General features: G+C 68.1%; 49 protein-coding genes, 2 pseudogenes and 1 riboswitch (1 of these 52 cut by a window edge). Of the genes and pseudogenes, 27 read left to right on the top strand and 24 right to left on the bottom strand.

The window, feature by feature from the left end:
• Together HTA01S_RS14230 and HTA01S_RS14235 are read right to left on the bottom strand one after the other, a co-directional pair.
• Positions 1-272, bottom strand: a pseudogene (locus HTA01S_RS14230) (C4-dicarboxylate ABC transporter); the annotation flags it as partial.
• A 42-nt stretch (positions 273-314) separates the two neighbouring features.
• Positions 315-1,103, bottom strand: a complete 789-nt coding sequence (locus tag HTA01S_RS14235; RefSeq protein ID WP_068172825.1) for a GntR family transcriptional regulator — start codon at positions 1,101-1,103, stop codon at positions 315-317.
• Between the two features lie 152 nt (positions 1,104-1,255).
• On the opposite strand from HTA01S_RS14235, the gene HTA01S_RS14240 reads away from it, so the two are divergent.
• Positions 1,256-2,389 carry a 5-methyltetrahydropteroyltriglutamate--homocysteine S-methyltransferase gene (locus tag HTA01S_RS14240; RefSeq protein WP_068172828.1) on the top strand — a complete coding sequence of 378 codons (1,134 nt, stop codon included), beginning with the start codon at positions 1,256-1,258 and terminating at the stop codon, positions 2,387-2,389.
• A 35-nt stretch (positions 2,390-2,424) separates the two neighbouring features.
• Here the strand turns inward: HTA01S_RS14240 and HTA01S_RS14245 are convergent, their stop codons facing one another.
• The 5 genes and pseudogenes from HTA01S_RS14245 to HTA01S_RS26280 form a co-directional block, all read right to left on the bottom strand.
• On the bottom strand, positions 2,425-3,453 hold the full coding sequence (locus tag HTA01S_RS14245; RefSeq protein ID WP_068172829.1) for a TRAP transporter substrate-binding protein: 1,029 nt from the start codon (positions 3,451-3,453) through the stop codon (positions 2,425-2,427).
• Between the two features lie 149 nt (positions 3,454-3,602).
• Positions 3,603-5,168 (bottom strand): acyl CoA:acetate/3-ketoacid CoA transferase, encoded by a 1,566-nt coding sequence (locus HTA01S_RS14250; protein WP_068172830.1) that lies wholly within the window; start codon positions 5,166-5,168, stop codon positions 3,603-3,605.
• A gap of 157 nt (positions 5,169-5,325) precedes the next feature.
• The gene (locus HTA01S_RS14255) at positions 5,326-6,558 is read right to left on the bottom strand and encodes a thiolase family protein (RefSeq protein ID WP_068172833.1); all 1,233 of its coding nucleotides are present in this window, start codon (positions 6,556-6,558) and stop codon (positions 5,326-5,328) included.
• Positions 6,559-6,562: 4 nt separating this feature from the next.
• On the bottom strand, positions 6,563-6,991 hold the full coding sequence (locus tag HTA01S_RS26275) for a hypothetical protein (RefSeq protein ID WP_407656115.1): 429 nt from the start codon (positions 6,989-6,991) through the stop codon (positions 6,563-6,565).
• A 48-nt stretch (positions 6,992-7,039) separates the two neighbouring features.
• Positions 7,040-7,768 (bottom strand): annotated as a pseudogene (locus HTA01S_RS26280) (thiolase family protein); the annotation flags it as partial.
• A 172-nt stretch (positions 7,769-7,940) separates the two neighbouring features.
• On the opposite strand from HTA01S_RS26280, the gene HTA01S_RS14265 reads away from it, so the two are divergent.
• From HTA01S_RS14265 to HTA01S_RS14335, 15 genes are all read left to right on the top strand, one after another.
• The gene (locus tag HTA01S_RS14265; protein ID WP_068172839.1) at positions 7,941-8,726 is read left to right on the top strand and encodes a crotonase/enoyl-CoA hydratase family protein; all 786 of its coding nucleotides are present in this window, start codon (positions 7,941-7,943) and stop codon (positions 8,724-8,726) included.
• 86 nt (positions 8,727-8,812) lie between these two features.
• Positions 8,813-10,690, top strand: a complete 1,878-nt coding sequence (locus HTA01S_RS14270) for a feruloyl-CoA synthase (protein ID WP_068172841.1) — start codon at positions 8,813-8,815, stop codon at positions 10,688-10,690.
• A gap of 14 nt (positions 10,691-10,704) precedes the next feature.
• Entirely contained in the window at positions 10,705-11,469 is a 765-nt protein-coding gene (locus tag HTA01S_RS14275) for an SDR family NAD(P)-dependent oxidoreductase (protein WP_068172842.1), read from the top strand.
• Positions 11,469-11,894, top strand: a complete 426-nt coding sequence (locus HTA01S_RS14280) for an acyl-CoA thioesterase (RefSeq protein WP_068172847.1) — start codon at positions 11,469-11,471, stop codon at positions 11,892-11,894. The genes HTA01S_RS14275 and HTA01S_RS14280 overlap by 1 nt, the downstream gene beginning before the upstream one ends.
• Positions 11,895-11,960: 66 nt before the next feature.
• Positions 11,961-13,091 carry an ABC transporter substrate-binding protein gene (locus HTA01S_RS14285; protein WP_068172848.1) on the top strand — a complete coding sequence of 377 codons (1,131 nt, stop codon included), beginning with the start codon at positions 11,961-11,963 and terminating at the stop codon, positions 13,089-13,091.
• Between the two features lie 236 nt (positions 13,092-13,327).
• On the top strand, positions 13,328-14,368 hold the full coding sequence (locus tag HTA01S_RS14290; protein ID WP_068172851.1) for a branched-chain amino acid ABC transporter permease: 1,041 nt from the start codon (positions 13,328-13,330) through the stop codon (positions 14,366-14,368).
• A 1-nt stretch (position 14,369) separates the two neighbouring features.
• A complete protein-coding gene (locus tag HTA01S_RS14295) occupies positions 14,370-16,139 on the top strand; it encodes a branched-chain amino acid ABC transporter ATP-binding protein/permease (protein WP_068172852.1) in 1,770 nt (589 codons plus the stop codon).
• Between the two features lies 1 nt (position 16,140).
• Positions 16,141-16,875 carry an ABC transporter ATP-binding protein gene (locus tag HTA01S_RS14300; RefSeq protein ID WP_068172853.1) on the top strand — a complete coding sequence of 245 codons (735 nt, stop codon included), beginning with the start codon at positions 16,141-16,143 and terminating at the stop codon, positions 16,873-16,875.
• 54 nt (positions 16,876-16,929) lie between these two features.
• Positions 16,930-18,654: an acyl-CoA dehydrogenase family protein gene (locus tag HTA01S_RS14305; RefSeq protein WP_068172861.1), complete on the top strand. Its 1,725-nt coding sequence runs from the start codon at positions 16,930-16,932 to the stop codon at positions 18,652-18,654.
• A gap of 44 nt (positions 18,655-18,698) precedes the next feature.
• Entirely contained in the window at positions 18,699-19,232 is a 534-nt protein-coding gene (locus HTA01S_RS14310) for a MarR family winged helix-turn-helix transcriptional regulator (RefSeq protein WP_068172862.1), read from the top strand.
• Between the two features lie 194 nt (positions 19,233-19,426).
• Positions 19,427-19,768 carry a winged helix-turn-helix transcriptional regulator gene (locus HTA01S_RS14315; protein ID WP_068172863.1) on the top strand — a complete coding sequence of 114 codons (342 nt, stop codon included), beginning with the start codon at positions 19,427-19,429 and terminating at the stop codon, positions 19,766-19,768.
• A 287-nt stretch (positions 19,769-20,055) separates the two neighbouring features.
• The gene (gene grpE / locus HTA01S_RS14320) at positions 20,056-20,640 is read left to right on the top strand and encodes a nucleotide exchange factor GrpE (RefSeq protein ID WP_068172873.1); all 585 of its coding nucleotides are present in this window, start codon (positions 20,056-20,058) and stop codon (positions 20,638-20,640) included.
• 118 nt (positions 20,641-20,758) lie between these two features.
• Positions 20,759-22,696, top strand: a complete 1,938-nt coding sequence (dnaK, locus tag HTA01S_RS14325) for a molecular chaperone DnaK (RefSeq protein ID WP_068172874.1) — start codon at positions 20,759-20,761, stop codon at positions 22,694-22,696.
• Positions 22,697-22,779: 83 nt separating this feature from the next.
• Positions 22,780-23,910 (top strand): molecular chaperone DnaJ, encoded by a 1,131-nt coding sequence (dnaJ, locus tag HTA01S_RS14330; RefSeq protein ID WP_068172875.1) that lies wholly within the window; start codon positions 22,780-22,782, stop codon positions 23,908-23,910.
• Positions 23,911-24,351: 441 nt separating this feature from the next.
• Entirely contained in the window at positions 24,352-26,610 is a 2,259-nt protein-coding gene (locus HTA01S_RS14335; protein ID WP_068172883.1) for a beta propeller repeat protein, read from the top strand.
• 168 nt (positions 26,611-26,778) lie between these two features.
• On the opposite strand, the gene HTA01S_RS14340 is transcribed toward HTA01S_RS14335, so the two are convergent.
• Positions 26,779-27,366 (bottom strand): phospholipid scramblase-related protein, encoded by a 588-nt coding sequence (locus HTA01S_RS14340; RefSeq protein ID WP_068172885.1) that lies wholly within the window; start codon positions 27,364-27,366, stop codon positions 26,779-26,781.
• Positions 27,367-27,690: 324 nt separating this feature from the next.
• Between HTA01S_RS14340 and add the strand changes: the two genes are divergently transcribed.
• The 3 genes from add to HTA01S_RS14355 are packed head-to-tail and all read left to right on the top strand — an operon-like array spanning position 27,691 to position 31,543.
• Complete coding sequence (gene add / locus HTA01S_RS14345) at positions 27,691-28,704, top strand: adenosine deaminase (RefSeq protein ID WP_068172891.1); 1,014 nt, start codon at positions 27,691-27,693, stop codon at positions 28,702-28,704.
• 46 nt (positions 28,705-28,750) lie between these two features.
• A complete protein-coding gene (locus HTA01S_RS14350; RefSeq protein ID WP_068172894.1) occupies positions 28,751-29,890 on the top strand; it encodes an NAD(P)/FAD-dependent oxidoreductase in 1,140 nt (379 codons plus the stop codon).
• Between the two features lie 27 nt (positions 29,891-29,917).
• Complete coding sequence (locus tag HTA01S_RS14355) at positions 29,918-31,543, top strand: gamma-glutamyltransferase family protein (protein ID WP_068172897.1); 1,626 nt, start codon at positions 29,918-29,920, stop codon at positions 31,541-31,543.
• Positions 31,544-31,572: 29 nt separating this feature from the next.
• Here the strand turns inward: HTA01S_RS14355 and HTA01S_RS14360 are convergent, their stop codons facing one another.
• A complete protein-coding gene (locus tag HTA01S_RS14360; protein WP_245638095.1) occupies positions 31,573-32,502 on the bottom strand; it encodes a glycine-rich domain-containing protein in 930 nt (309 codons plus the stop codon).
• An 88-nt stretch (positions 32,503-32,590) separates the two neighbouring features.
• A complete protein-coding gene (locus HTA01S_RS14365; RefSeq protein ID WP_068172906.1) occupies positions 32,591-33,292 on the bottom strand; it encodes a haloacid dehalogenase type II in 702 nt (233 codons plus the stop codon).
• 173 nt (positions 33,293-33,465) lie between these two features.
• On the opposite strand from HTA01S_RS14365, the gene HTA01S_RS14370 reads away from it, so the two are divergent.
• Both HTA01S_RS14370 and HTA01S_RS14375 read left to right on the top strand, forming a co-directional pair.
• The gene (locus HTA01S_RS14370; protein ID WP_068173490.1) at positions 33,466-34,830 is read left to right on the top strand and encodes an MBL fold metallo-hydrolase; all 1,365 of its coding nucleotides are present in this window, start codon (positions 33,466-33,468) and stop codon (positions 34,828-34,830) included.
• A gap of 1 nt (position 34,831) precedes the next feature.
• Positions 34,832-36,019 carry a lytic murein transglycosylase gene (locus tag HTA01S_RS14375; protein WP_407656112.1) on the top strand — a complete coding sequence of 396 codons (1,188 nt, stop codon included), beginning with the start codon at positions 34,832-34,834 and terminating at the stop codon, positions 36,017-36,019.
• Positions 36,020-36,025: 6 nt separating this feature from the next.
• Here the strand turns inward: HTA01S_RS14375 and HTA01S_RS14380 are convergent, their stop codons facing one another.
• The 6 genes from HTA01S_RS14380 to HTA01S_RS14405 all read right to left on the bottom strand — a co-directional run bounded on the left by HTA01S_RS14380 (position 36,026) and on the right by HTA01S_RS14405 (position 40,767).
• Positions 36,026-36,463, bottom strand: a complete 438-nt coding sequence (locus HTA01S_RS14380; protein ID WP_068172909.1) for a DUF4124 domain-containing protein — start codon at positions 36,461-36,463, stop codon at positions 36,026-36,028.
• Between the two features lie 6 nt (positions 36,464-36,469).
• Positions 36,470-36,916: a hypothetical protein gene (locus HTA01S_RS14385; RefSeq protein ID WP_068172912.1), complete on the bottom strand. Its 447-nt coding sequence runs from the start codon at positions 36,914-36,916 to the stop codon at positions 36,470-36,472.
• 16 nt (positions 36,917-36,932) lie between these two features.
• Positions 36,933-37,280 carry a heavy metal-binding domain-containing protein gene (locus HTA01S_RS14390; protein ID WP_068172914.1) on the bottom strand — a complete coding sequence of 116 codons (348 nt, stop codon included), beginning with the start codon at positions 37,278-37,280 and terminating at the stop codon, positions 36,933-36,935.
• Between the two features lie 127 nt (positions 37,281-37,407).
• Positions 37,408-38,052: an ABC transporter ATP-binding protein gene (locus HTA01S_RS14395; RefSeq protein ID WP_068172917.1), complete on the bottom strand. Its 645-nt coding sequence runs from the start codon at positions 38,050-38,052 to the stop codon at positions 37,408-37,410.
• A complete protein-coding gene (locus HTA01S_RS14400) occupies positions 38,045-39,691 on the bottom strand; it encodes an ABC transporter permease (RefSeq protein ID WP_068172918.1) in 1,647 nt (548 codons plus the stop codon). Before HTA01S_RS14400 ends, HTA01S_RS14395 begins: the two co-directional genes overlap by 8 nt.
• A gap of 5 nt (positions 39,692-39,696) precedes the next feature.
• A complete protein-coding gene (locus HTA01S_RS14405; RefSeq protein ID WP_068172923.1) occupies positions 39,697-40,767 on the bottom strand; it encodes a thiamine ABC transporter substrate-binding protein in 1,071 nt (356 codons plus the stop codon).
• 66 nt (positions 40,768-40,833) lie between these two features.
• Positions 40,834-40,942: riboswitch (TPP riboswitch) on the bottom strand.
• Between the two features lie 189 nt (positions 40,943-41,131).
• Here HTA01S_RS14405 and HTA01S_RS14410 point away from each other — a divergent pair.
• On the top strand, positions 41,132-41,794 hold the full coding sequence (locus tag HTA01S_RS14410; RefSeq protein WP_068172926.1) for a class I SAM-dependent methyltransferase: 663 nt from the start codon (positions 41,132-41,134) through the stop codon (positions 41,792-41,794).
• 120 nt (positions 41,795-41,914) lie between these two features.
• Here the strand turns inward: HTA01S_RS14410 and HTA01S_RS25555 are convergent, their stop codons facing one another.
• Both HTA01S_RS25555 and HTA01S_RS14415 read right to left on the bottom strand, forming a co-directional pair.
• Positions 41,915-42,085: a hypothetical protein gene (locus HTA01S_RS25555; protein ID WP_169804780.1), complete on the bottom strand. Its 171-nt coding sequence runs from the start codon at positions 42,083-42,085 to the stop codon at positions 41,915-41,917.
• An 84-nt stretch (positions 42,086-42,169) separates the two neighbouring features.
• Entirely contained in the window at positions 42,170-43,066 is an 897-nt protein-coding gene (locus HTA01S_RS14415) for a transglutaminase-like domain-containing protein (protein WP_068172930.1), read from the bottom strand.
• Positions 43,067-43,286: 220 nt separating this feature from the next.
• Here HTA01S_RS14415 and HTA01S_RS14420 point away from each other — a divergent pair, with 220 nt between their 5' ends.
• The 3 genes from HTA01S_RS14420 to HTA01S_RS14430 all read left to right on the top strand — a co-directional run bounded on the left by HTA01S_RS14420 (position 43,287) and on the right by HTA01S_RS14430 (position 47,580).
• Positions 43,287-43,652: an SPW repeat protein gene (locus HTA01S_RS14420; RefSeq protein ID WP_068172931.1), complete on the top strand. Its 366-nt coding sequence runs from the start codon at positions 43,287-43,289 to the stop codon at positions 43,650-43,652.
• Between the two features lie 134 nt (positions 43,653-43,786).
• On the top strand, positions 43,787-46,396 hold the full coding sequence (locus HTA01S_RS14425; RefSeq protein ID WP_068172933.1) for an ABC transporter permease: 2,610 nt from the start codon (positions 43,787-43,789) through the stop codon (positions 46,394-46,396).
• Positions 46,397-46,401: 5 nt separating this feature from the next.
• Complete coding sequence (locus HTA01S_RS14430; RefSeq protein WP_084236143.1) at positions 46,402-47,580, top strand: lipocalin-like domain-containing protein; 1,179 nt, start codon at positions 46,402-46,404, stop codon at positions 47,578-47,580.
• 70 nt (positions 47,581-47,650) lie between these two features.
• Here the strand turns inward: HTA01S_RS14430 and HTA01S_RS14435 are convergent, their stop codons facing one another.
• The 5 genes from HTA01S_RS14435 to msrB form a co-directional block, all read right to left on the bottom strand.
• Positions 47,651-48,862, bottom strand: a complete 1,212-nt coding sequence (locus HTA01S_RS14435; RefSeq protein ID WP_068172935.1) for an efflux RND transporter periplasmic adaptor subunit — start codon at positions 48,860-48,862, stop codon at positions 47,651-47,653.
• Entirely contained in the window at positions 48,859-51,228 is a 2,370-nt protein-coding gene (locus HTA01S_RS14440; RefSeq protein ID WP_068172945.1) for an ABC transporter permease, read from the bottom strand. Before HTA01S_RS14440 ends, HTA01S_RS14435 begins: the two co-directional genes overlap by 4 nt.
• Positions 51,229-51,235: 7 nt before the next feature.
• Positions 51,236-51,973, bottom strand: coding sequence for an ABC transporter ATP-binding protein (locus HTA01S_RS14445; RefSeq protein WP_068172948.1), 738 nt, complete (start codon positions 51,971-51,973; stop codon positions 51,236-51,238).
• Positions 51,974-52,110: 137 nt separating this feature from the next.
• Entirely contained in the window at positions 52,111-52,695 is a 585-nt protein-coding gene (gene msrA / locus HTA01S_RS14450; protein ID WP_068172953.1) for a peptide-methionine (S)-S-oxide reductase MsrA, read from the bottom strand.
• A gap of 2 nt (positions 52,696-52,697) precedes the next feature.
• Positions 52,698-53,195: a peptide-methionine (R)-S-oxide reductase MsrB gene (gene msrB, locus HTA01S_RS14455; RefSeq protein ID WP_068172956.1), complete on the bottom strand. Its 498-nt coding sequence runs from the start codon at positions 53,193-53,195 to the stop codon at positions 52,698-52,700.
• Positions 53,196-53,391: 196 nt separating this feature from the next.
• Here msrB and HTA01S_RS14460 point away from each other — a divergent pair, with 196 nt between their 5' ends.
• A complete protein-coding gene (locus tag HTA01S_RS14460; protein ID WP_068172959.1) occupies positions 53,392-53,607 on the top strand; it encodes a CsbD family protein in 216 nt (71 codons plus the stop codon).
• Between the two features lie 19 nt (positions 53,608-53,626).
• On the opposite strand, the gene HTA01S_RS14465 is transcribed toward HTA01S_RS14460, so the two are convergent.
• Positions 53,627-54,328: a Crp/Fnr family transcriptional regulator gene (locus HTA01S_RS14465; RefSeq protein ID WP_068172961.1), complete on the bottom strand. Its 702-nt coding sequence runs from the start codon at positions 54,326-54,328 to the stop codon at positions 53,627-53,629.
• 267 nt (positions 54,329-54,595) lie between these two features.
• Between HTA01S_RS14465 and HTA01S_RS14470 the strand changes: the two genes are divergently transcribed.
• A protein-coding gene (locus HTA01S_RS14470; RefSeq protein WP_068172963.1) for an OmpA family protein crosses the window boundary here: on the top strand, positions 54,596-55,609 show its 5' portion. It continues 117 nt past the right edge of the window; 1,014 of the gene's 1,131 nt are visible here — the first part of the coding sequence; its start codon is at positions 54,596-54,598; its stop codon lies beyond the right edge, outside the window.

Below are 55,609 nucleotides of genomic sequence, written 5' to 3' on the forward strand. Positions count from 1 at the left end.
ACCACGCCGTCGCGCGCCTGGTCGAACAACTGCGGTGGCGCTCCGCCCAGCTGCATGGCATGGAACAGCTGCACCTTGATGCGGCCGCCGGACTCGGCCTCCACTTTCTGGGCCCAAGGCACGATGGCCTTGGCGGGAATCGTGGCCTGCGGGGGCAGCATCTGGTGCAGCCGCAGGGTCACGGTCTGCTGGGCCGTGGCGTGCCCGGCCAGCAGGGTGCTCGCTGCGGCGCCGAGAACGGCCAGCGCGGTCCGGCGTTTCATGGGGGTCATGCTTGTCTCCTGTGGTTGAAAAATCGGATCGGTGATCGGCCGTCAGCGCCGACGCCGGATGAGCTTCATCGCCGGCATGGCCGCCGGCCAGGACTCCGACGGGTGCGCCGCGAGCACCTCGGTGAGGTTGCGCCGGGCCAGCCGCGAGTGCTCACGCATGATGGCCTCGGCCCGCGCGCCCTCGCGCTGTTCGATCGCGTCGAGCACCTGGTGGTGCTGGTCCTGCGCCACCGCCAGCATGTCGCGCGCGCGGGAGGAATGGGCCTGCAGCAGCACGAAACCCGAGGGCGAGGCAAACGGCAAGCTGGCCGCGCGCTCCAGCTGGCGCGAAATGGTCGGGCTGTCGGCCAGCTCGTACAGCAGGGTGTGGAACTGGCTGTTGAGCGCCACGTAGGCCGAAAAGCCTTCGTCGCTGAGGCTGGACACCGCCAGCACCGCATCGATGCGGGCCAGGCAGGCCCGGGCCTCGGCCAGCACCACCGCCGGCGCACCGCGCTCGGCCGCCAGCCGCACCAGCAGGCCTTCGAGGGTGCCACGCAGCTCGATGGCATCGGCCACGTCGCGCTCGGAAAAACTCTGCACCACATACCCACCGGCGGGTAGGGCCTGGAGCAGGCCTTCCTGCTCCAGCCGCGCCAGGGCCGCACGGATCGGCGTGCGCGACATGCCCAGGCGCTCGACGATCGCCAGCTCGGCGATGCGGGTGCCGCCCTGCAACTCACCCGACAGGATGAGCTCACGCAGCTGCAGCAGGGCGCGCACCTGCGCACTTTCGCCACTGGCCACCACCCCGGCGGGCGGTTCAGACAGGTCCACAGCATCCATGTTCATGGATACAGAATGTATACAGGAAATGCGTTTTTTGATGAAAAACGGGGGCAAATCAGGGTAATCCATGACGCGCTGTATTCATTCATGACAGCCATGTGCGGAGTACCATCATTTTTCGCCACCCGGCCATCCCTACAACCACCGGAGACACCATGACCCTGCGCACCCGTCCGCCCTTCCGCGCCGACCACGTCGGCAGTTTTCTGCGCCCCGCCTACCTGCTCGAGGCGCGCGAGCGCAAGGCCAAAGGCGAGATCACGCCGGCCCAGCTGCGCGAGGTGGAAGACCGCGCCATCACCGAGATCGTGAAGTTCCAGGCCGACGTGGGCCTGCAGTCCATCACCGACGGTGAGTTCCGACGCACCTATTTCCACATCGACTTTCTTGAACAGCTCGGCGGCGTGAAGACCGACATCCCGGTCACCATCGTGCGGCCCGATGGCAGCGAAGAACTCGCGCCGCCGGTGATCCGCGTGATCGACAAGGTGCGCCACGCGAAAAACATCCAGCTGGCCGACTTCCAGTACCTGAAAGGCCAGGTGGCCGCGCTGGGCCTGCCCGCGCTCACGCCCAAGGTGACCATCCCCTCGCCCACCATGCTGCACTTCCGTGGCGGGCGCGCCGGCATCAGCAAAGAGGCCTATCCCGAACTCGACCCGGTGTTCTACGACGACGTGGCCAGGGCCTATGGCCAGGAGCTGCAGAGTCTGGCCGACGCGGGCTGCACCTACGTGCAGATGGACGACACCAACATGGCGTATCTCTGCGACGAGAAAATGCGCGAGGCCGCCCGCCAGCGCGGCGACGACCCCAACGAACTGCCGCACCGCTACGCGTGGTTCATCAACAAGGTGGTGGCGCACAAGCCCGCCGGCATGACGCTGGCCATGCACCTGTGCCGCGGCAACTTCAAGAGCACCCACGCGGCCGCCGGCAACTACGAGCCGGTCGCCGAGGCACTGCTGTCGGAAATGAACCTGGACGCCTACTTCATGGAGTACGACGACGACCGCTCGGGCGATTTCCGTCCGCTGCGTTTCCTCAAACCGGGCAAGACCGTGGTGCTGGGCCTGGTCACCACCAAGTTCGGCCAGCTCGAACGCAAGGACGACCTGAAGCGCCGCATCGAAGAAGCCGCGCAGTACGCCCCTCTGGAGCAGCTGTGCCTGTCACCGCAGTGCGGCTTCTCCAGCACCGTGCACGGCAACAACATCGCCATGGAAGACCAGCGCCGCAAGCTGGCGCTGGTGGTGGAGACGGCCAGGGAAGTCTGGGGAAGCGCCTGACCCTCCGCTCCTGCGCCGCGATGCGGCGCAGGGTGTCACTTCTCGTACTTCGAGATCAGGGCCTTGGCCTCGCTCACCAGCTTGCTGCCGTCGATGTTCTTGGCCTGCATGTCCTTGAGCCAGTCGGATTCCACCGTGCTGGCGGTGCGGCGCCAGCGCTGGACTTCCGCCAGTTCCAGTTCGCTGATCTTGTTGCCCGCCTTCACCGCCAGATCACGCCCGACCTTGTCGCCCACATCCTGCGTGCGTGCGATCTGGGCGCTGAACTCGGCGCCCGAGTTGTCGTCGATGATCTTCTTCAGGTCGGCCGGCAACTTGTTGTAGGACGCCTTGTTCATGGCCACCACGAAGGTGGTGACGTACAGCGCGCGGTCCCCGGCAAACGTGGTGTGGTTCTTCACCAGCTCCTGTACCTTCAGGGCCGGCGCCACTTCCCAGGGAATGGTGGTGCCATCCAGCACACCTTTCGACAGCGCCTCGGTCACGGCCGGCACCGGCATGCCCACGGGCGTGGCGCCCAGCTTGACCAGCATGTTGTTGACCACCCGCGTGCCGCCGCGGATCTTCATCCCACGCAGGCTCTCCAGACCGACCACCGGCTGCTTGGTGTGGAACAGGCCTGGGCCGTGGGTGTGGAAGGCCAGCACGTGCACGTCCTTGTACTCGTCCATCGCGTTTTTCTGGACGTATTCCCAGAGCGCACGCGAGGTCTTTTCGGCCGACAGGCCGGCGATGAAGGGCAGCTCGAACACTTCCGTCTTGGGGAAACGTCCGGGGGTGTAGCCCTGCAGGGTCCAGACGATGTCGACCACACCATCCCGCGCCTGGTCGAACAGCTGCGGGGGCGTGCCGCCCAGCTGCATCGAGCTGTACATCTGGATCTTGATGCGGCCCTTGGATTCTTCTTCGATCTTCTTGGCCCAGGGCGTCAAAGCCTTGGAAGGCACCGTGCCTTGCGGGGGCAGGAACTGGTGCAGGCGCAGGGTGACTTCCTGCGCAAATGCGCTCATACTGGCCGAAGCCGCCAGGGCCAGCGCCGCCACTTTGAATGTCCAGGATCGCATGAAAGTCTCCGGTTGATGGCCTGCTCGCGGGCCGGATGAGGGTTGGCGGCTCGGTCAGGAGCGCCGCTTATCGTTATTTTCCATAACAATGCTGGCGCTGACTGCCTAGGACTTACCCCTAACCCGCGAGCAAAGGCACCGGTGCGGTGTCAGCGTGCGTGGTTCGCAAAGAGGCGATGCAGGCCACCCCAGCGCTCGCTGAAGATGCCCGGGTCCATGGTCTTCAGGTCCTTGATGATGGGCTTGAAGGCCATGTGGGCCAGCACATCGCGCTCCAGATCCACGCCGGGCGCGATCTCGGTCAGCTCCAGGCCCTCCTCGCGCAGGCGGAACACCGCGCGCTCGGTGATGAACACCACCTGCTGCTCGCGCAGCGCGGCGTCGTGGCCGTTGAAGGTGATCTGCTCCACCTGCTCGATGAACTTGCGGGCCTTGCCTTCCTTGACGATGGTGAGCTTGCCGTCGCCCACCGTCACGTCCAGCCCACCGGCGGTGAAGCTGCCGCAGAACACCAGCTTCTTCGTCGAACGCGTGATGTTGACGAAACCGCCGCAACCCACCGGGCGCCCATTGAACTTGCTGACGTTGACGTTGCCGTGCACGTCGGTCTGCGCCAGGCCGAGGAAACTGGCGTCGAGCCCGCCGCCATCGTAGAAATCGAACTGGGAACTCTGCTCGATGATGGACTCGGCGTTGTAGGCCAGGCCGAAGTCGCCCAGTTGCGCGGGGATGCCGCCGTTCACGCCCGATTCGATGGACAGCGTGAGCAGATCGGACACGCCCTCTTCCGCCGCCACGGTGGGAATGCCGGCGGGAATGCCGATGCCCAGGTTGGTGATGGCGCCGGGCGTGACCTCCATGGCCGCGCGCCGCGCGATCACCTTGCGCTCGTCCAGCGGCATGGGCACCAGGCTGCCGGTGGGCACCTTGATGTCACCGCACAGCGCGGGGTTGAACTGGGTCGCGATGGACTGCATGTGGTTCTCGGGCTTGCCGATCACCACATAGTCCACCAGCAGGCCCGGCACCTTGACCGCCTTGGGGTGCAGGCTGCCGGCTCTGACCACCGCTTCCACCTGGCAGATCACGATGCCGCCCCAGCGCTTGGCCGCCTGTGCGATGGAGAGCTGCTCCAGCAGCATGCCTTCCTTGTCCAGCGTGATGTTGCCGCGCTCGTCGGCCAGCGTGCCGCGGATGATGGCCACGTCGATCTTGGGCGGGGCGTAGTACAGCCATTCCTGGCCCTCGAACTCCACCAGCTTGACCAGATCCTCGGTGGAGCGGCTGTTCATCTTGCCGCCCTCCAGGCGCGGGTCCACAAAGGTGCCCAGGCCCACCTGGGTCAGCAGGCCGGGCGAACGGTTGGCAATCTGGCGCGTGAGGTGGGAGAGCGAGCCTTGCGGGAAGTTGTAGGCCTCGACCTCACCGTCGAACACCATCTTCATCATCTCCTTGCCGGTCTGGCCGAAGTGACCCGCGATCACACGCTTGATCATGCCCGCGTGCGCGAAGTGCTTCATGCCCGCCTCGCCCGAATTGCCCACCGCGCCACAAGCCCAGGTGGTCAGGTTGCGCGGATGCCCGGTGTTGAGGAACGTGCGCTCCACGCCCTGCAACACCTCTTCCGGCAGGCTGGTGACGGCCAGACCACCCAGAAAGATCGTGGCGTCGTCGGCAATGAGGGCGCCGGCTTCGTCGGCGGTGATGACTTTCATGGATGACTCCAAAAAACAGGTTCGAGAAAAACGGATTCGAAAAAAACAAACAGTACCGGAGCGCCAAGCCCCCAACCCAGGGCTGCCAAGGATCCGGCTCCGCCGGTCCAAGGCAGCGCCCCCCTTCCAGGGGGGACGCGCGAAGCGCGGCGGGGGGTTACACCTCAATCAGCAGCGCCATCCCCTGCCCACCCCCCACACAGGCCGACGAAATACCGTATCGCAGCCCCCGGCGCTTCAGCTCGCGCGCCAGCGTCACGGTCAGGCGCACGCCGGTGGCGGCCAGCGGGTGGCCCAGCGCGATGGCGCCGCCGTTCACGTTGAGTTTGTCGCGGTCCAGCCCGAGTTCACGCTCCACCGCCAGGGTCTGCGCGCCCTGGGCCTCGTTGATCTCGAACAGGCCGATGTCGTCCAGCGTGAGCTCGCAGCGCTCCAGCAGCGCGCGGATGGCAGGCGCCGGGCCGATGCCCATGATCTCGGGCGGCACGCCCACCGCGGCGGCACCCACCAGGCGGGCCAGCGGCTTCAGGCCATTGCGCTTCACGTAGGCATCGCTGGCCACCAGGGCGCCCACGGCGCCGTCCACCAGCGCGGAACTGTTGCCCGCCGTCTGCACACCTCCGGCGTACACGGGCCGCAGCTTGGCCAGGGTTTCCACCGGCGAGGGCCGGGGATGGGTGTCGTGGGCCACTTGGTCCACCTTGCGCGGCAGGCGGATGCCGCGCGTGTGGTAGCCGTCGAGCGCGAAGTCTTCGTTGACCACCGGCACGATCTCGCCCGCATGAAAACCGTCGGCCTGGGCCTTGAGCGCACGTTCGAACGACTGCGCGGCAAAGGTGTCCACGTCGGCGCGGCTGATGCCGTATTGCTTGGCCAGGTTCTCGGCGGTCTCGATCATGGTGATCGGGCCGGCGGTGTCGTTCAGCGCCTCGACCAGGAAGTCCTTGAACTCCACCGGCGCGCCCAGTTTGAAGCCGCTGCGGTGGGTGTAGGCGGCGATCGGGTTGCGCGTCATGGACTCGGTGCCGACCACCAGGGCCAGCTCGGCGTAGCCCAGCGCGATCTGATCGGCCGCCTGGCGGAACAGCTCGAAGCCGGTGCCGCAGATGCGCTGCGCCAGGATCGCCGGCACCGCCATGGGCACGCCCGCGTACAGGCCGATGTGGCGCGGCAGCACGAAGGCGTCGAAATCGGCCTGCGCCATGGAACCGGTGATCACCGAATCCACGTCGCTGGCGGCCACACCGGCGCGCTGGATCACGGCGCGCGCCACCTTGATGCCCATGTCGGTGGGCGAGATCGCCCCTAGGGCGCCGCAGTAATCCACCAGGGGCGTGCGCACGCCATCGAGCAGCCAGGCGTTGGAGAAACGGGCGGAGAAGTGTTTCATGGCATCAACCCTTTCGGCTGTCGGTCACGCGGATCACGGTGGCGTAGCCGCTGTCGCCCGCGGCGCAGCCGGTGAACAGGCCCACACCGCCGCCACGCAGCACCAGCTCTTCGATCATCTCGATGATGGCGCGCATGCCCGTGGGCGCCTGCGGGTGGCCCCAGATGATGGAGCTGCCATAGTTGTTCATCTTCTGCCAGGCAAAGCCGGTGTCGCGCGCCAGCGCGATGTCGTTCACGGCAAAGGGGTTGTGGGTCTTGATGACGTCGATGCCGCCGATCTCCAGGCCGGCGTTCTTCATGGCGTTGATCGCCGCAGGCGACGGCGCCATGGGCATGAAACCGGGTTCGACCCGCGACATGCCGAAACCGAGGATCTCCACCTCGATGCCCGGGTCGGTGGCCACCGCGCGGGCCCGCTCGCGGGTGGTCACGATGGCGCCGGCGTTGCCGTCGGCCGGGTGGGTCTGGCCACCGAAGGTGATGGTGCCCCCCTCTTTCACCGGCTTGAGCCGGGCCAGGCCCTCGGCCGTGGTGGGGAAGATGCCCTCGTCCACCCCGAGCGCACCGGTCTGCTTGCGGAACTTCGAGTCGGACAGCGGCGCGTCCACCATGTAGCGTTTCTGGAAAGCGCGGTCGCTCGCCAGCGCGTCCAGGTACTGGTGGTAGCGGTGCAGCTTGAGCTCGTGCTGTTCGGCGGTGCTGATGCCGTAGCGCGCGGCCACGTTCTCGCCGGTCTGCAGCATCGGGTTCTTCGCGTAGGGGTCGTGGCCCATGTTGTCGGGCACCCAGTGTTCGGTGATGCCGTAGCCGCCCGTGCCCGAGGGGTCGGGGTAGTACACCACCGGCCCGTTGGACTGGCGGTCCGCCATCACCAGCAGCGCGCATTGCGCCGTGCCACAGACCACTTCCTGCGCAGCCATCTGCAGCGCGCGCACGCTGGTGGCGCAGGCCTGCTGTACCGTGGGGCCGGCCACGCGGTCGATGCCCATCAGGCCGGTCACATAGGGCAGGCCGTAGAAGCTGCCCTTCTGCGGGTTGGTCATGCCCAGCAGGCCCAGGTCGATCTGCGCCATGTCGAAACCGCGCGCGGCCAGCGCCTGCTTGCCCACCGCGGCGGCCAGCGGCAGGGCGTTCATGTGGGCCAGCGATCCCTGCCATTTGGCGAAGGGCGTGGACCAGTAGATACCGTAGGGAATGAAGGCTTGCATCCGGCTTGTCTCCTGTGTGGATTGGAATGGAAATGGCCCACTGAAGGTGGGTCTGAAACAGCGACCTAGGACAAACCCTAGTCCTGGGGAAAACGACCGGTTTGTGTGTTGTGGGGTCCGATGTTTGGTTATAAACTATAACCAGATATTTTCGTTTGAGCAAGGAACCTCCATGTCGATCACCGCCATTTCCGCCGACCTCTCACTTGAAATCCGGGGCGCCGTGGCGATCATCCGGCTCACCCGCCCGGCCAAGCGAAACGCCATCAACGACGGCCTGGTCCTGAGCCTGCGCAACGTCTTCGAAGGCTTCGGCCCCGAGGTCAAGGCCGCCGTGATCGAAGGCGAAGGCGAACACTTCTGCGCCGGGCTCGACCTGAGCGAACTCAGCGAGCGCGACGCGGTGCAAGGCATGCACCACTCGCGCATGTGGCACAAGGCGCTCGACGCGGTGCAGTTCGGCCCGGTGCCGGTGATCGCGGCGCTGCACGGCGCGGTGGTGGGCGGCGGCCTGGAGCTGGCCAGCGCCACCCACATCCGGGTGGCCGACGAATCCGCCTTCTACGCTCTGCCCGAAGGCTCGCGCGGCATCTTCGTGGGCGGCGGCGGCTCGGTGCGGGTGCCGCGCCTGGTGGGCGTGGCGCGCATGACCGACATGATGTTGACCGGCCGCGTCTACAACGCGCAGGATGGCGAACGCGCCGGCTTCGCGCAGTACCTGGTCCCGGCGGGCCAGGCGCTGAACAAGGCGATAGAACTGGCGGAGAAGATCGCGCAGAACGCGCCCACCACCAACTTCGCGCTCACCCACGTGCTGCCGCGCATTGCCGAGCAGAGCGCCGACCACGGCCTGATGACCGAAGCGCTGATGGCCGCCATCGCGCAGTCCGCGCCCGAGGCCAAGGAGCGCGTGAAGGCCTTCCTGGAAGGCCGCGCCAACAAGGTGCAAAAAGGCTGAGCCTGCCCGCCCGACCCAGCGCCTGCGCGAGCGGGCCAGGCCCCCAACCAGGGCCGAATGCCACCACAACGATCCGGAGACAAGACATGAACACCGAGACCCCTCAGCACAAATACCGGCCCATGGAGTTCGGCGTGCCCCGTGTGGTGGTGCGCGAAGGCAGCAGCGGTGTGCGCTACATGCGCGGCGAGCCCGAGCTGCAGCCCTACGCCCGCACCATGGGCGAGCGCCTGGCGCACTGGGCGAAAACCGCGCCCGAGCGCACGCTGTTCGCGCGCCGCGTGCGCCACGCCGACGGCACGGCCGGCGACTGGCAGCACCTGAGCTTCGCGCAGGCGCTCGACGGCGCGCGCCGCATCGGCCAGGCGCTGCTGGACCGCGGCCTCAACGCCGAGCGCCCGGTGGTGATCCTGAGCGAAAACGACCTGGAGCACGCCCTGCTCTCGCTGGCCTGCCTGTATGTGGGCGTGCCCTACTGCTCCACCTCGCCGGCCTATTCCATCGTCAGCACCGACCACGGCAAGCTCAAGCACGTGATGAGCACGCTCACCCCGGGCCTGGTGTTCGCCAGCGATGGTGCGCGCTTCGCCAAGGCGCTCAACGCCGCCGTGCCGGCCGACTGCGCCGTGGTGCTGACGAACCTGGGCGGCTACAGCCGGCCCGCGGGCGAACTGCTGTCGTTCGAAGAGCTGCTGGCCACCGAGCCCACCGCCGCGGTGGACGAGGCCCACGCCCGCGTCAGCCCGGACACCATCGCCAAGTTCCTGTTCACCTCGGGTTCCACCAAGATGCCCAAGGCGGTGATCAACACGCACCGCATGTGGTGCGCCAACCAGCAGCAGATGCGCCAGTCCATGACGCCGCTGACGCTGGAGCCCCTGGTGCTGGTGGACTGGCTGCCCTGGAACCACACCTTCGGCGGCAACCACAACTTCGGCATGGTGCTCTACAACGGCGGCACGCTCTACATCGACGATGGCAAGCCAGTGCCCGCGCTCATGGGCGAGACCCTGCGCAACCTGCGCGAGATCGCGCCCACCGTGTACTTCAACGTGCCCACCGGCTTCGAGGTGATCGCCGACGTGATGAAGACCGACGACGTGCTGCGCAGGAACCTGCTCAGCCGCGTGCGCATGTTCTTCTACGCCGCGGCCGCCTTGTCGCAACCGATCTGGGACGCGCTGCACGAATGCCAGGAGCGCGAGATCGGCGAGCGCATCGTGATGTGCACCGGCCTGGGCATGACCGAGTCCGGCCCGTTCGCGCTCTCCGTCAACAGCGCCGACGTCAAGGCCGGCGACCTGGGCGTGCCCACACCTGGGCTGGAGATCAAGCTGGTGGACATGGACGGCAAGATCGAGGTGCGCTACAAGGGGCCGAACGTGACCCCCGGCTACTGGCGCAGCCCGGAGGCCACGCAGGAGGCCTTTGACGAAGAAGGCTTCTTCTGCAGCGGCGACGCCGTGACCTGGATCGACCCCGACAACATCCACAAGGGCCTGCGTTTCGACGGCCGCATCGCCGAAGACTTCAAGCTCAGCACCGGCACCTTCGTGAGCGTGGGCCCGATGCGCGCCAAGGTGATCGCCGCGGGCGCCCCCTATGTGCAGGACGTGGTGCTCACCGGCCTGAACCTCAAGGAAGTGGGCGCGATGATCTTCCCGACCCAGCACGTGCGCAAACTGAGCGGCCTGCCCGCCGGCGCGCCCATGGCCGAGGTGCTGGACGACCCGTACGTGAAGGAACACTTCCAGTACGTCATCACCGAGCTGGCCAAGACCTCCACCGGCAGCGCCACGCGCATCGCGCGCGCCATCGTGCTGGCCGAGCCCCCGTCCATCGACCTGGGCGAGATCACCGACAAGGGTTCGATCAACCAGCGCATGGTGCTCAAACACCGCGACGCGCTGGTGCAGGCCCTGCACGACGACACCGCCCCGAACATCATCAAACCCCAAGCCTGAAAGCGAACACCACCATGAACATCCAAGGACACGCAGCACTCGTCACCGGCGGCGCCTCCGGCCTGGGCGAAGCCGTCGCGCGCGAGCTGGCCCGCCAGGGCGCCAAGGTCGCCGTGCTCGACGTCAACACCGCGCTGGCCGAGAAAGTGGCGGCCGAGATCGGCGGCGTGGCCTGCGCCTGCGACATCACCAACACCGAGAGCGTGACCGCCGCCATCGCCAAGGCGGCCGCGGCCCACGGCCCGGCGCGCATCCTGATGAACATCGCCGGCATCGGCACCGCCAAGCGCATCGTCGGCAAGGACGGCAACGCCGCGCCGCTGGAAGACTTCGCCAAGGTGATCAACGTCAACCTGATCGGCAGCTACAACATCAGCCGCCTGTTTGCCGCCGAGTGCGTGAAGCTCCCGCCCCTGGAAGACGGCGAGCGCGGCGTGATGATGTTCACCGCCTCGGTGGCGGCCTTCGACGGCCAGGTGGGCCAGCAGGCCTACAGCGCCTCCAAGGGCGGCCTGGTCGGCATGACGTTGCCCATGGCGCGCGATCTGGCGCAGCACGGCATCCGCGTGTGCACCGTGGCGCCCGGCCTGTTCGCCACGCCGCTGATGAAGCAGCTGCCGGAGGCGGTGCAGCAGTCGCTGGCCGCGTCGATCCCGTTCCCCTCGCGCCTGGGCAAGCCCGAAGAATTCGCGCAACTGGCCGCGCACATCGTGACCAACGGCCACCTCAACGGCGAAGTGATCCGCCTGGACGGCGCACTCCGGATGGCACCACGCTGATGTCCAAGACCGTCGTCTACGAAGTCGAGGTGATGTTCGGTGACTGCGATCCCGCGGGCATCGTCTTCTACCCGAACTTCTCGAAGTGGATGGACGCATCGTCGTTGAATTTTTTTCGCCAGTGTGGCGTGCCGCCCTGGCGCGAGCTGATCCGCACGCGCGGCATCGTGGGCACGCCTCTGCTGGAGGTGCGCAGCCGCTTCTTCCATCCGGCCTCGTATGGGGACCGCCTGCGGGTCCGCACCCATGTGAGCGAATGGCGCGCCAAGGTCTTCACCCAACAACACGTCATCTACCGCGATGACAGAGTGCTCTGCGAAGGCAGCGAAACCCGCGCCTTCGTGGTCCACCCGCCCGGCGAACCCGACCGCATCCAGGCCATCCCGGTGCCGGCGGACATCCGGGCGCTGTGCTGCGACGCATAAAACAACAACAAGCTTTCCCTGCCCTTTCCCCGAACCCCCAAACCACCCTCAACGAGGAGACATCCCATGAAAAACGTCAAGACCCTGGTCGCCCTGGCCATCACCACCCTGGCGGGCGCCGCGCAGGCGGACATCAACATCGGCGTGAGCCTGGCGCTCACCGGGCCGGGCTCCGGCCTGGGCATCCCGATGCAGAACCAGTTCAAGCTGTTCCCCAAGACCATCGCGGGTGAAAAGGTCAACCTGATCGTCCTGGACGACGCCACCGACCCCGGCAAGGGTGCGGCCAACGCGCGCCGCTTCGTCACCGAAGACAAGGTGGACATGATCATCGGCTCGTGCATCACCGCCGTGGCCGCCGCCATGAGCGACATCGCCACCGAAGCCGGCACGGTGCAGCTGGCCGGCTCGCCCGTGGGCCTGCCGCCCGGCAAGGACAAATGGGTGTTCCGCCTGCCCCAGTCCAACACCGTGATGGGCCACGCCGTGGTGGAACACATGAAGAAGCAGGGCGTGAAGACCATCGGCTTCCTGGGCTACACCGATGCCTATGGCGAGCAGTGGCTGAAGGAAATCGGCCCGCTGCTGGACAAGGCTGGCATCAAGATCGTTGCCACCGAGCGCTTCGCCCGCACCGACACCAGCGTGACCCCGCAGGCGCTCAAGATCAACGCCGCCAACCCCGACGCGGTGCTGATCGTGGCCTCGGGCAGCGGCGCGGCCATGCCCCACATGGCCATGGTGGACCGTGGCTTCAAGGGCAAGATCTACCAGACCCACGCCGCGGCCACGCAAGACCTGATGCGCGTGGGCGGCAAGGCCGTGGAAGGCGCTTTCGTGGTCTCCGGCCCGGCCGTGATCGCCGAGCAGTTGCCCGACAGCCACCCGTCCAAGGCGGTTGCCGTGGACTTCGTGCAGAAGTATGAAAAGGCCGTGGGCGCCGGCCTGCGCAACCAGTTCGCGGGCCACGCCTACGACGCGCAGATCACGCTGGAGAAGGTGATCCCCGTGGCGCTCAAGAAGGCCAAGCCGGGTACACCCGAGTTCCGCGCCGCCATCCGCGACGGCATGGAAACCATGGGCCGCACGGTCTTCTCGCACGGCGTGATGAACTGGACCGCGGCCGACCACTGGGGCTTCACGCTGGAAACCGGCGTGATGCTCAAGGTCGTCGACGGCAAGTTCAAAGTGGAGTGATTCGGATCACCCCCCTGCGCCGCTGACGCGGCTTCCCCCCTCTCTGGCGCGCCTTCGGCGCTGGGAGGGGGGACGGCATCTCGGGCCGGCAGGTATGGGAGGACACCCCCCGCGCGCCTTCGGCGCCCCCCCCTCTCTCGCCTGACGGCGGGAGGGGGGCGACACCTGGGGCCGGCGGAGCCGGACCCTCGGTGTCCCTGGTCTCAAGAGCGCTTCTTCTTTCGCTAAGGGCTTTTATGGATTTCTCCATTGCCAGCATTCTTCTGCTGGACGGTTTGACCAACGGTGCGGTGTACGCCTTGCTCGGCCTGGCCACCGTGCTGGTGTTCACCGTCACCCGCGTCATCTTCATTCCCCAGGGCGAGTTCGTCGCCTACGGCGCGCTCACCCTGGCCATCTTCCAGACCGGCCAGGTGCCGGGCACCGTGTGGCTGCTGCTCCTGCTCGCTGGCGTGGCCGCGCTCATGGAGCTCTCCAGCCGCTGGCAGCACCACCGCAACGCACTCACGGCGTTCAAGGCCGCGGGCCGCACGCTCATCGTGCCGCTGGTGGTCTCTGGCATCGCCATCTGGGCCGCGCCGCAGCAGTTTCCGCTGGCCGTGCAGGCCGTGCTGAGCGTGGCCATCGTCACCGTCTACGGCCCGCTGGTCTACCGCGTGGCCTACCAGTCGCTGGAGAGCGCCACGCCGCTGGTGCTGCTGATCGTTTCGGTGGGCGTGCACTTCGCAATGACCGGCCTGGGCCTGCTGTTCTTTGGCGCCGAGGGTTTCCGCAACCCCAGCTTCTGGGACCTGCGGCTGAACATCGGCCCCGTCATGCTGTCGGGCCAGGCCATCATCACCGCGCTGGCCACCATCGCGCTGATCGTGCTGCTGTGGCTGTACTTCGAGCGCTCGCTGCGTGGCAAGGCGCTGCGCGCCACCGCAGTCAACCGCACGGGCGCACGCCTCATGGGCATCTCCTCACACGCCTCGGGCCAGCTCACCTTCACCATGGCGGCCTTCATCGGCGCGCTCTCGGGCCTGCTGATCGGCCCGACCACCACGGTGTTCTACGACTCGGGCTTCCTCATCGGCCTCAAGGGCTTCGTGGCCGCCGTGGCCGCGGGCCTCTCCAGCTACCCCGGCGCGCTGGTCGCGGCGCTGTTCGTGGGCGTGATCGAGGCGTTCGGATCGTTCTGGGCCAGCGCCTTCAAGGAAGTGATCGTGTTCACGCTGATCCTGCCGGTACTGCTCGTCCGCTCCCTGCGCAGCGGCCACTCGGACGAGGACCACTGACATGAAGAACTTGCAAAACATGGGTCTGCTGGTCCTCGCGGCGGCCATTCCGCTGATCGCGGTGCTGCCCCTGCCCGACTTCTGGATCACGCAGCTCAACTACATCGGCATGTACAGCATGACGGTGATGGGCCTGGTGCTGCTCACCGGCGTGGGCGGGCTCACCTCGTTCGGCCAGGCGGCGTTCGTCGGTATCGGGGCCTACACCACGGCCTGGCTCACGCTCAACCTCGGCGTCTCGCCCTGGCTCACGCTGTTCATCGGCATGGGTCTCACGGCCGCCAGCGCGCTGCTGGTGGGCCTGATCACGCTGCGCATGTCGGGCCACTACCTGCCACTGGCCACCATCGCCTGGGGCCTGTCGCTCTACTACCTCATGGGCAACCTGGACGCGCTGGGCAAGTACGACGGGCTGCTGGGCCTGCAGAGCCTGTCCATCGCCGGTTTCGACATCGGCCAGGGCCGTGGTTTCTTCGTGCTCACCTGGGCCATCCTGCTGGCCTTCGCCGCGGCCCTGCTACACCTGCTGGACTCGCGCGCGGGCCGTGCCATCCGCTCGCTCAAGGGCGGCTCGCAGATGGCCGAGGCCATGGGCATCAGCACCTTCCGCTACAAGGTCACCATCTTCGTGCTGGCCGCGCTGTTCGCCTCCGTGGCGGGCTGGCTGCTCGCGCACTTCCAGCGCACGGTCAACCCCTCGGCCTTCGGCCTGAAGATGGGCATCGAGTACCTGTTCATGGCGGTGGTCGGCGGCGTGGGCCATGTGTGGGGCGCCATCGTCGGCGCCGGCCTGATCCGCGTGCTCGAAGACCAGCTGCAGGTGCTGCTGCCCAGGCTGATCGGCACCAGCGGCAGCTACGAGGTGATCGTGTTCGGCATTGCCCTGGTGGTGGTGCTGAAGTACCTGCCCGACGGCCTGTGGTCCATGGTGGGCAAACGCGTGCCGCGCCAGCCCCGCGTGGTGGACTGGGCGCAGGCCGAGGCCCTGCCCGAGCGCGCCAAACCCACGGCCGGGGAGCTGGTGCTCGACGTGAAGAAAGCGCGCATGCAGTTCGGTGGCCTGGTGGCGGTGAACGACATCAGCTTCCAGATCCAGGCTGGCCAGATCGTCGGCCTGATCGGCCCCAACGGCGCGGGCAAGTCCACCACCTTCAACCTCATCACCGGGGTGCTGCGGGCCACACGCGGCGAGGTGGTGTTCCAGGGTGGCAACATCAGCGGCAAGCCCTCGCGCGAGATCGCGCGCCTGGGCATGGCACGCACCTTCCAGCACGTCAAGATGATCCCCGACATGACGGTGCTGGAAAACGTGGCGCTGGGCGCGCACACCCGCGGACGCAAGGGCGTGCTCACGGCCATGCTGCGCGCCAACCGAACGGAAGAAAAGCAGCTGTTCCGCGAGGCGCAGCGCCAGCTCGAACGCATCGGCATGGGCGACTACCTGCACGAACAGGCCGGCAACCTCGCCATGGGCCCGCAGCGGCTGATGGAGATCGCACGCGCGCTCTGCGCCGACCCGACCCTGCTGCTGCTCGACGAACCCGCGGCCGGTCTGCGCCACCAGGAGAAGCAGGCCCTGGCCGGCGTGCTGCGCCAGTTGAAGAGCGAAGGCATGAGCATCCTGCTGGTGGAGCACGACATGGACCTGGTGATGCAGATCTGCGACCACCTGGTGGTGATGGAGTTCGGCACCCTGCTCACCCAGGGCCCACCCGCGCAGATCCAGCAGGACCCGAAAGTCCGCGCGGCCTATCTCGGCACGGAGCACTGAAATGACCCATCCGATTCTTCAAGTCAAGGGCCTGCGGGCCGGCTACGGCCGCGCCGAGGTCCTGCACGGCATCGACATTCAGGCCGAACCGGGCAGCGTCATCACCGTGATCGGCCCCAACGGCGCGGGCAAGTCCACCCTGCTCAACACCCTCATGGGCATCCTGCCCGGCAAGGGCCTGATCGAATTCCGCGGCCAGGACATCGCCACGCTCACGCTGGAAGAGCGTGTGATGAACGGCATGTCGCTGGTGCCCGAGAAGCGCGAGCTCTTCGGCACCATGCCGGTGGAAGACAACCTGCTGCTCGGTGGCTTTCGCCAGATGCGCCTGGGCAACGCGCAGTGGCGCAGCCGGCTCGACGACGTGTACGCCCTCTTCCCCCGCCTGCAGGAACGCCGCACCCAGCTGGCCGGCACGCTCTCGGGCGGCGAACGCCAGATGCTCGCCGTGGGCCGCGCGCTCATGTCGCGCCCCGACCTGCTCATGCTCGACGAGCCCAGCCTGGGGCTGGCGCCGCTGATCGTGCGCGAGATCTTCTCCATCATCCAGACGCTGCGCCAGACCGGCGTGACCATCGTGCTGGTGGAGCAGAACGCGCGCGCCGCGCTGCAGGTGGCCGACCACGGCTACGTGCTGGAGATGGGCGAGCTCAGCGCGCAAGGCCCGGCCAGCGAACTCGCCAGCGACCCACGCGTGATCGAAACCTACCTGGGCACCGCACGCCAGGCCGCCTGACCCTGCGCCTCCTCCGCCTGCCCACCTTTCAAGCCCGCTCCGGATCCACCCGCCATGAACGCCTACCAGCCCCGTCTGGCCGACCACGACTTCATCCTGCTCGACGTGTTGCAGGCGCCGCAGACCCTGGCCGCGCTGCCCGCTCTGGCCGAACACGCCGACCCCGACCTGCTGCGCCAGGTGCTGGAGGAAGCCGGCAAGTTCGTCGGCGAGGTGGTGGCGCCGCTGAACCGCGAGGGTGACGAGGTGGGCGCGCAGTGGCGCGACGGCGCGGTGACCATGCCGCCCGGCTTCCGCGACGCCTACCAGGCCTTCTGGCAGGCCGGCTGGCCTTCGCTGGCCTGCGCGGTGGAAGACGGCGGCCAGGGCCTGCCCGCCGTGCTCGAAGCCCAGCTGTACGAAATGCTCAGCGCCGCCAACCACGGCTGGACCATGGCGCCGGGCCTGCTGCACGGCGCCTACGAGTGCATCAAGCACCACGCGTCGGACGCGCTGAAAGCGACCTACCTGGAAAAGGTCGCCACCGGCGAATGGCTGGCCACCATGTGCCTGACCGAGCCGCACGCCGGGTCGGACCTCGGCCTGGTGCGCACGAAAGCCGTGCCCCTGCCGAACGACTCGGAAAGCCGCTTCGCACTCAGCGGCACCAAAATCTTCATCTCCGGCGGCGAGCACGACCTCAGCGACAACATCGTGCACCTGGTGCTCGCGCGCCTACCCGACAGCCCGCCCGGCCCGAAAGGCCTGTCGCTGTTCCTGGTGCCGAAGTTCTACAGCGACGGCAGCAGAAGTGCTGTGGTCTGCGAGCGCATTGAAGAAAAGATGGGCCTGCACGGCAGCCCCACCTGCGTGATGCGCTTCGACGAAGCGCCGGGCTGGATCGTCGGCGAGCCCGGCAAGGGCCTGAACGCCATGTTCGTGATGATGAACGCCGCGCGCCTGCACGTGGGCCTGCAGGGCATCGGTCTGCTCGAAGCGGCCTGGCAGAAAGCCGACGCCTACGCGCAGGAACGCCGCCAGATGCGCGCGCCGGGCAGCGCAAGCAATGCAGGCGAGGCGGATGTCATCGCCCTGCACCCGGCCATGCGCCGCATCCTCGACACCCAGCGCGCCTGGATCGACGCCGGGCGTGTGATCGGCTACCGCACGGCGCTCGAACTCGACACCCTGAAACACCACCCCGACGCCGCGCGGCGCGAGGCCGCGGCGCGCTGGTGCAGCCTGGTCACCCCGGTGCTCAAGTCGGCCTGGACCGAGCAGGCCTTCAGCGGCGCCAGCGCCTGCCTGCAGGTCTTCGGCGGCCACGGCTATGTGCGCGAGTGGGGCATCGAGCAACACGTGCGCGACGCGCGCGTGGCCATGATCTACGAAGGCACGAACGAGATCCAAGCGATCGACCTGCTGCTGCGCAAGGTGTTGCCCGACGGCGCGACCGCGCTGCGGACCCTGCTGGCCGAGCTGGCCGTCGAGCTGGGCGACAGCCCCGCCGCGGCGCGCACCCGGGAGGCCATGGCCCGCCTGGCCCGCTTCACCGGCGAACACCTGCTGCCCCACACCCAGGCCGCTGGCGCCGCCGCCGACACCCCCTACTGGCTGGCCGACGACTACCTGCGCGCGCTGGCCTTGGTGCTCATGGCCTGGGCCTGGTCGCGCATCGGCGCCACCGCAGGCGCCGATGCCGGGCGCTGGAGCCAGGCCCAGGCCGGTTTCTGGCGCTGGATCTGGCCCGAATTCGAAATGCGCCTGGGCATGCTGGAAAACGGGCTGACGCCCGCTTGACCTGCGTCACCGGCACCCATCGGCCACCGCGCTATCCTCGCCCCATGCCCGAGACCACCGCCCCCACCGCCCCGCGCCGCGCCCGCGCGCCGCGCAAGACCAGCGCTCCCGCCACCGCGCCAGCCGCGCCCGTGGCCCCCAGCGCCACGCCCGAACTCGACACCGCCTACCTTGAAACCCTGCTGGGCTACAACGCCCGGCGCGCGGCGCTCACGGTGATCTCGATATTCCTGCCGCGCATGGCGCCCTATGGCCTGCGGCCGGTGGATTTTTCGGTGCTCTCGCTCATCGGCCACAACCCCGGCGTGACCTCGCGCCAGCTCTGTGCGGCGCTCGACATCCTGCCGCCCAACCTGGTGGGCATGATCAAGAGCCTGGACAAACGCGGCCTGATCGAGCGCCGCCCCCACCCCACCGACCGCCGTGCCCAGGGCCTGCACCTGTCGGCCGCCGGCAAGAAACTGCAACGCGCGGCCCAGACCACCGCGACCCGGCTGGAGCGCGAAGCGACGCACGCGCTGTCGGACGACGAGGTGAAGACCCTGATCAGCCTGCTGCGCCGGGTCTACCTGCGTTAACCGCTAACAGGCTCTGGCACGGCGGGTCAATCCGGATTCGTCCGCATGGGCGGCCAAGTGTGCGGATAAATGCACAGCCCCGGGCTTTCGGGCCGTATTGCTGCGGTGCACACAGCTAGCAAACGGGTAGCAAAGCCGCCATCGGGCCTATAGTGGCATCGTCTTCCCGCCGGTGCCCGGGTCAGGAGAACCGTATGAGTGTCAGAGACAACGCCGCCGTGATCCAGCTCTACACCCTGCTGGAGTCGCGCTACGCCCTGCGGGTGATCTGGGCGCTCAGCGACGGCCACCCCCAGACCTTTCGCCTGCTGCAGGACAGCGTGGGCGGCGTCACCCCCAACACGCTGAACACCCGCCTGAAAGAACTGCGCGCGGCCCGGCTGGTGGACCACGCCGGTGAGGGTTACCGGCTCACCAGCCAGGGCGCCGAGCTCGCGCGCCGCCTGACCGAGGTGCAGCTGTTCGCCGGCAAATGGGCGCACCAGCAGGCCCGCGCGGCCGCCAACCCACCCCCGGTGCGCAACCCGGCGGCCTGAAGAAGCCGAGTACTTGTTCCAGGCAAATGGCCCGGGGCCACGGGCCAGGACATAAAATCACGCCCCCGACAGCCCGCCCAGCGCGTCCCGTGCGCCGCAGGCCCCCGCCCGACCGGTTGTCGGCGCCGCAGGGCGCCGTGGCCAATGGACCTGGCGCGCTGCGCCCAGGCGCAAAAAGCGCGATTTCCGCATCCGCGGCCCCTTGAAACCCGGGCCTTGGCCCCTATTTGCTTCGCAAAGCTTTTTCTTGACCGCCTCGCAGAGGCCCTATCCGAAACCCCACGCTCATGAGCCCTACGCCCGAGAATCCCGCCAACCCATCGGTCCAGACGCCTGAAACCACAGCCACATCGGGCCCCGTGAGCGCAGCGGAAGCCCTCGCCGCGCAGGCCGCCGCCACGGAGGACGCCCAGGCCGCCATGGTCAACGAGTTGGCCACCCTCAAGGCGCAGAACGCCGACCTGGCCGACCAGTTCCTGCGCGCCAAGGCCGAGGCCGAAAACGCCCGCCGCCGCGCCGAAGACGAGATCAGCAAGGCCCGCAAGTTCGCGGTGGAGAGCTTTGCCGAAAGCCTGCTGGCCGTGGCCGACAGCCTGGAAGCCGGTCTGGCCATCCAGGAAGCCACGCGCGAGCAGTTGCGCGAAGGCTCCGAAGCCACGCTCAAGCAGCTCAAAAGCGCGCTGGAGCGCCACAAGGTGCTGGAGATCGCCCCGGCCGCAGCTACCCGGTTCGATCCCCACCAGCACCAGGCCATCAGCATGGTGCCGGCCGCCCAGGAGCCCAACACGGTGGTGGCCGTGCTGCAAAAAGGCTACCTCATCGCCGACCGCGTGCTGCGCCCCGCGCTGGTCACGGTGGCGGCCCCGAAATAGGGCTTTTGTGAGGGGTCGCCCTTGAAAACCGGCTGACTTATCCACACATCATCCACATCGCATTTACAGCGTCTTCACACCTTTTTCAACATTTCAACTTTCGTACCGGAGCAACAACATGGGAAGAATCATCGGCATCGACCTGGGCACCACCAACTCGTGCGTGTCCATCATGGAAGGCAACACCACCAAGGTGATCGAGAACTCGGAAGGTGCACGCACCACGCCGTCGATCGTGGCTTACCAGGAAGACGGTGAGGTGCTGGTCGGAGCAAGCGCCAAGCGCCAGGCCGTGACCAACCCCAAGAACACGCTCTACGCGATCAAGCGCCTGATCGGCCGCAAGTTCACCGAGAAAGAGGTCCAGAAGGACATCAACCTCATGCCCTACTCCATCGTGGCCGCCGACAACGGCGACGCCTGGGTGGAAGTGCGCGGCAAGCAGATCTCGGCCCAGCAGGTCAGCGCCGACATCCTGCGCAAGATGAAGAAGACCGCCGAGGACTACCTGGGCGAGCCCGTGACCGAGGCCGTGATCACCGTGCCGGCCTACTTCAACGACGCCCAGCGCCAGGCCACGAAAGACGCTGGCCGCATCGCCGGCCTGGACGTGAAACGCATCATCAACGAGCCCACCGCCGCGGCCCTGGCCTTCGGCCTGGACAAGCAGGAAAAGGGCGACCGCAAGATCGCCGTGTACGACCTGGGTGGCGGCACGTTTGACGTGTCCATCATCGAGATCGCCGACGTCGATGGCGAGAAGCAGTTCGAGGTGCTGTCCACCAACGGCGACACCTTCCTGGGCGGCGAAGACTTCGACCAGCGCATCATCGACTACATCATTGGCGAGTTCAAGAAAGAGCAAGGCGTTGACCTGTCCAAGGACGTGCTGGCCCTGCAGCGCCTGAAGGAAGCCGCCGAGAAGGCCAAGATCGAGCTCTCCAGCTCGGCCTCGACCGATCTGAACCTGCCCTACATCACCGCCGACGCGTCGGGCCCGAAACACCTGAACCTCAAGCTCACGCGCGCCAAGCTCGAAGCCCTGGTGGAAGAGCTGATCGAGCGCACCATCGCGCCTTGCCGCACCGCCATCAAGGACGCCGGCATCAGCGTGAACGACATCCACGACGTGATCTTGGTCGGCGGCATGACCCGCATGCCCAAGGTGCAGGAGAAGGTGAAAGAGTTCTTCGGCAAGGAGCCGCGCAAGGACGTGAACCCCGACGAAGCCGTGGCCGTGGGCGCCGCCATCCAGGGCCAGGTGCTCTCGGGTGACCGCAAGGACGTGCTGCTGCTCGACGTGACCCCGCTGAGCCTGGGCATCGAGACCATGGGCGGCGTCATGACCAAGATGATCGGCAAGAACACCACCATCCCGACCAAGTTCAGTCAGGTGTTCTCCACCGCCGAAGACAACCAGCCGGCCGTGACCATCAAGGTGTTCCAGGGCGAGCGCGAGATCGCCTCGGGCAACAAGCTGCTGGGCGAGTTCAACCTCGAAGGCATCCCCGCTTCGCCGCGCGGCATGCCGCAGATCGAAGTGACCTTCGACATCGACGCCAACGGCATCCTGCACGTGGGCGCCAAGGACAAGGGCACCGGCAAGGAAAACAAGATCACCATCAAGGCGAACTCGGGCCTGTCCGAGGCCGAGATCCAGCAGATGGTGAAAGACGCCGAGCTCAACGCAGCCGACGACAAGAAGAAGGTCGAACTCGTGCAGGCCCGCAACCAGGCCGAAGCCATGGTGCACAGCGTGAAGAAGTCGCTGGGCGAACACGGCGACAAGCTCGATGCGTCTGAAAAAGAAGCCATCGAAGCCGCGCTGAAGAACGTGGAAGAAGCCGCCAAGGGCGAGGACAAGGCCGACATCGAGGCCAAGACCGAAGCGCTCATGTCGGCCAGCCAGAAGCTGGGCGAGAAGGTGTACGCCGCTTCTCAGGCCGAAGCCGCCGCGGCGGGCGCCAGCGAAGGCGCGGGCCAGGCGAGTGCCGACAAGGCCAACGCCGATGACGACATCGTTGACGCCGAGGTGAAGGAAGTCAAGAAGGGCTGAGCGGCCGCCTGACGGCTCCACCCTGCCGCCGCGTCCGGGCAACCTGACGCGGCGTTTGTGTTCAAACAGAACTGCAACAGACCATGGCTAAACGCGATTTTTACGAAGTGCTGGGCGTCCCGAAAAACGCGTCGGACGATGAGATCAAGAAGGCGTATCGCAAGCTCGCGATGAAGCACCACCCCGACCGCAACCAGGGAGATGCCGCCAAGGCCGCCGAAGAGCGCTTCAAGGAAGCCAAGGAAGCCTACGAAATGCTGTCGGACCCGCAGAAACGCGCGGCCTACGACCAACATGGCCACGCCGGCGTGGACCCCAACATGCGTGGCGGCCCCGGTGCCGACGGTTTCGACGGCTTCTCGGGTGCGTTCGGCGACATCTTTGGCGACATCTTCGGCGGCGCGCGCGGCCAGCGCAGCGGCCGCCAGGTCTACCGTGGCGCCGACCTCTCCTACGCCATGGAGATCAGCCTGGAAGAGGCCGCCGCCGGCAAGGAAAGCCAGATCCGCATCCCCAGCTGGGACGACTGCGAAAGCTGCAAAGGCACGGGCGCCAAGCCCGGCACCAGCGTCAAGACCTGCACCACCTGCCACGGTCAGGGTCAGGTGCAGATGCGCCAGGGCTTCTTCAGCGTGCAGCAGACCTGCCCGCACTGCCACGGCAGCGGCAAGATCATTCCCGAGCCCTGCACCACCTGCCACGGCCAGGGCAAGATCAAAAAGCAGAAGACGCTGGAGATCAAGATCCCCGCCGGCATCGATGACGGCCAGCGCATCCGCAGCACCGGCAACGGCGAGCCGGGTCAGAACGGCGGCCCCTCAGGCGACCTCTACATCGAGATCCGCCTGCGCAAGCACGACATCTTCGAGCGCGAAGGCGACGACCTGCACTGCCAGGTGCCGGTGAGCATGACCATCGCCGCCCTGGGCGGCGAGATCGACGTACCCACGCTGCAAGGCAAGGCCACCATCGACCTGCCCGAAGGCACCCAGAGCGGCAAGACCTTCCGCCTGCGCGGCAAGGGCGTCAAGGGCGTGCGCGCCAGCTACCCCGGCGATCTGTACTGCCACGTGGCCGTGGAAACGCCCGTCAAGCTCACCGAGCACCAGCGCAAGCTGCTCAAGGAGCTGGACGAGTCGTTCAGGAAGGGCGGCCACAAGCACAGCCCGAACGACAAGGGGTGGTTTGAGAAAGCGAAGAGCTTTTTCAGCTGAGTTCGGCTGAGGGGTTCTGACATGCGAAGGGGCGACGGGTGACGGTCAGGTCCAATTGTTCGACGAAAATGATTGGATTGATACCTCGATAAAAAGACTCCCATGATTCAGTGTCAGCATTTGCCGATTGCCCCCTTCAAACAACGATCCATCTCAGCGCGCGGATGCTACTGGAGGGCACTCCGCCTTTGGATTGCTAGCATCGCCCTCGTGCAATTCACCGCCTGTGGAGGCGGAACAACAGCATCTGTGCCAGCCAGCAGTCCAGAGTCGCCTTTCGGAAAGACAGTGGCGACGGTCGACGATAGCGAAACCACGAGTCGGCGAGATGTCGTCTTAATGGCGGGGACGTCTCACGACAGTTTCTCGAGTGCCTCCAGGACGCCTCCGGCATACGGCCCCCAGTGGCTCCAATTCGCTAGGCGCTGGACGACAGTCAAAATGGGCGGCGGCGGCTACGTGCCCGGCATCGTCTACCACCCGACCGTCGCGAACCTGCGTTACGCACGCACCGACGTCATGGGGATCTACCGCTGGGACCACGTGATCTCGAGATGGACCGCGCTGACCGACGGCTTCAGCCGGCTCGACGGCAGCTACCAGGGCGCGGAGAGCATCGCCGTCGACCCGACCGACGCGAACCGGCTCTACATGACCGCGCGCATGGCCGTGAACATGGGCAACGGGCGCTTCTACCACTCGTCCAACCAGGGCAACACCTGGAGCTACGTCGACTTCCCGTTCCCCGTCGGTTCGAACAACCAGGGCCGCGCGATTGGCGAGCGCCTGGCGGTGGACCCGAACCTGCCGACGACGATGTTCTACGGCTCGCGCACGGCCGGCCTGTGGAAGAGCTCCGACCGCGGGCTGCACTGGAGCCAGGTCACGTCCTTGTCGTCGAAGGTGATGACGAACGACGAGATGAACAACGCCAATGGCGGCAACCCCGTCGGCGTGGAGTTCGTCGTCTTCGGCGCCCACGTGCCGACCTCAGGCTTCACGCCGAGCGGCAGCGCGACGCAGACGATCTACGTCGGCGTGGCGCCCGACTACAAGAACATGGCCGGGCTCTCGGCGTACCTGTACAAGTCGACCGACGGCGGCGCGAGCTGGTCTTCCGTGGCGCTTCCCGCGGCCGTGACCAGCGCCCCATTCGATGGGAACACGCTCCACATCCCGCACCTGGCGCGGTCCGCCGACGGCACGCTGTATGTTCCCTTTGCCTCCAGCTCGGGGCCAGGCAGCACCCACCCGTCGGCGCTCTACAAGTACGACGGCACCACGTGGACCAAACTGATCGCCTCGGGCGAGGGCCAGTACTACGGAGGCATCGGCGGCCTGTCGGTCCACGGCTCGGGCGCGTCGACCAAGGTGGCCTTCGGCGTCTCGGGCACCTGGGGCGACGCCGGCTGGATCCAGATCGCGATGCGTTCGTCCGACGCTGGCTCCACATGGCAGGAGTTTGGCCGCTCCGGCGACCTGGACGGCAGCCTGAACTACCACGACGGCACTGGCTACTGGGGATGGGTCGACGACCTGGACATCGACCCGTTCAATCCGGACCACGTGTCCTACGTGCTCGGGGGCGGCATCGTCTCGACCACTGAAGCTTTCTCGGCGGCGCTGCCGCGCTGGAGGTATGACGTCGAGGGCATCGAGGAGATGGTCAACCTGGCGATGGCCGTGCCGCCGCCGGGCGCGCCCTACGTGCTGGCCAGCGCCCATGGCGACACCGGCATGTTCGTGCACACTTCGCTGACGACGTCGCCGACGCGTTCACCGACGGCCCAGCTCAGCGCCAGCGGCGGCAACGGCACCGGCATCGACATGGCCTGGAACACGCCTTCCTTCATCGTCGCGGTCGGAACCTTCGGAACGTCCAAGGGGGTGTACAGCACGGACGCAGGCCTCACCTGGACGATCTTCCCGACCGTGCCGCCGGTGGCGGCATCCACCGGCGACGATTCCAAGGTCGCCGTCACGGCCAACGGCGCCAACATCGTCTGGGCGATCAAGGGCGAGGTTCCGTACTACTCAACCAACCGGGGCACGTCATGGACGGCCACGAATCTGCCGAAACCGGCGGCGGCCTATCACATCGTCGCCGACCGGAAGAACCCGCTGAAGGTCTATGCGTACGACCACGGCGGGAACTGGTGGTACCCCTCCAACAGCGCCCGGTTCTACTACTCGACGAACGGCGGACACACCTTCACCGCTGCTGCACGGACCTGGCAGCCCAACGGGTTCAACGTCACCGACCTGGCGGTGAATCCCTTCGTGGAAGGCGACGTCTGGCTGGCCGACGCGAACAACCTGTGGCATTCGGTCGATTCGGGCATCACCTGGACGAAGCTGAACGGCATGGCCACAGTGGGCGTGGAGTACACCAACGTGCATGGGGCCATCAAGGTCGCGCTCGGTGCGCCTGCCCCGGGATCGGCGCATTCAGCCGCGGTCTATCTCGTGGGCACCATCAACGGAGTCGACGCCATCTATCGTTCTGACAACATGGGCACGACTTGGGTCCGAATCGACGACGATCAACATCGCTATGGCGGTGTCAACGGGATCGCGGCTGACACCAGTATTTTCGGACGTGTCTATCTAAAGGGTCGCGGAATCAACTACAACACCAATGGACCTCAGCCAGACGCTCGCTTCAGGAGTCCACAAAATTTTGTTGACGGTGAGAAATAGTTTGCGCCCAGGCACATTCTCGATGTTTCAAAGGGTGGTTTGAGAAAGCGAAGAGTTTTTTCACTTGAGTCCGGCTGAGGGGTTCAGACATGCGAAGGGGCGACGGGTAACCGTCGCCCCTTTCGTCATTTGCAATCTGTTGGGCTTCCAATGATTGGCCGCGGTAGCCTATTCCTTCAACACCATGTCAATGCACATGACCGCCGCAACAATGAGAACCCGCGCACTGTCCGTGGAACCAACCGCGTTACTGATGGAAAGCATGTAATTATCGGCTGTCGTGAAAAGCTCCTTACCGACACCGGCCCACTTTTTGGAGACATGAGCCAGCTCGGCATTGCCTTTCACGAAACGAAAATCCCAGCTTGTCCACTTGCCTTTGAGCGTGCAAATGGAAGTTCCTTGGGCGTTCAGAACATCGAACTTTCCACCGATAGAAAACAGCTTCTGATTGAAATAACCAACAACGATATCATTTTCATCCAGAACCTCAACCTTGGAAAACAATAGCGAAATACCTCTTTTGACAGACAAGACCTTGCCACCCTCTGGCGTACGAATCTCTATGTTAAAAGGCGTCATCCGTTTGTAGTCGGTGAAGCGAAAGATCTTTGAAAATATTCCAAGATTTGGCTCTCTGCACTCAAGAACCTTTTGACCGGTCTGCGGGTCAAAAACATCGTAATTATTGGATGCCTTGAGCATGCCAACTTGTTCTTTCACCAAGAACTGATTTCTACCGAGCGACAAATGCATATATCCCTGTCATGTTGAATTGGAAACTCAAAAAGGACTCGGCAATCGCGGACATCAAGGGCCACCATCGCTCGCAGTCCGACTTTTTGACATCGGAGATCAGTGTAACAAGCGGTTACGACCGAGTCAGACGACGTTGAGCGCCGTCGGCGGGCATGGAGGTGTTCAACCCGTTGGCTGCAGCGAGGGCTCTTGGTGCCTGACGGAGGTGTTCCCAACAACCTGAACAGGCATGGCCATCCGATACCCGATATGCCTTGATCCATATGGCGAAACCGCCGCCAGCACCGATCATGGCGGCTCGTCCAGCCCCACCGCCAGCCCATGACAAACACCAGCCCACCCCCATCGCTCGACCGCCTGCGCGCCCTGCCGCGCGCCGAAGTCCATGTGCACCTGGAAGGCTGCCTGCCGGTGCCTCAACTGGAAGCGTGGGCCCGGCGCTTCGGCGAGCCGCTGCCCCGCCCGCCCGGGCAGTTGCTGCGCTTCGACGGCCTTGTCGACTTCCTGCACTTTCTGGACTGGGCCTGCGGCCTGGTGCGCACCCGCGAGGAACTGGCCGAGGCGGCCTACGGTTTCAGCCAGCGCCTGGCCGCGAGCGGCACCGGCTATGCCGACCTGATCTTCAACCCCACCCACTGGCGACCTTGGCACGGCCGCCTGTCGGCCATGATCGACGCGCTGGACGCAGGCTTTCACGCCGCCGAGCAAGACGGCCTGCCTCCCGTGGGCCTGTGCGTGAGCCTGCTGCGCACACAATCGGCCGACGCCGCGGTCGAACTGGTGGACACACTGGTGGCGCTGCGGCATCCACGTGTGGTGGCGCTGTCCATCGACGGCAACGAGGCCACGGCCGGGCACACCGGCCCACGCTTTGCCGAGGCCTTCCGCCGAGCAGGCGCGGCCGGCCTGAAGCGCACCGTGCACGCGGGTGAGTCCAGCGGCCCCGAAGGCGTGCGCGACGCCATCGAATGGCTCGGCGCCGACCGCATCGACCACGGCGTGCGCGCCATCGAAGACCCGGCGCTCATGGCCTTGCTGGCCGAACGGCAGATTCCCTTGGGCGTGTGCCCCACCTCCAACCTCAAGCTCGGCGTCTATCCTTCCATCGATGACCACCCGGTGGACCGGCTGCGTCGCGCGGGCGTGCCCGTCTCGCTCAACACCGACGACCCGGCCCTGCTGGAGACCACGCTCGAAGGCGAGTACGCGCTGTGCCAGGCCGCCTTCGGCTGGACCGACGCCGAGCTGCGCGCCGTGGCCCTTACCTCCATCGACGCGAGCTTCGCCAACGCGGGCGTCAAAACCCGGTTGCGCGAGGCCCTGAACCGCTGGTGAGCCCACGCCCGCACAGGCCAGGACGGCGCGCCGTAACATGCCGAGCATGAACACCCCAACGCACGATTTCATCCTCATCGGCGCCGGCATTGCCGCCGCCTCCACGGGCTACTTTCTCGCGCCGCACGGCCGCTGCGCCATGCTGGAACGCGAGGGCCAGCCCGGTTACCACAGCACCGGCCGCTCGGCGGCGCAGTTCATCGCCACCTACGGCACGCCCCAGGTGCGCGCGCTGTCGCGGGCGAGCGAGCCCTTCTTTCAGCACCCGCCCGAGGGTTTTGCGGGTGCGCCGCTGCTCACGCCGCGTGGCCTGCTCACGGTGGCCGGGCCCGACGAAATGCCCGCGCTGCAAGAAGCCTGGGCGGTGCTGCAGCAAACCAGCGGCACCGGGCGCTGGCTCAGTGCCGAAGAGGCGCTGGCGATCATGCCCGTGTTGCGCCCGGACAAGGTGAGCGCGGCCATCCTGGAGCCCGAGAGCTACGACATGGACGTGCACGCCATCCACCAGGGCTACCTGCGCGGCTTCAAGCACGCCGGGGGCGAACTGGTGACCGACGCCGAGGTGGTGGCCATTGAGCGCGTGGGCGATCTCTGGCAGGTGCGCACCGCGGCCGGTGGCGCGTACGCCGCGCCGGTACTGATCAACGCGGCGGGCGCGTGGTGCGACGTGGTCGCGGGCCTGGCGGGTGTGCCGCCCATCGGCCTGGTGCCCAAGCGGCGCAGCGCCTTCACCTTTGCCGCGCCCGCCGGCATGGACAGCAGCTGCTGGCCGCTGACGATGGCGGCCGACGAGAGCTTCTACATGAAGCCCGACGCCGGCGCCCTGCTCGCCTCACCCGTCAACGCCGACCCCACCACCCCCCAGGACGTGCAGCCCGAAGAGCTGGACATCGCGCTGGGCATGCACGCCATCGAGACCTGGACCACGCTCACGCCCCGCCCCACCCACACCTGGGCCGGCCTGCGCTCCTTCGTGGCCGATGGCGATCTGGTGGGCGGTTTCGACGCGAACGCGCCGGGCTTTTTCTGGTGCGCGGCCCAGGGCGGCTACGGCATCCAGACCAGTGCGGCGATGGGCGAGGCATGCGCGGCGCTGGCGCGGGGGCTGGGGCTGCCAGACCACATCGCCAGCGCGGGGCTCACCGAGCAGATGCTCAGCCCTACACGGAACCTCGCGCGCCCTTGATACTGCGCGGTCCGACCCAGGAACGCCATGGCCCACCCCTGCACCCACAGCTACCCCAGCACCCGCCTGCCGGTCTTCGCGCGCAACATCGTCAGCACCTCGCACCCAATGGCCGCGCAGGCCGGGCTGCGCATGCTGCTGCAGGGCGGCAACGCTGTGGACGCCGCCATCGCCGCCGCCGCGGCGCTGACGATCACCGAGCCGGTGAGCAACGGCCTGGGCTCGGACGCTTTCTGCATTCTCTGGGACGGCCAGCAACTGCACGGTCTCAACGCCTCGGGCACCGCACCGAAGGCCTGGACGCCCGACTACTTTCACCGCAAGTACAGCGCCGACGCCCCCACGCCGCCCAAGCGCGGCATCGACTCGGTCACCGTGCCCGGTGCCGTGGCGGGCTGGGTGGCCCTGAGCGAACGCTTCGGAAAACTGCCCTTCGGCGACCTCATGCAACCCGCCATCGAGCTGGCCGAGCGCGGCTGTGCGGTGCCGGTGGTCGTGCGGCAGAAATGGGCCGCGGCCACACCCGAGCTGCAAAGCCAGCCCGGCTTTGCGGAGCATTTCCTGCCCTGGGGCCGGGCGCCCGAGGTGGGTGAGCTGTTCAAGTTTCCGGCCGCCGCGCGCGGCCTTCGCGCCATTGCCGAATCCAGAGGTGAAGCCTTCTACTGCGGACCCATCGCGCAGGCGCTGGCGCGCTTCGCAGCGCAACACGGCGGCGCGCTGACCGAGGCAGATCTGGCGGCATTCCGCCCCGAATGGGTCACGCCCATCGGCCAGGACTACCGCGGCCACACGCTGCACGAGATCCCGCCCAACGGCCAGGGCATCGCGGCGCTGATCGCGCTGGGCATCCTTTCGAACTTCGACCTCGCCGCGATGCCGGTGGACAGCGTGGCCGCGCAGCACCTGCAGATCGAAGCCATGAAGCTCGCCTTCGCCGACGTCTACCGCTTCGTCGCCGAACCCGGCACGATGGACGTGAGCACCGAACAGATGCTCGACCCGGCCTACTTGCACGAACGCGCGAAGCTGATCGACCGGCAGCGCGCCCAGGACTTCGGCGCCGGCAACCCGGCCAAGGGCGGTACGGTCTACCTCACCGCCGCCGACGAGGGCGGCATGATGGTGAGCTTCATCCAGAGCAACTACATGGGCTTCGGCTCGGGCACGGTGGAGCCACAGTTCGGCATCAGCCTGCAGAACCGGGGCCACGGTTTCAACCTCAGTGCCGGCCCCGGCCGCAACACCGCCAACCTCGTGGCGCCTGGCAAGCGCCCCTTCCACACCATCATCCCGGCCTTCCTCACGAAAGACGGCCAGCCGGTGATGAGCTTCGGCGTGATGGGCGCCGACATGCAGCCGCAAGGCCATGTGCAGACGCTCGTGCGTTTACTCGACCACGGCCAGAGCCTGCAGGCCGCTTGCGACGCGCCGCGCTGGCGCTTCGACGCCGGGCTGCACATCAACGTCGAATCCGCCATGGACCCGGCCACGGTGCAGGGCCTGAAAGAACTCGGCCACCAGACCCGCAGCATCGACGACCCCTACCAGGACTTCGGTGCGGGCCAGTTCATCTGGCGGCTGGGTGACCCGGGTTCAGAAGGCTACGTGGCAGCGAGCGACCCACGGCGGGATGGGCAGGCGGTGGGGTTCTGAGCTACCGGAAGGCCCGTCGGTTCAGCGATTCAGTCGCCTCCTCCACAGCCACCGCCTCCGCAGCCATCGGAACCACTACCACCTGACCCGTCGGCGGACGAGGCATCACCATGGCCGTCTCCGAAGCCGTCCACCGAACCATCAATTGACGCGTCAGAAAATTCGCCCCCGCAGTAAACCGCGCCACCACTGGCATCACCGCCTTCGCGCCGCACCGAGCGGCAATCGGGAACGTAGCGGAACCCGCCCGGTATCGCCAATTTCGTGTCCAGCGCGAACAGCAGCGGCAAGCGGGATGCGGCCCGGGGGTTGATGTTCTCTTCCTTGCAGACATACCACCAGCACCGGCGCAGCCCGGCGTTGCCGCGTTGGGCGCGGCCCAGCACGACAGCCGGCGTGTGGTGCAAGAAACGGCCGAAAGCCTGGCGGCAGAAAGCGTCGTAGTTCTTCGTGTAGAGGATGAACTCGTGCCACAGGTCGTCGACCACCTGCGAGGGCATCGACACGAATTTGCGCCCGCTCTGCAGGTGGGCCAGAAAAAACTGCCGGAGGCCGTGCGCGACCAGTTGGCATTCTTTGGTGGTCAGGTTGGGGTGGCGCTTCTGCAGCCTTTCAAACAGGCCCTTGGGCAGCTCGGCATGGCGGATGAAGGCCTCCCGGCGCATCGCGAGGTAGCGGCGCCAGACCAGAGAAAAAACCACCACAAGGGCCGACGTGCCTGCCAGCAGCAGTGTGTTCATGGGCAATGCGGTCAACTCAGCGCTCCAGACAAAAGGATGGCGCAACCCCAGGTTGGCCGGATCAGAAAAACGCCCAATATGCCAGACACGAAAGGACGATGCGCTGCCGCCCCAGCGCGTCGAGGCCAGGCCCCTTCCGCTCACGGGCTCCAGCAGGTCGGCCTCGTTCTCCCAGCTGATGACCACATCACCCTGAGCTTCGCCGCCGTACTTGCGCATGGCATATTCCCCGCCGCGGCCATGGCCCCATCAAAACAATCAAATGGCTCCATTGGATTGTTTTCGATATTGCCAAAGGATCACCCGCTCAAGGCGCAAGACCCAGTACGTCCAGCACCGCCATCAGGTCAGCGCCGGTGTGCTCGGGCCGGGGGCCGATGGTTTCGAAGGGCAGGCCCTGGCGGTTGATCCACAGGGTGGTGAAGCCGAACCAGGCGGCGCCCAGCACGTCCCAGGCGTTGCTGGAGACGAACAGCACGTCCGTCTTCTCGGCCGCGATGTGGCGAGCCACCTCGCCATACGCCACCGGCATCGTCTTGAACTGGCGCACGCCGTCGACCGAGATCACGTGGTCCAGCAGATCGCCCATGCCGGCGCTGTTCACAGCCGAAGCCAGCATCTCGGGGTTGCCGTTGGAGAGGACCGCGGTCGTCATACCCTGCCGGTGCAAGGCCTCCAGCACGCCGCGGTTTTCCGGGAAAGCGCTGAGTTGTGCGTACTGCGCCATCAGCGCTTCTTCGTTCGCCTCCGAGAGCGGCAGGCCCAGGCGCTGCAGGGCGTAGCGCAGGGACTGACGGGTCAGATCCCAGAACGGCCGGTAGTGGCTGCTGCCCCGCTCGGCATCGGGGTCGCTGAGGGAAATCAGGCGCGTGTATTCGATCTGTTTGTCGCGCCACAGCGCCGACAGCGCGGCCCCCTGGCCGGGGTACAGGCGCTCGGCCAGCGCGCCGATGGAATACACGTCGAACAAGGTGCCATAGGCATCAAAAACCACCGCTTGAATCGCCATGGGATGGCCTCCGCCAGATCGGGTTTCACACAGCACAGGGCCACCGGGCCGGCAGGCCTGTGCTGTTGCATTCTGCCCCGATGGGCCCTGTGCGCGGCGATCCGGGCGGAAGGCCTCACCGGCACGTGCGCCATTCGGAAGGCCACCGCAGGCATGGGGATAAGATGGCCCGCATGAACGTCCACATCCGATTCCTCGGCGGTGCCGGCACCGTGACCGGCTCCAAGTACCTGGTTGAACACGATGGGCAGAGCCTGTTGGTCGACTGCGGTCTGTTCCAGGGCTACAAGCAGCTGCGCCTGCGCAACCGCAACCCGCTGCCGGTGATGCCCAACCACATTGGCGCCGTGATCCTGACGCATGCGCACCTGGACCACAGCGGCTACCTGCCCCTGCTGGCCAAGGAGGGCTTTCGCGGCAAGGCCTGGACCACGCCCGCCACGCGCGACCTCGTGCAGATCCTGCTGCCCGACAGCGGCCACATCCAGGAAGAAGACGCCAACTTCGCCAACCGCAAGGGCTTCAGCAAACACGCGCCCGCCCTGCCGCTCTACACCGAGAGCGACGCGCTGGACTGCCTCAAGCTGATCCGCACCGTGCCCACGCATCAGGTGTTTCAACCGCTGCACGGCTGGAAGGCCAGCTTCACCAGCGCGGGCCACATCCTCGGCGCGGCCAGCCTGCTGCTGGAAGTGGGTGGCCGGCGCATCCTGTTCTCGGGCGATCTGGGCCGGCCCGACGATTCGCTGATGAACCCGCCCGATAGGCCGCCCGCGGCCGACGTGGTGGTGATCGAGTCCACTTACGGCGACCGCGAGCACCCGGAGGAAGACGTGCTCGCCGAACTCGGCCCGGCGCTGGCGCGCGTGGCCGCGCGCGGCGGCACGGCCGTGGTACCGGTGTTCGCCGTGGGCCGTGCACAGGAGATCCTGCACGCCATCGTGCTGCTCAAGGCCAACGGCGTGCTGCCCCACAGCCTGCCGGTGTACCTGGACAGCCCGATGGCCATCCACACCACCGATCTGTACGAGCGCCACATCGGCGAACACCGGCTCAGCGCCGCGCAGTGCCGCGACATGGAGCACGTGGCCAAGATGACGCGCTCGGCCGACGAGTCCAAGGCCATTGCGCAACAACACGGCCCCAAGATCGTGCTCGCCGCCGCCGGCATGGCCACGGGCGGGCGCGTGTTGCACCACCTGGTGCAATACCTCGGCCACCACCGCAACATGGTCGTGCTCACCGGCTACCAGGCGCCCGGCACACGCGGCGCCAGCCTGTCCGACGGCGCGACCAAGCTGCGCATCCACGGCCAGGACGTGCCCGTGCGTGCCGAGGTGGTGCAAATGCAGTCGGCCTCGGCGCACGCCGACGCCAGCCAGCTCATGGACTGGCTGCGCGCCTTGCCCACCGCGCCGCGCCGCGTGTTCGTGACGCACGGCGACATGGGCGCCTCCGACGCGCTGCGCCACCGCATCGAAACCGAGCTGCGCTGGCAGGCCCTGGTGCCGGAACACGAATCGACCTGGAGTGCTTGAGTTGAAACATGCCCTGCGACTGGCCGCCCTGGCCATCACCCTGCCCGCGTTCGCACAGACCGCCCCGCCCGATTTCACCCAGTGCATCGACGGCTTGCAGGGCACTGCCCGTGCGGCCGGGGTTTCCGAATCGGCCTACCGCCGCTTCACCCAGGAACTGCAGCCCGACATGAGCGTGATCGAGAAGCTCGACTTCCAGCCCGAGTTCCGCACCCCCATCTGGGACTATCTCGCCGGCCTGGTGGACGACGAGCGTGTGGCCGAGGGCCGTGCCCTGCTGGCGCAGCACGCCGAGACCCTGGAGCGCGCGCAGCAGCGTTACGGCGTGGACCCGGCCACCGTGGTGGCGGTGTGGGGGGTCGAGAGCAACTTCGGCCAGAGCTTCGGCAAATACCCGCTGGTGCAGGCGCTGGGCACGCTGTCGTGTTACGGGCGGCGCCAGGCCTATTTCCGCACCGAGCTGTACGCCACGCTGCGCATCCTGCAGGCCGGCCACATCGCGCCCGAGCGCCTGGTCGGCTCCTGGGCCGGCGCCTTTGGCCACACCCAGTTCATGCCCAGCACCTTCGAGCGGCTGGCGGTGGACTTCGACGGCGACGGCCGGGCCGACCTAATGGACAGCACCCCAGACGCACTGGGCTCGACCGCGAACTTCCTGGACAAGGCTGGCTGGCAGAGCGGCCAGCCCTGGGGTTTTGAAGTGAAGCTCCCCGAGGGCTTCAACACCGGCGGCGAAGGCCGGCGCAGCAAGCGGAGCATGAGCGAATGGAGCGCACGCGGCGTGACCCGCGTGGACGGCTCGCCGCTGCCCGCCAACCTGGGCAGCGCCGGCCTGATGACGCCCGCCGGCCCCGGCGGCCCGGCGTTTCTGGTGTTCAAGAACTTCGACGCGATCTACAGCTACAACGCCGCCGAGAGCTACGGCCTGGCCATCGCCCACCTGGCCGACCGCCTGCGCGGTGGCGGCCCCTTCGTCACCCCCTGGCCCACCGACGACCCGGGCCTCTCACGCGCCGAACGCCGCGAACTGCAGGGCCTGCTGATCCTGCGCGGCCACGACATCGGCGAAGTGGACGGCATGCTGGGTGAAAAGAGCCGAATGGCGATCCGCGCCGAGCAGGAGCGGCTGGGCCACGAGGTGAACGGGCGGGGTGGACAGAAGCTGTTGCAGGCGCTGCGCGGCGGGTAGGCTGGCTCAGCAGCCCGGATCGACGATGTTGGTGCAATGCCCACACTCTGCATTGCTGCGGCCGTTCGGAACAGGTTTGCTGCAAGCGAGATAACAAGCCTGCGATGCTTCGTACGCCTGCTTCATTTTCGCGCATGCGGCCTGACGGGCGGCCAGACCAACGGGTTCTTCGGACGGCAAGACAGACACCGGCGGCGTTTTGTTGACCACCGGCTTGGACGCCGGTTTCTTCACTGGCGGTGGAGGCGCCACGAACCGGTTCATCAGGTTGGGCTTGCGCACCTTCACCTCCTCGACCTTCTCCCGATCAGAACCTGGCCGGTTGTCGTCGAAGTGGGTACGCCCTTGTTCATCCACCCATTGGTAGATCTCGGCCTGGGTGGCGGTACAGGTGAGCCCCCACAGCAAGGGCAGCAGCGTCGCGGCGCGAATGATGGAGTTCATGGTTCTTCACACCCACCCGAACTGCGCCCGCACGTCGCGCGCCGTCACATTGACGGGCGCGGTGGGGGCCTGGGTGTATTGCCGCAGGTTGGGCGCTCGCACGCCGCCGCCGTCCTGGCCGAGCACGGCCACACCCTTGACGCGCCAGCCCAGTTCCCTGAGCGCGGCCACATAGGCCAGTGCGTCCGGGTACTCCACGGTGTCGGTCTTGTTGGCGTTGGGCGAAAGGCAGAACAGCACCGCCTCGCAGCGCGCGCGGGTCACCTCCACCACGAACTGCTCAACCGTGGTCCGGGTGTCCTGCAGGGTGCCCACGCGGGCATAGAAGCGCGTTGGCCGCCGGGCACCCTGGATCAGGATGTCGCGCACACTGCGGTTGAAACAGCCCGTGAGGCTGCGCACCAGGGAGGCTTTGCGGGTGTTGGGGTTGCCGATGACGATGTAGGCGTCCATGGGAATGCACCGGGCCTCAGCCCAGCTTCACCGCCGTGCCGCTGACGGCGACCATCATCATGCCGTTGGTTTCGCCCATGACCTCGTAGTCGAAGTCGATGCCGATCACGCCGTTGGCGCCCATCTCTTTCGCGGCGTCGATCAGTTCCTCCAACGCCGCATCGCGCGCCCCGGCCAGCGCGCGCTCGTAGCCGCCCGCGCGTCCGCCCACGACGTCGCGGACGGAAGAGAACATGTCGCGAAAGATGTTGGCGCCGATGATGGCTTCGCCGTTGACCACACCGAGGTACTGTTTCAGATCGATGCCGGGTGGCGTGGTGGTGCTGAGGAAAAAACCGTCGGTGGATTTCGAAAACCAGCCCATGTGAACTCCCGTTGGATGGGTGAGTGGGATGCACCAGCAGGTGCCTGCGGTTTCATTGTGCCAGCGGCCAAGCACCCCCTCACCCCAACCCTCTCCCGCGTGCGGGAGAGGGAGCCAGACAGACCCTTCACCAGAGTGACACCAGCTTCCCGCCCTGCAGCCCCCAGGCGTGTTGCGCCATGGCGCGCGCCTCCTGTTCGTCGTGGGTGACGAGGATGGCGCTCATCCCGGCTTCGGTGATGCGTTCGCGGAACTCGGCGCGCAGCTGTTCGCGCAGCGTGGCGTCGAGCGCGCTGAAAGGTTCGTCGAGCAGCAGGGCGCGCGGCTGCGTGATGAGCGCGCGCGCCAGCGCGACACGCTGCTGCTCGCCGCCCGAGAGCGTCCAGACCTTGCCCAGCGCGTGACCGGCGAGGCCGAAGCGCGCGAGCATGGTGCGCGCCCGCTCCCGCGCCTCGCTGCGGCGCACGCCCTGCTCCACCAGACCGAAGGCCACGTTGTCCTGCACGTTGAGGTGAGGGAACAGCGCAAAGTCCTGGAACATGAGCGCAAAGCCGCGGCGCTCGGGCGGCAGGGCCGTGATGTCCACGCCGTCGAACCACACGCTGCCCGCCTCCGGCGCGTCCAGCCCGGCCACGATCTTGAGCAGGGTGCTCTTGCCGCTGCCCGAGGCACCGAGCAGGGCCACGGTTTCGCCCGCGGCCACGCGCAGGCTCACGCCGTCGAGCAGCGGGCGGTGGTCCCATTGTTTGCGGATGTCGCGCAGTTCAAGCATGGGTGCCATTGTCCTTGCGCGCAGGGCCTTCGATCAGGGTGAACGCGGCCAGCGCCAGCCCCATCAGCACGCAGGCGAGCACCAGCGCCGCATCGAGGTTGGCGGCGCCAGGGCGACCCAGGTGCTGGTAGATCAGCGTCGTGAGCGTGGTCCATTCGGGCCGCGAAAGGAACAGCGTGACGGCGAACTCGCCCAGCGCGGTGGCGGCAGCGAAGGCCATGCCACGGCGCAGCGCGGGCGCCACCAGCGGCAGCGTGACCCGCCACAACACACGCCATGGCCGGGCGCCCAGCGTGGCCGCGGCCTGCGCGTAGCTGGCGGGCAGGCTGTCGAGCGCGGCGGTGAGCGACTTGGCCACGAAGGGGTAGGCCAGCAGCGCATAGGCAGCCACCAGCAGGGCGAGGCTGGCGGTCCAGTCCGGGTAGAGCAGCAACAGGCCGAAAGCCACGGTCACTGGCGAGACCACGAACGGCAGGAAGGCCGCGGCACGCCAGGCCAGCGCGAGCGCACCGCGCGCCTCGCTGGCGTGGCGCTGCAGGCTGGCCGCGTCCAGCGCGCGCACCGCCAGCGCGTGCGTGAGGCCCAGCGCGGTGGCCAGGGTCAGCGCCATGGCGGTGAAGCGCAGCGTGTTCCACAAGGCCGCGCGCGTGTCGGCTTCGAACAGGACCACCGCGCCCTGCCCACCCAGCAACGCCTGCGCCGCGCGCCACACGATGGCCAGCAGCGGCGCGGCGCACACCACGAACAGCACCGCCAGCGCGCCCGCCACCGCCGCCCACTGCGCCGCGCTGCGGGGACGCTGGCGTGCCACCGGCGACACGCGGCCGGGCGCCGCGAGCCGCTTTTCCAGCCAGGCGTAGGCCAGCGCCACGGCGCCGGTCAGCAACAGCATCCAGACCGCGAGCACGCTCGCCTGCCCCAGCGCCAGCTCGTGCGCCACCAGGGTGTAGATCTCGACTTCGACAGTGGCGTAGTCCTGCCCGCCCAGGATCAGCGCCAGGCCGAAGCCGGCAAAGCAGTAGAGGAACACCAGACACAGCGCCGATGCCAGCCAGGGCGCGATCGCCGGCCATTCCACGCGCCAGAAGGCCCGCCAGGGCGTGGCGCCCAGCGTGCGCGCGGCGGCCACGCGCGGCGCGCTCACCTGCTCCAGCGCGTCCACGCCGGCGCGCACCACCACACAGAGGTTGAAAAACAGGTTGCCGTAGAGCAGCAGCCAGGGTGTGTCCACCAGGTCGATACCAACCCCGGCCAGCGGCGCACCCAGCAGGCCGCGCGGCCCCCAGAGCGCCAGCACGCCCAGCGCGGCCACCAGGGTGGGCACCACGAAGGGCAGCATCAGCAAGCGCAACACCAGCGAACGGCCCGGAAACGCCAGCCGCGCCAGCACCCAGGCCACGGGCAGACCCAGCACCAGGGCCAGCGCACAGGTGATCGCCGCCTGGGCCAGGGACCACAACACGCGCCAGCGCAGGAAGTCGTCCTGCCAGACGTCGAGCCAGCGCAGCGGCTCGCCATCGGTCCATTCACCGCCGCCCAGCCCTTCGACCAGCAGCCGCAACACCGGCGCCACCAGCAACAGCGCCAGAAAGACCAGCGGCAGCGCGGGCAACAGCCAGCGGGCTGGCAGGCGCGGCATGGGGTTTATTTCAGAACCACCTTGGTCCAGCGCTGCAGCCAGGCCTTGGCTTTCTGATTCGCTTCGGCGCTCGCAGGGTTGTCAAACGCGGTGGGCTCACTCGCGTGCGCCTTCATCACGTCCGCCCGGGCCGCGCCGGCTTCGGCCGGGAACATCCACATCGTGGTCTGCAGCGCCTGCTGGGCCGGGGCCGAGCGCAGGAACTCGATGAACTGGCCCGCGGCTTCTTTGGCCGCCGGGTTGCCCCCCTTGACCAACGCCACGCCCTCGACCTGGCGGAACACGCCGCCCTTGAGGAACAGGTTGGCGGTGGGCGATTCGCTCAGCTTTTCCTTGGCGTAGAACACCTCGGCCGCCGGGCTGCTGGCGTAGCTGACGACGATGGGCCGGGTACCGCCGTTGCGCGTGAACTCGGTGTAGTAGGCCTCGGTCCAGCCCTTGACCACCTTCACGCCGTTGGCGCGCATCTGGCCCCACCATTGGAACGCGGCCTCTTCGCCCAGGCCGGCGATGGTGGCGAACACGAAGGCCTGGCCGGGGCTGGAGGTGGCCGGGTTCTGCACCACCAGCAGCTTGGCGTAAGCGGGCTTGGTGAGGTCTTCGAGCGAGGTCGGCAGCGCCAGGCCCTTGCTGGCGAACCAGGCCTTGTCGATGTTGAGGTTCACGAAGCCGTAGTCCACCGGCACCACGCCCGAGACCACACCGGTCTTGTCGGCGCCCTCGGCCATGGCAGCGGCCGACGGGCGCTGCGCGGCGGGGCCGGTGTAGGCGTCGAGCACCTTCGCGGCCGTGGCGCGCGGCAGCAAGGTGTTGTCGATGCCGTAGACCACGTCGGCGATGGGCTTGGCCTTGGTGAGGATCAGCTTGTTGACCATCTCGCCAGCGTCACCCGCCTTGACGATCTGCAGCTTCACGCCCGCGTCTTTCTCGAACTGCGCCAGCAGCTCCTTGGGCAGGTCGAACGAACCGTGGGTGAGCACACGCAGTGGCACCGCCTGCGCCCATGCCGAGGGCGATGCGCCCAGCGCCGCGAGGGAAACCGAAACCAGTGCTGCCGAAAAAAAACGCCGTTGCATGGGAAGCCGCCTTGTCAAAAAGAACGCCACGGGAAGCGTCTGACAGGGACGGCAACGCACGCATCGGCGGCCGGCTGGTCACGCTCCCTACGCTGGCACGATCCAGATCAGGTGAGAGGGGTATTTCTCAGCCGTTGCCCGCTGTACTGCGGGCCCGGCACCCCCGGTGAAGCTGCAAATTGTAGACCCCGTGCGCTTCGCCAAGCCCTGTGTTACCGTGGCCTGGGCCCGCAGCCACTGCGCGGCCCACCCGCGAGATTGCCTCCTCGGCCCCGCATGCCCCGTCCCTGGTTCCCATGGAAGCGCTGTGCCCGTTCGATCAGAACCGTTTCACACCGCACATCCACCATGAAAAGAACCCCGCATGCCCGGCTACGAAGTCCGACACCAGACGGTCACCATCGGCGGCCTGGACTACGCCGTGCGCTCCCTGCTCGACAACCAGCAATACGCTGACCCGCATGGCAGCGCCGAAGACGCGGGCATGGGCGCCTCGGGCTGGCCGCTGTTTGGCCAGGTCTGGCCCTCAGCGCGCGTGCTGGCGCTGGCCATGCACAGCCACGCCATCGAAGGCAAACGCGTCCTGGAGATCGGCGCCGGCCTGGCGCTGGCCAGCCTGGTGATCCACCGCCGCGCGGGCGACGTGACCGTGACCGACTGGCATCCGCTGACCGAGGCCTTCCTGCACGAAAACCTGCTGGCCAATGACCTGGGCCCGCTGCCCTACCAGCCCGGCAACTGGGCGCTGGACGACGCCAGCGGCGCCAGTGGCCTGGGCCGATTCGACCTCATCATCGGCAGCGACGTGCTCTACGAACGCCAGCAGCCGGCCCAGCTCGCGCGCTTCATCGACCAGCACGCCAGCGCGGGCGCCGAAATCATCATCGTGGACCCGGACCGCGGCAACCGCAGCGCCTTCTGCCAAGCCATGGCCACGCTCGGCTACGGGCTGCACATGCAGGCCGCCAGCCGAACGCTGGAAAGCGGCGAGGCGTACAAGGGGCGCTTCCTGACGTTCACGCGCTGACGACGCGGGCACCTGCCGAACGCCGGGGGCCGGGCCATCGGTCACACCGGCACCCGCCCACAAAAAAAGGCCCCGCAAGGGCCTTTTTTGTGGGACCGCCGCGGGGGCGATCGGTACGGCTCAGCCGCCCTTCTTCGAGCGCTTGCCCGGGTTCTTCTTGCTGCGCGTGGCCACGCCACGTTCCAGGCTGACGCGTTGGCCGCGGCCGGGGGTGGTCAGGGAGACGCCAGCAATGGGCTTGGGACGGGGGGTGGCTTTGCGGTCGGCTTCGGTGACGATTTTGTTGCCCATGTCGGATCCAGACAGAAATTGGTTGAAAACCCCTCTATTAGGCCACAGGCCGTGCGGGCGGCGCCAGCAGCGCCCTGGCGGCGCTCAGCCCGCCACGTCCACCATGTTCCAGGTGAACGCCGAGTCGGTGGACAGGGCCTCGGCGCGGTGCACCGGCATCTGCCAGCCGTTTTGCGGGTTCACCTGGGCCGAGATGTCGATGCGCGGCGCCTGCGCCACCACGCCGCCGAAGATGGTGGCGAACGAGGCGTCGGCGGCGTCACGCCCGGTGCCGATGCGGATGAAACCCATGGGGATGGCGGTGCCCGAGGGGTCGAACAGGTACCAGCGGTGGCCCAGGTACACCTCCACGTAGGCGTGGAAGTCGGTCGGGCCGAGCGCGGGGTCGGCGCCGAAGTCGATCGCGGTGGTGAAACGCGCCGGGATGTTGAGCGCGCGGCACATGGTGATCATGAGGTGCGCGAAATCGCGGCACACGCCCTTGTGGTCGTTGAGCGTGTCCAGCGCCGAGGTCATGGAGTTGCTGGTGTTCGACTCGAACCTGACCTGGCTCTGCACCCACTGCTTGATGGCCTCCACACGGCGGTAGCCCTGTGGCATCTGGCCAAACAGGTTGTTCGCCATGGCGGTCACGCAGTCCGACTGGCAGTAGCGGCTGGGGTAGAGGTAGATCAGCGCTTCGGGCGGCAGCTGGGCCACCGGGGTTTCAAACACAGAGTCGGGCTGCGCCACGTGGTGCGTGATGTCGAGCGTGGCGCGGTAGCGCAGCTGCAGCGGGCCGGGCCCGGCGCTCAGGCGCAGCGTGCGGCTACGGGTGGCCGGGTCGGTGTGCATGACCAGGGGCACGGGCTGGCTCACCTGGAGCTCTTCCCACACCACTTTCTGCTGGGGCGAGTGAGCGGCCTGGACGTTGAAGATGAAGTCGGCGGACGGGGGGTTGATCGCGTACTGCAGATCGATGGCGAGGTGGATGCGGACCATGGGGTTCACCGTGAAGAAGAAAGAGGAAGGTCGAGGGCCCGGTAGCGGGCCGCTGGCGCGCATGCGCCGCGAATCGGTGAATGTGACGTCAGGGGGAGTGAAAAACCATCTTACGCGCACGCAAGCGCCGGGCCATGTGCGCTGGCGCACGGAACCAAGCCGCCCGGCGCGGCCTCAAAACCCTTGCAGCCGGGTTTTCCTGCTGCAGGAGGTACATGCCATGAAACCCCTGAAACACTGGACCGACGCGGTCAACGCCGTCCTTGGCGTCTGGCTGGTGGTATCGCCCTGGCTGATGGGCTACCAGGACGTCTCCACGGCCATGTGGAACGCGGTCATCGTGGGGGCGGCCCTCGTCGCCGCCGCGCTGGGCGCCATCTTCGTGCCACGGGCCTGGGAAGAATGGACCGAGGGTGGCCTGGCGGTGTGGCTGTTCGCATCGCCCTGGCTGCTGGGGTTCGCCGCCATGGAAGCCGCCATGCTCACGGCGGTGTGCACCGGCGTGGTGATCTTCGCGCTGGCGCTCTGGACCCTGACGACCGACAGCGAATACAACGGCTGGTGGCACAAGGCCACCGGGCACTGAGCGCCTGAACGGGGCGACCGGCGCCCACGCGCCGGTCGCTCCCGAGGGTGTGCGACGCAAACACCCGCCGCAAGGCGGGCCGGTGGGGCTGTTCGCACCTGCGCCAGCGCGCCTTGCCGTAAGCTCAGGGCCCGATGCGCGCGCTGCTCACCACCTACTCCTGGCAGGAACTGCGCCACCACCCCTGGCGCAACGCGCTGGCGGTGCTGGCCGTGACGCTGGGCGTGGCACTGGCCTTCGCGGTGCAGCTCATCAACGCCTCGGCGCTGGCCGAGTTCGCCGGCGCGGTGAGTTCGGTCAATGGCCAGCCCGACCTGAGCCTGCGCGCGCGCCAGGGCATGTTGCCCGACGAGTTGCTGGAGCGTGTGGCCGCGCAACCCGGCGTGGCGCTGGCCAGCCCGGTGCTGGAGTTGCCGACGACGGCACGGGCCGAGCCAGGCGGCCAGCCCGTGGCGGTGAAGCTGGTGGGCGTGGACGCGCTCACGGTGGCCGGGGTGTCGCCCGCGCTGCTGCCCATGCCCCAAAACCCCAACGAACCCGCCAACGGCGAGGGCAGCGCCCCGCCCCAGCGGCTGGACATCTTCGCGCCCGACGCCGTGTTCCTCAACCCGGCCGCGCGCCAGGCCCTGGCGGTCGCGGGCGTGGCGCCCACGCGGCTTCGAATCCAGAGCGGGCTGAGCCTGACCACCGTGCGGGTGGCCGGCAGCGTGAACGCGCCCGGCGCGCCCCTGCTGGTGATGGACGTGGCCGCCGCGCAGGCGCTGATGGACCGGCTGAGCGCGCTCAGCCGCATCGACCTGCGGCTGGACGCCGGCACCCGGCCCGAGGCCCTGCTGGAGGCGCTGGCACTGCCGGGCACGGTGATCGCGCAGCGCCCCGAACAGACCGGCGAGCGCGCCAGCAACCTCTCGCGCGCCTACCGGGTCAACCTCACGGTGTTGGCGCTGGTGGCGCTGTTCACCGGCGCGTTCCTGGTGTTCTCCGTGCTCTCGCTCTCGGTCGCGCGGCGCCAGCAGCAGTTCGCCCTGCTCGGTGTGCTGGGCCTGTCGGCCAACGAACGGCTGCGCCTGGTGTTGACCGAATCGGCCCTGCTCGGGCTGCTGGGCAGCGTGCTCGGCGTGGCGCTGGGCACGGCCCTGGCCGCGCTGGCGCTGCGGGTGCTCGGTGGCGACCTGGGCGGCGGCTACTTTTCCGGCGTGGCCCCGCCGCTGCAGTGGAGCGCGCCCGCCGCCCTGCTCTACGGCGCCCTGGGTGTGGCGGCCGCGCTGGCGGGCGGCTGGTGGCCTGCGCGCGCCATGGCGCGCATGGCCCCGGCGCTCGCGCTCAAGGGGCTGGGTGGCGCCGGCACGGGCGGCCCCAGACGCCACGGCGGCGCGCTGGCCCTGATGGCGCTGGCCGCCGCGCTGGCCTGGGCGCCGCCGATGGGGGGGGTGCCGCTGGCGGCCTATGTGTCGGTGGGCCTGCTGCTGGTGGGTGGCATTGCCGCGCTGCCGCTGGCCGTGGGCGCGCTGCTGCACCGGCTGGCGCCGCTGGTGGCTCGCCACACCCTGCCGCTGCTGGCGGTGGAACGCTCGCGGCGCCTGCGCGAAACCGCGGCCGTGGCCACCAGCGGCGTGGTCGCGAGCCTGGCGCTGTCGGTGGCGCTCACGGTGATGGTGGCGAGCTTTCGCGATTCGGTCACGCAGTGGCTCGATGGCGTGCTGCCGGCGCAACTCTATGTGCGCGCGGGCAGCAGCAGCGTGGGCGAGGGCAACACCCTGCCGCCCGACTTCGTGCGCGCGGTGGGCGCGCTGCCCGGCGTGGTGCGGGTCGATCCGCTGCGCGCCACCTTCGTCCAGATGGACGCCGCGCTGCCCCCGGTGACGCTGCTGGCACGCCCCCTGTCCATGGCCGGTGCGCCCGGCGCGGGGCAGACCCTGCCGCTGGTGGGCAACCCGCTGCCCCTGCCCGCAGTGGCCGCGGGCGAGACGGTGGTGCCCGTGTACGTGAGCGAGGCCATGCTCGACCTGCACGGCGCGCGCCCGGGCGGCTGGCTGCCCGCGCTGGCGCTGGCTTTTCCGGCGGAACGCTCCCAGGACACGCGATTCTTCGTCGCCGGCGTCTGGCGCGACTACGCGCGCCAGCACGGCAGCGTGGTGATGGACCGCGCGCATTTCGTGCGCCTCTCGGGCGACGCGAGCGTGAACGATCTCGCGGTGCACCTCGCGCCCGGTGCCGACGAGGACGCGCTGCGCGAACGCATCCGCGAGCGCGCCGAGGCCCTGGGCGCGGGCGGCCTGGTCGAGTTCGCCTCGGCCGGCCAGATCCGCGCCGTGTCGCTGCGCATCTTCGACCGCAGCTTCGCCGTCACCTACTGGCTGCAGGCCGTGGCCATCGCCATCGGCCTGTTCGGCGTGGCGGCCAGCTTCAGCGCGCAGGTGCTGGCGCGGCGGCGCGAGTTCGGCCTGCTCGCGCACCTGGGCCTCACGCGCGCGCAGATCCTGGGTGTGGTAGCGCTCGAAGGCCTGGCCTGGACGGTGCTGGGCGCGCTCGCCGGCCTCGCGCTGGGCCTGGCGGTGAGCGTGGTGCTGGTGCACGTGGTCAACCCGCAGAGCTTCCACTGGACCATGGACCTCGCCCTGCCCTGGGCGCGGCTGCTCGCGCTGTGCGCCGCCGTGGTGCTGGCCGGCACGGCCACCGCCTGGCTGGCCGGGCGTGCCGCCGCCAGCCGCGACGCGGTGCAGGCGGTGAAGGAAGACTGGTGAACCGCATGCCCACCACGCCCCCGCAACGCCCTGCCCTCGGGCCAGCCGATGGCCTGGCGCGCCGCCGCCTGCTCGTGGTCGGCGGTGGCCTGCTGGCCGCGCCCTGGCTGGGCGGCCCGGCGTGGGCCCAGGCCCCGGCGGCGCCACGGGTGCTCAGCCCGCGCGCGCTGCATTTCCCGCGCGACCACGGCACACACAACGACACCCGCACCGAGTGGTGGTACCTCACCGGCCATGCGCAGGACGCCGCCGGGCGCGCCTTCGGCTTTCAGGTCACGTTCTTCCGCAGCCGGGTCGACGCGGCGCAGCCGCTGCAGAGCCGGCTCGCGGCCCGGCAACTGCTGTTCGCCCACGCCGCCATCACCGACGTGCAGGGTGGCCGGCTCTGGCACGACCAGCGCATCGCGCGCTGGAACGGCGAGCCACCCACCCACCCGCAGCGTGGCGTGTTCGCCCGCGAGCACGACACCCAGGTGGTGCTGCGCGACTGGTTCATCGAGCGCCGGCCCGACGGCGGCTACACCACGGCGGTCGTGGGCGACGACATCCGCATCGACCTCAGCGCCACGCCCACCCAGGCCATCCTGCTGCAGGGCGACGCGGGGTTTTCGCGCAAGGGTCCGCAGCCCGAACAGGCCAGTTTCTACCTCAGCCACCCGCAGCTCTCGGTGCGCGGCACGCTGACCGTTCGAGGTCAGGCGTTTCAGATCGTGCAGGGCCGCGCCTGGCTGGACCACGAGTGGAGCGAAGCCATCCTGCACCCCGAGGCCGTGGGCTGGGACTGGATCGGCATGAACCTGTTCAACGGCGACAGTCTCACCGCCTTCCAGTTGCGCCGCCAGGACGGCAGCCCGCTCTGGGCCGGAGGCTCGGTGCGCAGCGCCGCCAGCGCGCAGAGCCCGACCGACACCCACAGCTTTCGCCCCGACGAACTCGACTGGGCGCCGCAGCGTTTCTGGACCAGCCCGCGCACCCGCGCGCGCTACCCGGTGGAGTGGCGCATCCGCACGCCGGCAGGCGTCTACACCGTCAAGGCCGTGATCGACCCGCAGGAACTCGACAGCCGCCAGGGCACCGGCACGGTGTACTGGGAAGGCCTGTCCGACCTGTTCGACAGCGACGGCCAGCGCGTGGGCCGGGGTTATCTGGAGATGACGGGCTACGCCCAGCGGCTGGTGCTGTGAACCGCCGGGCCGGCTCCGCCGGACGGCCAGTGCCGCCCCCTGGGGGGTAGCGCAAAGCGCTGCGGGGGGGTCAATACTTCACCGGTTGGCCGTCCGTGATGATGGTGCCCGGGTAGAGCAGCACGGTTTCGCCTTCGCGCAGGCCGTCCTTGACCCAGGCCACCTCGGTGTTGCGGTCGTGGAACGCCACGGCCCGCGCGCGCGCCTTGCCGGTCTCGACCACGAACACGCGCCACTGATCGCCATCGCGCACCAGGGCCGCGGTGGGCACCAGCAGCACGCCCGCCTGCGACGACACGGTGATGCGCGCATCGACGCGAAAACCGTCGCCCAGGCGCTGCACTTCGGTGGGGGCGGAGGCCAGGTCCACGACCACGTTCACGCGCTGCTCCTCGATGCCCAGGGCCGACACCTTGGTAAACGCCACCGGCTCGACGCGGGCCACCCGCCCGGCCAAGGCCGGCGCGCCGCTGCCGGTGGACAGCTGCACCTGAGCGCCGGGCTGGACCTGCCGCACCTCGCCCGAGAGCACGTCGATCACCGCCTCCATGGCCGCGGTGTCGCCGATCTCCAGCAGGGACTGGCCCGCGTTCACGGCGACCGCGCTGTCCTGGTGCAGCTTGAGCACCTGCCCATTGACGGGGCTCTTGAGCTGCCACAGACCCGCCGGCCGCGCGCCGGCCGTGGGCTCCGATCGGCTCAGGGCCGCGCGGGCCTCGGCCGCGGCGAAATCGGCGGCGCTCTGCTCGGCGCGCGCGGCGTTGAGCGCCTGCTGCGCGGCCTGGCGCGCGAGCACGGCCTGGTCGCGCGCCGAGGGGGCGATGAAGTTGTCGCGCGCCAGCTTGTCGGCCCGCTCGGCTTCGAGCGTGGCCTGGGCCAGCGCGGTCTGCAGGCGCTGCGCCTGCGCGGCGGCGGCGCGGCGCGCGGCCTCGGCGCTGCCCACACGCTGCTGCAACACGGTGCGCGTGCGCGCGTCGATCATCTGCGGCGCCACCGGCTCCAGCGTGGCCACCACGTCGCCGGCCTTCACCGCGTCGCCCACCTTCAGCGTGGGCCGCAGCAGGGCCGCCGGCGTGGGCGCGGTGATCAGGTAGCGGTTTTTCAGGCGCAGCACGCCGTCTTCCTCGATGGCCTGCTCGAAAGTACCGGTGGTCACCGTGGCCACTTCCACCGTGAGCGGGCGCGGCCGGTAGGCGGCGTAGACCAATGCGGCAGCGCCCGCCGCCAGCAGCCCGCCCAGCACCCAGCGGCGGGAGCGTTTCCAGGACATCTTCTCGTTCATTCGCGTACCTTCAATACAGAAACCAGGTCCAGCCGGTCGATCTGCCGGCGCACCAGCAGCGCGCTGGCCACGCCGGCGGCGAGCACGATCAGCGCCGCCGACGCGTAGGTCGAGGGCTCGATGATCACCGGGAAGTCGATGCTGTCGGAGGACATCAGCCGCATCATCAGCGTGGCCAGCCCCCAGCCCGTCAGGGCGCCGATGGGCAGCGCCACCAGCAGCTCGGCGCCGAGCTCGGCCAGCAGCAGCACCGAGACCTCGGCCCGCGTCATGCCCAGCACGCGCAGGCTCGCCAGCTCCCAGGCGCGCTCGGAGAGCGAAATGCGCGCCGCGTTGTAGATGATGCCCACCGCCATGGCCACCGCGAACAGCGTGAGGATGCCGCTGAAGACACCCATGTTGCGCGAGGTGGTTTCGTTGAACGCGGCCATCGAACCTGCCTTGTCGAACACCGCGTTGATCCCCGGCGCGGCCTTCACCGCGGCCCAGAAAGCGTCCATGGCGGCCGGGTCCACCTGCAGCGCCGCGTCGGCCACGCCGTCGCCGTCGCGCGCCAGGGTGTTCATCGCCTCCAGGTTCATGTAGAGCAACTGGCCGAACATGCTCTGCACGATGTCGACCACCTCCACCCGCACCTGGGTGCGGCTCCAGAGCCGGAACTCCATGTCGATGCGGTCGCCCACCCGGGCATCGAGTTCGCGCGCGAGCAGCGCCGACAGCACCACGCCCTGCGCCGGCATCGCCACCGCGCCGCGCCGGTCGTCCACCACGCGCATCAGCCGCGCGTCGCTGCGGTAGCCGGTGAGCGCGGTGTCCACGCTGCGCCCGCGCAGCCGCACGCGCACCGGCTCGCTGCGGTAGGGCTCGGCGTCGATCACGCCGGGCAGGCGTCGGAGATCGCGCGCCACGCTCACCGGCACCGGGCGGTGGAAGTTGACCAGCACGTCGCCCTGTTGCACCTGGCGGAACTGCACGTCCACGATGTGCGCGATGGCGTCGAGCCAGAACGCGCCCGAGATCTGTAGCGCCACCGCCAGCGCGATGCCGGTCACGGTGAAGGCCGCGCGCAGCGGGCGGCGCTCGAAGTTGCGGATCACCATCATCGCGCCGGTGCTCACGAAGCGGCGCAGGCCCAGGCGCTCCACCAGCGTGGGCTGGTAGGCCGGCGGCGCGGGCGGCATCATGGCCTGCGCGGGCCGCAGCCGCACCACGGCTCGGATGGCCGTCCAGGTGCCGAGCGCGGCCGCGCCGCCGGCCAGCAGCGCCGAGACCACGATCAGCCAGGGGTGGGTCACGTAGGCCAGCCGGTTGAAGCGGAACACCTCGTCGTACAGGCTGAGCATGCCCTGACCGATCAGCACGCTCAGCCCCAGCCCGGCCAGCACGCCGAGCCCGGCGATGGCGAAGGCGAGCTGGATGTAGTGCCACGCAATCGCGCCGTCGCTGTAGCCCAGCGCCTTGAGCGCGGCGATCTGGCTGCGCTGCGTGGCCACCTGGCGGCTGAGCACCACATTGAGGATGAACATCGCCACCGCGAGAAAGATCGACGGCAGCACGGTGCCCATCACCTTGAGCTGGGCCAGCTCGTCTTCCACGATCTTGGCCGAGAGCTGTTTGTCGCGGCCCACGGCACCGATCGCGCCATAGGGTTCGAGCAGGCGGTCCACTTCGGCCAGCACGGGCGCTTCCGCCATACCGGCGTCCAGCCGCAGCGCGACCTGGTTGAACGCGCCCTGCATGTCGAAGGCCTGGGTCATGCGCTCGGCGTCGATCCACCAGATGCCGAACGACTGATCGTCGGGCGCGCCGCCCTGCGAGGCGAACACGTATTCGGGCGAGGCCACCGTGCCCACCAGGTGCACCCGCTCGCGCTTGCCGTTGAGGATGGCGTGCACGGTGTCGCCGGGGTTCAGGCTGCGCGCCACGGCAAAGCGGTCGCTCACCAGCGCCTCCAGCGCGCCGTCGCGCTCGGGCCAGCGCCCGCGCTTGAGCGTAAGCGCGTTCAGGCCCTGGCGGCCGGCGTGCGCGCGGGCCAGGTCCAGCCCGATGAAGCGCCCGGTCACGGGCGGGGCCACGCCGGGCAGGCCGATCTGCGCGTCGAACACCACGTCGAGCTTGACCTCGGCCACGCCGTCGAGCGCGGCCAGCCGTCCGCGCAGGTGCACCGGTGCGCGCTTGACGCTGGCGAACACGTCGGCCAGGCGGTTGTCGCGGTAGAAGGCGTCGCGCGAGCCCTTGAGCGACTCGTGCACCGAGAACATGCCCACGAAGCCGGCCACGCCGATGGCCACCACCACCGCGATGGTGAACACCTGCGCGCGCAGGCGCTGGAGGTCGCGCCAGAGCTTGATGTGGATGGCCTTCATGGCGCGCTCACCAGCTCAGGCCCGCCGCGGCCACCTTGTGTGTGTTGGCGCGGGTCTCGACGATGCGCCCGTCGGCCAGGCGCAGCACGCGGTCGGCCATCTCGGCAATGGGGGCGTTGTGCGTGATCACGACGGTGGTGGTGCCCAGCTCGCGGTTCACGTGTTCGATGGCCTGCAGCACCATCACACCGGTGGCGCAGTCCAGCGCGCCCGTGGGCTCGTCGCACAGCAGCACCTGGGGATTCTTGGCGATGGCGCGCGCGATCGCCACGCGCTGCTGCTCGCCGCCCGAGAGCTGCGACACGAAGTGGTTCATGCGCTCGCCCAGACCCACGAGTGCCAGCGCGTCCTCGGGCTTCATGGGGTCTTCGGCGAGGTCGGTCACCAGCGCCACGTTTTCGCGCGCCGTCAGGCTGGGGATCAGGTTGTAGAACTGGAACACGAAGCCCACGTGTTCGCGCCGGTAGCGCGTGAGCTCGGCGTCGTCGGCGCCGATGAGTTCGTGCGTCTCGCCCGCGTGGGTCCATTGGGCCGTGCCGCTGGTGGCTGTGTCCAGGCCGCCGAGGATGTTGAGCAGGGTGGACTTGCCGCTGCCCGAGGCGCCCAGCAGCACCACGAATTCGCCGCGCACGATGTCCAGGTCCACCCCGCGCAGCGCGTGCACCGCGGTCGCGCCTTCGCCATAGACCTTGGTCAGGCCGCGGGCCTGGAACACGGGTTCGGTGCGGGCAGGGGGAGCATCCATGGCGTCAGATGGCGGGGTGGGTCGGGCCCGAACAGTATTGCAGCAAAGCCGCCGCCCGCGCTGACCTGCGTCAAGCGCCCGCCAGACGCCGCGCAGACCCCGGGCGGCGTGGCCCGGGGGGGGGGGGAACCGCCCGGCTATTCCCAGAGCGCTTTCACGCGAGCGTCGCGCCCGCAGGACAGGCGGTAGTAGTTGTAGCGCACCGGGTTCTTCTTGTAATAGTCCTGGTGGTAGGTCTCGGCCAGGTAGAAGGCGCTGGCCGGCGCCAGCTCGGTGTGGATGGTCTTGAAGCGCCCGCTTTTCAGCAAGGCGTCGCGGCTGACCTGGGCCACTTGGCGCTCGGCCTCGTTGCCCCAGTAGATGCCGCTGCGGTACTGGCTGCCCACGTCGCAGAACTGCCGGTCTTTCACGGTGGGGTCGATGTGGCGCCAGAAGTAGTCGACCAGTTGCGCGTAGCTCACTGTGGCCGGGTCGTAGAGCACGCGCACCGCCTCGGTGTGGCCGGTGTGCCCGGCACTGACCTGCTCGTAGCTGGGGTTGGCGGTGTTGCCGGCGGTGTAGCCGGACTCGACCTCCACCACGCCGGGCAGTTTTTCGAAGTCCTTCTCGATGCACCAGAAGCAGCCGCCGGCGAAAACCGCCGTGGCGGTGGCTGCCTGGGCCGTGGCGGCAGAGGTGGCCAGCAAAGCGGCCAGCACCCAAAGGCGTGGGATGTTCATCATGGTCAGCTCCTCAGTGGGGGCAAGGCGTGGCCCTGGGGCACGAAGGCCAGGGCCACGCCGTTGTTGCAATAGCGTTTGCCGGTGGGCTTGGGGCCGTCGTTGAACACGTGGCCCTGGTGCCCGCCGCAGCGTGCGCAGTGGTATTCGGTGCGCGGGACGATCAGCTTGAAGTCCGTGGAGGTGCCCACGGCGTCGGGCAGCGGCTGCCAGAAGCTGGGCCAGCCGGTGCCGCTCTCGTATTTGTGGGCGGCGTCGAACAGCGGCAGCTGGCAGGCCGCGCACACATAGGTGCCCGGGCGCTTTTCGGCGTTGAGCGGGCTGCTGCCCGCGCGCTCGGTGCCGTGCTCGAACAACACGGCGTAGGCCGCGGGCGAGACGAGTTTTTTCCACTCGGCCTCGGTCTTCTTCAGCGCAGCGGGCGGAGCGGCCCGCGCGCCGGCGGGCAGCGCCACGGCGGCGCACCAGCCGGTCAGGCGCTTCAACAGGTCTCTTCGTTCCATGGTGGTCTCCTGGGTTTCGGTACCGTGAGTCGGACCTGGCGAAAGAACCTTACAGCGGATGCAAAGACACACTGGGCCTGCGGGTTCGCCAGCACCACGCACATGGTTCGAAAGCGCACAGACGCCCGCGCCACAGGGGTCTACAAACCAGGGGGTGGTGAACACCTTCCGTTCACCCGCAACCCAAGGAGATCGCATGAACTGGGACACCATTCAAGGCAACTGGAAACAACTCACCGGACGGGCCAAACAACAGTGGGGCAAGCTGACCGACGACGACCTGCAGGTCGTGGCCGGCCACCGCGACCAGCTCGCGGGCAAGATCCAGGAACGCTACGGCATTGCCAAGGACGAGGCCGAAAAGCAACTCAAGGACTGGGAAGACCGGGCCGACGACAGCTGGTTGAAATGAGCCACCCCCGCCGCGGACCCTAGTGTTTGTGCCCTGTCAGCTCGGTGTGGAGCAGCTTGTCGGCGGCGTAGCAGCTGCAGGCTTCCTTCTCCAGCGCCGCGCGGTTGAGCACCGTCAGCTCACCCCGGTGGTAGGCGATGTAGCCACTGCTCTGAAACTCGCCGGCGGCCACTGTCACGCCCACGCGGCGCACACCGAGCATCAGAGCCATGAACTCCTGCGTGACGTGAAAGCTGTCGGCCTGTGCGCGGTCCTGGCTCATCAGCAGCCAGCGCGCCAAGCGCGGGCCGATCTCGTGGAAGCGCTCGCAGGCCGATGCCAGCGTCTGCTGGTGCAACCGCACCAGCAGGCTGGTCTGCAGCACCTGCATCAGCGCCGGGCTGCTCGCCAGCTCCGCACGCAAGGCCTCCGCGCCGATGCGCCAGCTGGTGCCCGCGCCCTGCACCAGGGCGCGCCACGGTGTCTTCGCCAGCCCCAGCACCAACTCCGAACCGAGCATGGCCTCGCGCCCCACCATGCCCACCTCCAGCGCCGGATAGCGGTCCACGTCGATCACCAGCGAGATGAAGCCCGAGCGCGGAAAGTAGGCGTGGCTCAGCGGCTCGCCGCGCACACTGAGTTCGGATGAGAGCTCCAGATCGAAGGATTCGCACTGATCGAGCAGGTGCCGTCGTGCCGCGTTCGGCAGTTGTTGCAGCAGGAGGTTGTCGGCATGTGCCATGAGCGTTGGGTGTCCTAAGGTGGCCTGCGCCATCCGAGAAGGATGGCGTCATGGCATTCACCCCGTACAAGGTGTCCGGGGTGAATCGAAAAACAGTGTGAGCGCCTCGCGCGGGCCTGACTGTCTGCCAGCGCACACAAGGGCCATTCGAGCCGGAACTGTGGCGATGGCGCACATGTATCCCAGCGCACGGACGCTGGGCACGCCACCTCCTAAAAACGGAGGGTGCAATCCGCGCAATGCGTCCCTGACGCGAGAAAGGCCTCCATGAAACAAACGTCCGTCATCCACCTGCTCGGCCTCGCCGGCCTGGCCACCTTCCTGGCCTCGTCGGCGTACGCGCAGGACACCAGCCACTTCTATGGCGGCGGCTCGGTGGGCCAGTCGCGCATGGAGCTCGATGCGCCGCGCACCACGGGCATCCTGCTGCCCGGGGTCAACACCTCCGGCACCGCCAGCGACGAAAAGGACACCGCCTTCAAGGTCTTCGGCGGCTACCAGTTCAACCGCAGCATCGCCATCGAAGGCGGCTACTTCGACCTCGGCAAGAGCCGCTTCACCACCAACACCGCGCCCTCCGGCACGCTGTCCGGCGAGACCCGGGTCCAGGGCCTCAACCTCGATGTGGTGGGCACCATCCCGCTGACCGAGCGCTTCTCGGCCCTGGCCCGCGTGGGCGCGCAACACGCCTGGTCCGAGGACCGCTTCAGCGGCACCGGCGCGGGCTCGGGCATTTCCTCGCGCAGCAAACACAACGACACCAACTACAAGGTCGGCCTGGGCGTGCAATACGCGATGTCGTCCTCGGTGTGGATCCGTGGCGAGCTGGAGCGTTACCGCCTGAAGAACGCCACCGGCCACCGCACCAACGCCGACGTGGTCTCGGTCAGCCTGGTGTTCCCGTTCGGCCGTGCGCCCGTGGCACAGGTGGCCGCGGCGCCGGTCTACGTGGCGCCCGCACCCATGCCGGAACCGGTGGCGGCAGCACCCATGCCCGCTCCGGTGGCCCCCGCGCCCCAGCGCGTGAGCTTCTCGGCCGACACGCTGTTCGGCTTTGACAAAGCCACCGTGCGCCCCGAAGGCAAGGCCGAACTGGACCGGTTCAGCGACCAGCTCGGCGGCACCAGCTACCAGTCGATCAGCGTCGAAGGCCACACCGACCGCCTGGGCTCCACGGGTTACAACCAGACCCTGTCCGACGAGCGCGCCGCCTCGGTCAGGAACTACCTGGTGAACAGCGGCAAGGTGGACCCGACCCGCATCAGCGCCGTGGGCAAGAGC

Origin of the sequence: Hydrogenophaga taeniospiralis CCUG 15921 (assembly GCF_001592305.1) — a bacterium.
GTDB lineage: Bacteria > Pseudomonadota > Gammaproteobacteria > Burkholderiales > Burkholderiaceae_C > Hydrogenophaga > Hydrogenophaga taeniospiralis.

Bases quoted from the DNA above. Each gene is read 5' to 3' on its own strand.
- HTA01S_RS14305 (WP_068172861.1), top strand. From the start codon at position 16,930: ATGAACGCCTACCAGCCCCGTCTGGCCGACCACGACTTCATCCTGCTC.
- HTA01S_RS14460 (WP_068172959.1), top strand. From the start codon at position 53,392: ATGAACTGGGACACCATTCAAGGCAACTGGAAACAACTCACCGGACGG.
- HTA01S_RS25555 (WP_169804780.1), bottom strand. From the start codon at position 42,085: ATGGGCAACAAAATCGTCACCGAAGCCGACCGCAAAGCCACCCCCCGT.
- HTA01S_RS14465 (WP_068172961.1), bottom strand. From the start codon at position 54,328: ATGGCACATGCCGACAACCTCCTGCTGCAACAACTGCCGAACGCGGCA.
- HTA01S_RS14285 (WP_068172848.1), top strand. From the start codon at position 11,961: ATGAAAAACGTCAAGACCCTGGTCGCCCTGGCCATCACCACCCTGGCG.
- HTA01S_RS14235 (WP_068172825.1), bottom strand. From the start codon at position 1,103: ATGAACATGGATGCTGTGGACCTGTCTGAACCGCCCGCCGGGGTGGTG.
- HTA01S_RS14335 (WP_068172883.1), top strand. From the start codon at position 24,352: ATGGGCGGCGGCGGCTACGTGCCCGGCATCGTCTACCACCCGACCGTC.
- HTA01S_RS14315 (WP_068172863.1), top strand. From the start codon at position 19,427: ATGAGTGTCAGAGACAACGCCGCCGTGATCCAGCTCTACACCCTGCTG.
- HTA01S_RS14280 (WP_068172847.1), top strand. From the start codon at position 11,469: ATGTCCAAGACCGTCGTCTACGAAGTCGAGGTGATGTTCGGTGACTGC.
- HTA01S_RS14255 (WP_068172833.1), bottom strand. From the start codon at position 6,558: ATGAAACACTTCTCCGCCCGTTTCTCCAACGCCTGGCTGCTCGATGGC.
- msrB (WP_068172956.1), bottom strand. From the start codon at position 53,195: ATGGAACGAAGAGACCTGTTGAAGCGCCTGACCGGCTGGTGCGCCGCC.
- HTA01S_RS14410 (WP_068172926.1), top strand. From the start codon at position 41,132: ATGCCCGGCTACGAAGTCCGACACCAGACGGTCACCATCGGCGGCCTG.
- HTA01S_RS14435 (WP_068172935.1), bottom strand. From the start codon at position 48,862: ATGAACGAGAAGATGTCCTGGAAACGCTCCCGCCGCTGGGTGCTGGGC.
- HTA01S_RS14405 (WP_068172923.1), bottom strand. From the start codon at position 40,767: ATGCAACGGCGTTTTTTTTCGGCAGCACTGGTTTCGGTTTCCCTCGCG.
- dnaK (WP_068172874.1), top strand. From the start codon at position 20,759: ATGGGAAGAATCATCGGCATCGACCTGGGCACCACCAACTCGTGCGTG.
- HTA01S_RS14245 (WP_068172829.1), bottom strand. From the start codon at position 3,453: ATGCGATCCTGGACATTCAAAGTGGCGGCGCTGGCCCTGGCGGCTTCG.
- HTA01S_RS14365 (WP_068172906.1), bottom strand. From the start codon at position 33,292: ATGGCGATTCAAGCGGTGGTTTTTGATGCCTATGGCACCTTGTTCGAC.
- HTA01S_RS14290 (WP_068172851.1), top strand. From the start codon at position 13,328: ATGGATTTCTCCATTGCCAGCATTCTTCTGCTGGACGGTTTGACCAAC.
- HTA01S_RS14400 (WP_068172918.1), bottom strand. From the start codon at position 39,691: ATGCCGCGCCTGCCAGCCCGCTGGCTGTTGCCCGCGCTGCCGCTGGTC.
- HTA01S_RS14440 (WP_068172945.1), bottom strand. From the start codon at position 51,228: ATGAAGGCCATCCACATCAAGCTCTGGCGCGACCTCCAGCGCCTGCGC.
- HTA01S_RS14250 (WP_068172830.1), bottom strand. From the start codon at position 5,168: ATGAAAGTCATCACCGCCGACGAAGCCGGCGCCCTCATTGCCGACGAC.
- add (WP_068172891.1), top strand. From the start codon at position 27,691: ATGACAAACACCAGCCCACCCCCATCGCTCGACCGCCTGCGCGCCCTG.
- HTA01S_RS14390 (WP_068172914.1), bottom strand. From the start codon at position 37,280: ATGGGCTGGTTTTCGAAATCCACCGACGGTTTTTTCCTCAGCACCACC.
- HTA01S_RS14265 (WP_068172839.1), top strand. From the start codon at position 7,941: ATGTCGATCACCGCCATTTCCGCCGACCTCTCACTTGAAATCCGGGGC.
- HTA01S_RS14420 (WP_068172931.1), top strand. From the start codon at position 43,287: ATGAAACCCCTGAAACACTGGACCGACGCGGTCAACGCCGTCCTTGGC.
- HTA01S_RS14380 (WP_068172909.1), bottom strand. From the start codon at position 36,463: ATGAACTCCATCATTCGCGCCGCGACGCTGCTGCCCTTGCTGTGGGGG.
- HTA01S_RS14300 (WP_068172853.1), top strand. From the start codon at position 16,141: ATGACCCATCCGATTCTTCAAGTCAAGGGCCTGCGGGCCGGCTACGGC.
- HTA01S_RS14370 (WP_068173490.1), top strand. From the start codon at position 33,466: ATGAACGTCCACATCCGATTCCTCGGCGGTGCCGGCACCGTGACCGGC.
- HTA01S_RS14425 (WP_068172933.1), top strand. From the start codon at position 43,787: ATGCGCGCGCTGCTCACCACCTACTCCTGGCAGGAACTGCGCCACCAC.
- HTA01S_RS14430 (WP_084236143.1), top strand. From the start codon at position 46,402: ATGCCCACCACGCCCCCGCAACGCCCTGCCCTCGGGCCAGCCGATGGC.
- HTA01S_RS14240 (WP_068172828.1), top strand. From the start codon at position 1,256: ATGACCCTGCGCACCCGTCCGCCCTTCCGCGCCGACCACGTCGGCAGT.
- HTA01S_RS14295 (WP_068172852.1), top strand. From the start codon at position 14,370: ATGAAGAACTTGCAAAACATGGGTCTGCTGGTCCTCGCGGCGGCCATT.
- HTA01S_RS14395 (WP_068172917.1), bottom strand. From the start codon at position 38,052: ATGCTTGAACTGCGCGACATCCGCAAACAATGGGACCACCGCCCGCTG.
- HTA01S_RS14355 (WP_068172897.1), top strand. From the start codon at position 29,918: ATGGCCCACCCCTGCACCCACAGCTACCCCAGCACCCGCCTGCCGGTC.
- HTA01S_RS14360 (WP_245638095.1), bottom strand. From the start codon at position 32,502: ATGCGCAAGTACGGCGGCGAAGCTCAGGGTGATGTGGTCATCAGCTGG.
- HTA01S_RS14415 (WP_068172930.1), bottom strand. From the start codon at position 43,066: ATGGTCCGCATCCACCTCGCCATCGATCTGCAGTACGCGATCAACCCC.
- HTA01S_RS14445 (WP_068172948.1), bottom strand. From the start codon at position 51,973: ATGGATGCTCCCCCTGCCCGCACCGAACCCGTGTTCCAGGCCCGCGGC.
- HTA01S_RS14385 (WP_068172912.1), bottom strand. From the start codon at position 36,916: ATGGACGCCTACATCGTCATCGGCAACCCCAACACCCGCAAAGCCTCC.
- grpE (WP_068172873.1), top strand. From the start codon at position 20,056: ATGAGCCCTACGCCCGAGAATCCCGCCAACCCATCGGTCCAGACGCCT.
- HTA01S_RS14350 (WP_068172894.1), top strand. From the start codon at position 28,751: ATGAACACCCCAACGCACGATTTCATCCTCATCGGCGCCGGCATTGCC.
- HTA01S_RS14310 (WP_068172862.1), top strand. From the start codon at position 18,699: ATGCCCGAGACCACCGCCCCCACCGCCCCGCGCCGCGCCCGCGCGCCG.
- HTA01S_RS14270 (WP_068172841.1), top strand. From the start codon at position 8,813: ATGAACACCGAGACCCCTCAGCACAAATACCGGCCCATGGAGTTCGGC.
- dnaJ (WP_068172875.1), top strand. From the start codon at position 22,780: ATGGCTAAACGCGATTTTTACGAAGTGCTGGGCGTCCCGAAAAACGCG.
- HTA01S_RS14275 (WP_068172842.1), top strand. From the start codon at position 10,705: ATGAACATCCAAGGACACGCAGCACTCGTCACCGGCGGCGCCTCCGGC.
- HTA01S_RS14340 (WP_068172885.1), bottom strand. From the start codon at position 27,366: ATGCATTTGTCGCTCGGTAGAAATCAGTTCTTGGTGAAAGAACAAGTT.
- msrA (WP_068172953.1), bottom strand. From the start codon at position 52,695: ATGATGAACATCCCACGCCTTTGGGTGCTGGCCGCTTTGCTGGCCACC.